Annotated in this window: 52 protein-coding genes, 3 tRNA genes and 1 pseudogene (1 of these 56 cut by a window edge); 28 read left to right on the top strand and 28 right to left on the bottom strand. The window is 64.7% G+C overall.

Going from position 1 to position 56,389, the window contains the following annotated elements; all coding sequences use genetic code 11:
• Both B2585_RS04600 and B2585_RS04595 read right to left on the bottom strand, forming a co-directional pair.
• A protein-coding gene (locus B2585_RS04600; protein WP_292020489.1) for a HesB/IscA family protein crosses the window boundary here: on the bottom strand, nucleotides 1-45 show its beginning. It extends 321 nt beyond the left edge of the window; 45 of the gene's 366 nt are visible here — the first part of the coding sequence; its start codon is at nucleotides 43-45; the stop codon falls past the left edge of the window.
• Between the two features lie 111 nt (nucleotides 46-156).
• Complete coding sequence (locus B2585_RS04595) at nucleotides 157-519, bottom strand: SUF system Fe-S cluster assembly protein (RefSeq protein WP_292020488.1); 363 nt, start codon at nucleotides 517-519, stop codon at nucleotides 157-159.
• 284 nt (nucleotides 520-803) lie between these two features.
• Here B2585_RS04595 and B2585_RS04590 point away from each other — a divergent pair, with 284 nt between their 5' ends.
• The gene (locus B2585_RS04590) at nucleotides 804-1,133 is read left to right on the top strand and encodes a 4a-hydroxytetrahydrobiopterin dehydratase (protein WP_292020485.1); all 330 of its coding nucleotides are present in this window, start codon (nucleotides 804-806) and stop codon (nucleotides 1,131-1,133) included.
• 258 nt (nucleotides 1,134-1,391) lie between these two features.
• Complete coding sequence (locus B2585_RS04585; RefSeq protein ID WP_292020484.1) at nucleotides 1,392-2,366, top strand: hypothetical protein; 975 nt, start codon at nucleotides 1,392-1,394, stop codon at nucleotides 2,364-2,366.
• Nucleotides 2,367-2,554: 188 nt separating this feature from the next.
• On the opposite strand, the gene rimK is transcribed toward B2585_RS04585, so the two are convergent.
• Nucleotides 2,555-3,949: a 30S ribosomal protein S6--L-glutamate ligase gene (gene rimK, locus B2585_RS04580; protein ID WP_292020482.1), complete on the bottom strand. Its 1,395-nt coding sequence runs from the start codon at nucleotides 3,947-3,949 to the stop codon at nucleotides 2,555-2,557.
• Nucleotides 3,950-4,072: 123 nt separating this feature from the next.
• Between rimK and tgt the strand changes: the two genes are divergently transcribed.
• Nucleotides 4,073-5,203, top strand: coding sequence for a tRNA guanosine(34) transglycosylase Tgt (tgt, locus tag B2585_RS04575; protein WP_292020480.1), 1,131 nt, complete (start codon nucleotides 4,073-4,075; stop codon nucleotides 5,201-5,203).
• A 2-nt stretch (nucleotides 5,204-5,205) separates the two neighbouring features.
• Here the strand turns inward: tgt and B2585_RS04570 are convergent, their stop codons facing one another.
• Entirely contained in the window at nucleotides 5,206-6,189 is a 984-nt protein-coding gene (locus B2585_RS04570; RefSeq protein WP_292020477.1) for a hypothetical protein, read from the bottom strand.
• 106 nt (nucleotides 6,190-6,295) lie between these two features.
• Complete coding sequence (locus tag B2585_RS04565; RefSeq protein WP_292020475.1) at nucleotides 6,296-7,270, bottom strand: hypothetical protein; 975 nt, start codon at nucleotides 7,268-7,270, stop codon at nucleotides 6,296-6,298.
• A 387-nt stretch (nucleotides 7,271-7,657) separates the two neighbouring features.
• Between B2585_RS04565 and lon the strand changes: the two genes are divergently transcribed.
• The 7 genes from lon (at nucleotide 7,658) to B2585_RS04530 (ending at nucleotide 12,225) form a co-directional block, all read left to right on the top strand.
• Entirely contained in the window at nucleotides 7,658-10,063 is a 2,406-nt protein-coding gene (lon, locus tag B2585_RS04560; RefSeq protein WP_292020472.1) for an endopeptidase La, read from the top strand.
• Between the two features lie 201 nt (nucleotides 10,064-10,264).
• Nucleotides 10,265-10,762 (top strand): HU family DNA-binding protein, encoded by a 498-nt coding sequence (locus B2585_RS04555; RefSeq protein WP_292020470.1) that lies wholly within the window; start codon nucleotides 10,265-10,267, stop codon nucleotides 10,760-10,762.
• Nucleotides 10,763-10,783: 21 nt separating this feature from the next.
• Nucleotides 10,784-10,858: transfer RNA gene (locus B2585_RS04550), tRNA-Val, on the top strand.
• A 62-nt stretch (nucleotides 10,859-10,920) separates the two neighbouring features.
• The gene (locus tag B2585_RS04545; protein WP_292020469.1) at nucleotides 10,921-11,511 is read left to right on the top strand and encodes a histidine phosphatase family protein; all 591 of its coding nucleotides are present in this window, start codon (nucleotides 10,921-10,923) and stop codon (nucleotides 11,509-11,511) included.
• Nucleotides 11,512-11,559: 48 nt separating this feature from the next.
• Nucleotides 11,560-11,635, top strand: a tRNA-Val gene (locus tag B2585_RS04540).
• A gap of 146 nt (nucleotides 11,636-11,781) precedes the next feature.
• Nucleotides 11,782-11,858 (top strand) — tRNA-Asp (locus B2585_RS04535).
• Between the two features lie 142 nt (nucleotides 11,859-12,000).
• Nucleotides 12,001-12,225 (top strand): RND transporter, encoded by a 225-nt coding sequence (locus B2585_RS04530; RefSeq protein ID WP_292020467.1) that lies wholly within the window; start codon nucleotides 12,001-12,003, stop codon nucleotides 12,223-12,225.
• Here the strand turns inward: B2585_RS04530 and B2585_RS04525 are convergent.
• The gene (locus B2585_RS04525; RefSeq protein ID WP_292020465.1) at nucleotides 12,222-12,974 is read right to left on the bottom strand and encodes a hypothetical protein; all 753 of its coding nucleotides are present in this window, start codon (nucleotides 12,972-12,974) and stop codon (nucleotides 12,222-12,224) included. The two genes, B2585_RS04530 and B2585_RS04525, sit on opposite strands and share 4 nt — an antisense overlap.
• A gap of 116 nt (nucleotides 12,975-13,090) precedes the next feature.
• Between B2585_RS04525 and B2585_RS04520 the strand changes: the two genes are divergently transcribed.
• Nucleotides 13,091-13,963 carry a glycosyltransferase family 2 protein gene (locus tag B2585_RS04520; protein ID WP_292020463.1) on the top strand — a complete coding sequence of 291 codons (873 nt, stop codon included), beginning with the start codon at nucleotides 13,091-13,093 and terminating at the stop codon, nucleotides 13,961-13,963.
• A gap of 15 nt (nucleotides 13,964-13,978) precedes the next feature.
• Here B2585_RS04520 and B2585_RS04515 read toward each other — a convergent pair whose 3' ends face one another.
• Entirely contained in the window at nucleotides 13,979-14,845 is an 867-nt protein-coding gene (locus B2585_RS04515; RefSeq protein WP_292020461.1) for an alpha/beta fold hydrolase, read from the bottom strand.
• Complete coding sequence (locus tag B2585_RS04510; protein ID WP_292020459.1) at nucleotides 14,842-16,233, bottom strand: dipeptidase; 1,392 nt, start codon at nucleotides 16,231-16,233, stop codon at nucleotides 14,842-14,844. The genes B2585_RS04515 and B2585_RS04510 overlap by 4 nt, the downstream gene beginning before the upstream one ends.
• Before the next feature lie 123 nt (nucleotides 16,234-16,356).
• On the opposite strand from B2585_RS04510, the gene B2585_RS04505 reads away from it, so the two are divergent.
• The 6 genes and pseudogenes from B2585_RS04505 to B2585_RS04485 all read left to right on the top strand — a co-directional run bounded on the left by B2585_RS04505 (nucleotide 16,357) and on the right by B2585_RS04485 (nucleotide 21,288).
• Nucleotides 16,357-16,959 (top strand): hypothetical protein, encoded by a 603-nt coding sequence (locus tag B2585_RS04505; RefSeq protein WP_292020457.1) that lies wholly within the window; start codon nucleotides 16,357-16,359, stop codon nucleotides 16,957-16,959.
• 142 nt (nucleotides 16,960-17,101) lie between these two features.
• The gene (gene hemA, locus B2585_RS04500) at nucleotides 17,102-18,325 is read left to right on the top strand and encodes a 5-aminolevulinate synthase (RefSeq protein WP_292020456.1); all 1,224 of its coding nucleotides are present in this window, start codon (nucleotides 17,102-17,104) and stop codon (nucleotides 18,323-18,325) included.
• 129 nt (nucleotides 18,326-18,454) lie between these two features.
• Nucleotides 18,455-18,706, top strand: a pseudogene (locus B2585_RS20690) (helix-turn-helix domain-containing protein); the annotation flags it as partial.
• Between the two features lie 420 nt (nucleotides 18,707-19,126).
• A complete protein-coding gene (locus B2585_RS20685; RefSeq protein ID WP_414674036.1) occupies nucleotides 19,127-19,675 on the top strand; it encodes a DUF4115 domain-containing protein in 549 nt (182 codons plus the stop codon).
• An 81-nt stretch (nucleotides 19,676-19,756) separates the two neighbouring features.
• Entirely contained in the window at nucleotides 19,757-20,890 is a 1,134-nt protein-coding gene (ispG, locus tag B2585_RS04490; protein WP_292020452.1) for a flavodoxin-dependent (E)-4-hydroxy-3-methylbut-2-enyl-diphosphate synthase, read from the top strand.
• Nucleotides 20,887-21,288: a VOC family protein gene (locus B2585_RS04485; protein WP_292020450.1), complete on the top strand. Its 402-nt coding sequence runs from the start codon at nucleotides 20,887-20,889 to the stop codon at nucleotides 21,286-21,288. Before ispG ends, B2585_RS04485 begins: the two co-directional genes overlap by 4 nt.
• Nucleotides 21,289-21,295: 7 nt before the next feature.
• Here B2585_RS04485 and B2585_RS04480 read toward each other — a convergent pair whose 3' ends face one another.
• Nucleotides 21,296-22,054: a DsbA family protein gene (locus tag B2585_RS04480; RefSeq protein ID WP_292020449.1), complete on the bottom strand. Its 759-nt coding sequence runs from the start codon at nucleotides 22,052-22,054 to the stop codon at nucleotides 21,296-21,298.
• Between the two features lie 136 nt (nucleotides 22,055-22,190).
• On the opposite strand from B2585_RS04480, the gene B2585_RS04475 reads away from it, so the two are divergent.
• Both B2585_RS04475 and B2585_RS04470 read left to right on the top strand, forming a co-directional pair.
• Nucleotides 22,191-23,330: a pyridoxal phosphate-dependent aminotransferase gene (locus B2585_RS04475; RefSeq protein WP_292020447.1), complete on the top strand. Its 1,140-nt coding sequence runs from the start codon at nucleotides 22,191-22,193 to the stop codon at nucleotides 23,328-23,330.
• Nucleotides 23,331-23,502: 172 nt separating this feature from the next.
• Nucleotides 23,503-24,699, top strand: a complete 1,197-nt coding sequence (locus tag B2585_RS04470) for an N-acetylmuramoyl-L-alanine amidase (protein ID WP_292020445.1) — start codon at nucleotides 23,503-23,505, stop codon at nucleotides 24,697-24,699.
• 1 nt (nucleotide 24,700) lies between these two features.
• Here B2585_RS04470 and B2585_RS04465 read toward each other — a convergent pair whose 3' ends face one another.
• Entirely contained in the window at nucleotides 24,701-25,306 is a 606-nt protein-coding gene (locus B2585_RS04465; RefSeq protein WP_292020444.1) for a class I SAM-dependent methyltransferase, read from the bottom strand.
• A 162-nt stretch (nucleotides 25,307-25,468) separates the two neighbouring features.
• Here B2585_RS04465 and B2585_RS04460 point away from each other — a divergent pair, with 162 nt between their 5' ends.
• Together B2585_RS04460 and B2585_RS04455 are read left to right on the top strand one after the other, a co-directional pair.
• Entirely contained in the window at nucleotides 25,469-27,979 is a 2,511-nt protein-coding gene (locus B2585_RS04460) for a penicillin-binding protein 1A (RefSeq protein WP_292020442.1), read from the top strand.
• Nucleotides 27,980-28,458: 479 nt separating this feature from the next.
• On the top strand, nucleotides 28,459-31,323 hold the full coding sequence (locus B2585_RS04455) for an Rne/Rng family ribonuclease (RefSeq protein ID WP_292020440.1): 2,865 nt from the start codon (nucleotides 28,459-28,461) through the stop codon (nucleotides 31,321-31,323).
• Between the two features lie 71 nt (nucleotides 31,324-31,394).
• Here the strand turns inward: B2585_RS04455 and ilvN are convergent, their stop codons facing one another.
• The 7 genes from ilvN to B2585_RS04420 all read right to left on the bottom strand — a co-directional run bounded on the left by ilvN (nucleotide 31,395) and on the right by B2585_RS04420 (nucleotide 37,646).
• The gene (ilvN, locus tag B2585_RS04450; protein WP_292020438.1) at nucleotides 31,395-31,958 is read right to left on the bottom strand and encodes an acetolactate synthase small subunit; all 564 of its coding nucleotides are present in this window, start codon (nucleotides 31,956-31,958) and stop codon (nucleotides 31,395-31,397) included.
• A gap of 12 nt (nucleotides 31,959-31,970) precedes the next feature.
• Nucleotides 31,971-33,725 carry an acetolactate synthase 3 large subunit gene (locus B2585_RS04445; RefSeq protein ID WP_292020436.1) on the bottom strand — a complete coding sequence of 585 codons (1,755 nt, stop codon included), beginning with the start codon at nucleotides 33,723-33,725 and terminating at the stop codon, nucleotides 31,971-31,973.
• Between the two features lie 373 nt (nucleotides 33,726-34,098).
• The gene (locus B2585_RS04440) at nucleotides 34,099-35,025 is read right to left on the bottom strand and encodes a PLP-dependent cysteine synthase family protein (RefSeq protein WP_292020434.1); all 927 of its coding nucleotides are present in this window, start codon (nucleotides 35,023-35,025) and stop codon (nucleotides 34,099-34,101) included.
• An 89-nt stretch (nucleotides 35,026-35,114) separates the two neighbouring features.
• A complete protein-coding gene (locus B2585_RS04435; protein WP_292020432.1) occupies nucleotides 35,115-35,951 on the bottom strand; it encodes an arginyltransferase in 837 nt (278 codons plus the stop codon).
• A gap of 108 nt (nucleotides 35,952-36,059) precedes the next feature.
• Complete coding sequence (locus B2585_RS04430) at nucleotides 36,060-36,512, bottom strand: RDD family protein (RefSeq protein WP_292020430.1); 453 nt, start codon at nucleotides 36,510-36,512, stop codon at nucleotides 36,060-36,062.
• A 54-nt stretch (nucleotides 36,513-36,566) separates the two neighbouring features.
• Nucleotides 36,567-37,049: a DUF2852 domain-containing protein gene (locus tag B2585_RS04425; protein ID WP_292020429.1), complete on the bottom strand. Its 483-nt coding sequence runs from the start codon at nucleotides 37,047-37,049 to the stop codon at nucleotides 36,567-36,569.
• A 126-nt stretch (nucleotides 37,050-37,175) separates the two neighbouring features.
• On the bottom strand, nucleotides 37,176-37,646 hold the full coding sequence (locus tag B2585_RS04420) for a YbaK/EbsC family protein (protein ID WP_292020426.1): 471 nt from the start codon (nucleotides 37,644-37,646) through the stop codon (nucleotides 37,176-37,178).
• 63 nt (nucleotides 37,647-37,709) lie between these two features.
• Between B2585_RS04420 and B2585_RS04415 the strand changes: the two genes are divergently transcribed.
• Both B2585_RS04415 and B2585_RS04410 read left to right on the top strand, forming a co-directional pair.
• On the top strand, nucleotides 37,710-40,493 hold the full coding sequence (locus B2585_RS04415) for a glutamine-synthetase adenylyltransferase (protein WP_292020424.1): 2,784 nt from the start codon (nucleotides 37,710-37,712) through the stop codon (nucleotides 40,491-40,493).
• Nucleotides 40,490-40,765: a hypothetical protein gene (locus tag B2585_RS04410; protein WP_292020422.1), complete on the top strand. Its 276-nt coding sequence runs from the start codon at nucleotides 40,490-40,492 to the stop codon at nucleotides 40,763-40,765. Before B2585_RS04415 ends, B2585_RS04410 begins: the two co-directional genes overlap by 4 nt.
• 4 nt (nucleotides 40,766-40,769) lie before the next feature.
• Here B2585_RS04410 and eda read toward each other — a convergent pair whose 3' ends face one another.
• A complete protein-coding gene (gene eda, locus B2585_RS04405) occupies nucleotides 40,770-41,411 on the bottom strand; it encodes a bifunctional 4-hydroxy-2-oxoglutarate aldolase/2-dehydro-3-deoxy-phosphogluconate aldolase (RefSeq protein ID WP_292020420.1) in 642 nt (213 codons plus the stop codon).
• Between the two features lie 9 nt (nucleotides 41,412-41,420).
• Nucleotides 41,421-43,226, bottom strand: coding sequence for a phosphogluconate dehydratase (gene edd, locus B2585_RS04400; RefSeq protein ID WP_292020418.1), 1,806 nt, complete (start codon nucleotides 43,224-43,226; stop codon nucleotides 41,421-41,423).
• Nucleotides 43,227-43,447: 221 nt separating this feature from the next.
• On the opposite strand from edd, the gene B2585_RS04395 reads away from it, so the two are divergent.
• The gene (locus B2585_RS04395) at nucleotides 43,448-44,644 is read left to right on the top strand and encodes an RSP_2647 family RNA methyltransferase (RefSeq protein ID WP_292020416.1); all 1,197 of its coding nucleotides are present in this window, start codon (nucleotides 43,448-43,450) and stop codon (nucleotides 44,642-44,644) included.
• Nucleotides 44,641-45,198 (top strand): RSP_2648 family PIN domain-containing protein, encoded by a 558-nt coding sequence (locus tag B2585_RS04390; protein ID WP_292020414.1) that lies wholly within the window; start codon nucleotides 44,641-44,643, stop codon nucleotides 45,196-45,198. The genes B2585_RS04395 and B2585_RS04390 overlap by 4 nt, the downstream gene beginning before the upstream one ends.
• Nucleotides 45,199-45,282: 84 nt before the next feature.
• On the opposite strand, the gene B2585_RS04385 is transcribed toward B2585_RS04390, so the two are convergent.
• The 8 genes from B2585_RS04385 to B2585_RS04350 form a co-directional block, all read right to left on the bottom strand.
• Nucleotides 45,283-45,966 (bottom strand): M48 family metallopeptidase, encoded by a 684-nt coding sequence (locus B2585_RS04385; protein WP_292020412.1) that lies wholly within the window; start codon nucleotides 45,964-45,966, stop codon nucleotides 45,283-45,285.
• Nucleotides 45,967-45,997: 31 nt separating this feature from the next.
• On the bottom strand, nucleotides 45,998-46,597 hold the full coding sequence (locus B2585_RS04380) for a DedA family protein (protein WP_292020409.1): 600 nt from the start codon (nucleotides 46,595-46,597) through the stop codon (nucleotides 45,998-46,000).
• Entirely contained in the window at nucleotides 46,594-46,941 is a 348-nt protein-coding gene (locus tag B2585_RS04375; protein ID WP_292020407.1) for a hypothetical protein, read from the bottom strand. Before B2585_RS04375 ends, B2585_RS04380 begins: the two co-directional genes overlap by 4 nt.
• Entirely contained in the window at nucleotides 46,938-48,122 is a 1,185-nt protein-coding gene (locus B2585_RS04370; RefSeq protein WP_292020405.1) for a vWA domain-containing protein, read from the bottom strand. Before B2585_RS04370 ends, B2585_RS04375 begins: the two co-directional genes overlap by 4 nt.
• 17 nt (nucleotides 48,123-48,139) lie before the next feature.
• Nucleotides 48,140-48,310 (bottom strand): hypothetical protein, encoded by a 171-nt coding sequence (locus tag B2585_RS04365; RefSeq protein WP_292020618.1) that lies wholly within the window; start codon nucleotides 48,308-48,310, stop codon nucleotides 48,140-48,142.
• Between the two features lie 38 nt (nucleotides 48,311-48,348).
• Nucleotides 48,349-49,749 (bottom strand): DUF2927 domain-containing protein, encoded by a 1,401-nt coding sequence (locus B2585_RS04360; protein ID WP_292020403.1) that lies wholly within the window; start codon nucleotides 49,747-49,749, stop codon nucleotides 48,349-48,351.
• Between the two features lie 5 nt (nucleotides 49,750-49,754).
• A complete protein-coding gene (locus tag B2585_RS04355; protein ID WP_292020401.1) occupies nucleotides 49,755-50,252 on the bottom strand; it encodes a GNAT family N-acetyltransferase in 498 nt (165 codons plus the stop codon).
• Between the two features lie 291 nt (nucleotides 50,253-50,543).
• On the bottom strand, nucleotides 50,544-51,386 hold the full coding sequence (locus B2585_RS04350; protein WP_292020399.1) for an AAA family ATPase: 843 nt from the start codon (nucleotides 51,384-51,386) through the stop codon (nucleotides 50,544-50,546).
• A gap of 381 nt (nucleotides 51,387-51,767) precedes the next feature.
• On the opposite strand from B2585_RS04350, the gene dksA reads away from it, so the two are divergent.
• Nucleotides 51,768-52,190, top strand: coding sequence for an RNA polymerase-binding protein DksA (gene dksA, locus B2585_RS04345; RefSeq protein ID WP_292020615.1), 423 nt, complete (start codon nucleotides 51,768-51,770; stop codon nucleotides 52,188-52,190).
• A gap of 75 nt (nucleotides 52,191-52,265) precedes the next feature.
• A complete protein-coding gene (locus tag B2585_RS04340; protein WP_292020397.1) occupies nucleotides 52,266-53,435 on the top strand; it encodes an FAD-dependent monooxygenase in 1,170 nt (389 codons plus the stop codon).
• Here B2585_RS04340 and B2585_RS04335 read toward each other — a convergent pair.
• Nucleotides 53,414-54,247, bottom strand: a complete 834-nt coding sequence (locus tag B2585_RS04335) for an isocitrate lyase/PEP mutase family protein (RefSeq protein WP_292020395.1) — start codon at nucleotides 54,245-54,247, stop codon at nucleotides 53,414-53,416. The two genes, B2585_RS04340 and B2585_RS04335, sit on opposite strands and share 22 nt — an antisense overlap.
• A gap of 184 nt (nucleotides 54,248-54,431) precedes the next feature.
• On the opposite strand from B2585_RS04335, the gene guaB reads away from it, so the two are divergent.
• Entirely contained in the window at nucleotides 54,432-55,886 is a 1,455-nt protein-coding gene (gene guaB / locus B2585_RS04330) for an IMP dehydrogenase (protein ID WP_292020393.1), read from the top strand.
• The last annotated feature ends 503 nt before the right edge of the window (nucleotides 55,887-56,389 follow it).

Raw genomic sequence — 56,389 nt, 5'->3', positions numbered from 1 at the left:
CTTGTCGGTGAGGGTTACGGCCTGTTTGCCGGGAATACCGAACATGGGTGACTCCTTTTCCTTACTTTGAAGGTAAGGTTTCTGCGGTGCGTTCTCAAGCACCCCGGCGGGGCCGGGCGGTGCGACGGGCCGCGACGGGCGCGGCCGGTCCGTGTGTTACATGAAGCCCAGCTCAAGCCGCGCTTCGTCGGACATCATGTCCATGCCCCAGGGCGGATCCCAGGTGAGTTCCACGTCGACACCCTTGACCCCCTCGACGGGGCTGATCGCGTCGACGATCCAGCCCGGCATCTCACCCGCCACCGGGCAGCCCGGCGCGGTGAGGGTCATGGCGATGAAGACGTCGTTTTCGTCCGAAATGTCGATCGTGTAAACGAGGCCGAGGTCATAGATATTCACCGGGATTTCCGGGTCATAGACCGAGCGGCATGCATCCACCACCTTCTCGTAGAGCGGGTGATCGGTGCTCGACGGTTGGATGAGGGGCGCTCCCTCCATCTTGGGGCTTTCGGTGTTCATCACGCGTCCTTACAATTCCTGACTGAACATATAGGTTTTTGCGTTCCCGAGGTCTAGGGGGGCGAAACGGTGCGATTTGGGGTGTTTCGGGGGTGTTTGGCGCACGAAACGGTGAGGAGCGCGGTTTGGCCCGGGGCGCGAACGGTGCCGATGTGGTCAGGTGGCGGCCATGTGCGGGGATTCGACGGCATGAGGGTCGTTGACGGGGCAATCGGACCACATCACGTCTGAACCCCATCCGCGCGCCCCGTGTTGGGGCAGACACAATTGCATTGGAGGACAACATGAGCGACCTGACGAACAAGAGCTGCAAGGACCTTCCCGCCGATACGCCGCAACTGACGGGCGCGGCGCTGGACGAGATGACGGCGCAGATCAGCAGCGAGTGGAGCGTGGACGGCGATACGCTCACCCGTCGTTACAAGACCAAGGGCTTCGCGAAGGCGCTGATGCTGGTCAACGGCGTCGGCTACCTGGCCGAGGCCGAGGACCACCATCCGGATATCAAGCTGGGCTACGGCTATGCCGAGGTGAGCTTCACCACCCATTCGGTCGGCGGGTTGTCGGAAAACGATTTCATCTGCGCGGCCAAGCTGGACGCGATGTTCGGCTGAGGCGCGTCCGCGTCCGGTCCGCCATATTCAGACCGGACGCGGGGCCGTGAACGTTGCCGCATGAGGCCGGGCGCGGTAGAGACAGGGACAGGACCCGGGGGGCAGCGGACGGACGATGGCAGGGCAGATGGACGGCGTCACGGGAGAGACCGGGTGAGCGGGATCGCACGCCTGATCGGCGTGTTGGCTCTGACTTTTCTGGCCGCATGTTCCGACCGGGGCGAGCCGGCAGCCGCGCAATTTTCATCAAAGAGTGTGATGGCACCGTTCGAGGAAGGTGGCTGGCCGGAATACCTGCGCCGTCTCGATCTGAAACCGGGTAAGGATTATGTGATCCTCGCCTATGTTCCCCCCGCCAATCCCATCGACCTGTCATCGCCCGAGAAGGCGCGGGGCACCTTGGCGCGCCTCGTGTTCGACCAGTTGGGCGCGATGGAGGCCGGGACGACCATCGGCCACCTGATCGTCGGCTGGCAATGCGGCGGCGTGCGCGGCATGACCTCGATGACCGGGGAGCAGGACCTTCAGGGCCAGCGGATGTTCCTGACAGGCTGGGGCGTGACGCCGATCCTGTCCACTTTCTTCGACGGCGATATCGTGCCACTCGCCGAGTTTCCCGAAGCGCAGAACCGCGCGTTGACCGAGGGGCGCGGCGTTGTCGTGGCGAGCGAGGTGTCGGCGGCCCGATGTGCCGCGGCGCGCGCGGAGGTGGCAGAGTTCGAGACGCACCCGGACGCGCCGCACGAGAACTACAGCCTCGTCCTGCGCCCCGATCTTTATGAGGGCGGCGGGTGTCTGTCCTTCGCGATGCATGTGGCGGCGAAGGCGGGCGTGATGCCGCGCCTTCCGGCACTGGTGCGCCGTGACGTTGACCTCAGGGCTGTGCAACTGGGGGCGCGGGAGGTGGCGCCGGCGCAGGTGGACGTCTACCGCGCGCCGGGTCATCCGGAGGCGCCGGTCGGCTGGCTCGAGGTGCTGCTCCGGCGGTGGGATGAGGGGCCGGTGATCGACACGGTGACGGTGCCGTCGGGCGAGGCGATCATGGCCGCGCTGGTCTATGCCGGGGTCGGGGTGCAGGCGAAGACCGATCCACGCTACAGCCGCATACTGAGCCGGGACGACCCTGTCATCGGGGCGGCGGCGACCTATGGCCTGCAATGGGGCTACAGTTATCCGGTGCGCCGGATCTCCGATCCGGGCGGGGTGCGGGCGGTCGTGCTGGAACGTAGCTGAGGTAATGCAAAGGCGCGCGGCTTCGCCGCGCACAGGTTTTGCGCCCGTGCGCCTACGGCGCCGGCGCGCGGTAGGCGGGGGCTCTGCCCCCGCACCGCATGTTTAACGCGGGGGGCTCTGCCCCCGCACCACATCATTACGCGGGGGCGCTGCCCCCGCACCCCCGAGGTTTCCTGAAACAGAGAAGATCAGGACGCGGTTTGTTTGCGGCGGCGTTTGGGAACAGGGCGGGCGCGGCGCTCGACCTCGTCGAACAGCAGGCCCGTCAGGTTCTTCTGGGTCGCGCCTTCGATCCCCTCGAAGCCGGGGGAGGAATTCACCTCGAGCACCTTGGGGCCGGTCTCGGACCGGAGCAGATCGACGCCCGCCACCGAGAGGCCGAAGGCGCGGGCGGCGCGCAGGGCCGTGCGCCGTTCCTCGGCCGTGATGCGCACCTTGGTGGCCGAGCCGCCCCGGTGGAGGTTCGAGCGGAAATCGCCGTCGGCCCCGGTGCGTTTCATGGACGCCACCACCTTGGCCCCGATGACGAGGCAGCGGATGTCCTCGCCCGCGGCCTCTTTCACGAAGTGCTGAACGAGGAAATTGGCCTTCAGCCCCCGGAAGGCGTCGATGACGGATTCCGCCGCCTTGCGGGTTTCGGCCAGGACCACGCCGCGTCCCTGGGTGGATTCGAGCAGTTTGACGATCAGGGGCGCGCCACCCACGAGGCCCACGAGGTTCGCGTTGTCCTTGGGCGAGGCGGCGAAGGCGGTGTCGGGCATGCCGATCCCGGCCTTGGCCATGAGCTGATGCGCGAAAAGCTTGTCGCGCGAGCCGCCGATGCCCGCCGAGCCGTTCAGGCAGAAGGTGCCGATGGTTTCGAACTGGCGCACGACGGCGGTGCCGTAGGTGGTGATCGAGGCGCCGATGCGGGGGATGACCGCGTCATAGACCGGCAGGCGCGCGCCGTCGTAATGGACCTCGGGCGCGAGCGCGTTGATCGCCATGTAGCAGCGGGTGGTGTCGATCACCTCGACCGTGTGGCCGCGTGCCTCGCCCTCTTCGACGAGACGCCGGGTGGTATAGTTGTTCTCGCGCGACAGGACGCAGACGCGCAGCGCGCGGCGGGGCTGGGCGCGGGGCAGGTCGGAGGTGTGGTAGACATCGTAGCCCAGCTCCGGCTGGAGGTGGCGTTCGTGCGCCGAGATGGTGATGTGGTCGAGCAGGGCTTGCCGTCCGAGCAGCATCCGCGAGGCCATCGTCTCGCGGTTGGTGAGCGTCACCTCGATGGGCCAGCTCTGGCCGCCGACCGAAAGGGTCGTCTGGATCACGATGCGATTTTCGCTTTCGCCGTTCGATGACGTGACCTCGCGCCGGTCGATCACGGAGGCCGAGCAGGGCACGACTATATCGTCGCGTCCCGGTACCGGGCGCAGGGTGAAGCGGACCTTGGGGTCGGAGGAGGGGCCGAACGTCTCGATCTCGTCGGCATGGAGCGCGGAGGTCCGCGCGCCGGTGTCGATCTTGGCCTTGACCGAGGGGATTCCGAGTTCCGGGAGCGAAAGCCATTCCTCCCACCCGAAGTGGAGCGGTGTGCTGGTCATGGTCTCTCCCTGTCTCGTCTGTCGTCTTGCGTTTTTCCGACCCCTAGCATGGATTGCGGGGCGCGCGACAGGGGAAGGCGCCGCTCGCTTGCCCTGAAATGCGACCGGGCGTATGGGACGGGCATGACAGAGCGTTTCTCATTTTCCCTTGGCGCGACGGATGGCGCGGCCCGCACCGGCCTCATCTCGACCCCGCGCGGCGACATCCGCACCCCGGCCTTCATGCCGGTGGGCACGGCGGCGACGGTGAAGGCGATGCTGCCCGAAAGCGTGGCGGCGACCGGGGCCGATATCCTGCTGGGTAACACTTATCACCTGATGCTCCGGCCCGGGGCCGAGCGGGTGGAACGGCTGGGCGGGCTGCACCGGTTCATGAACTGGGACAAGCCGATCCTGACCGACAGTGGCGGGTTCCAGGTGATGAGCCTGGCCGATCTGCGCAAGCTGACCGAGGACGGGGTGACGTTTCGCAGTCATGTGGACGGGTCGAAACATATGCTCAGCCCTGAGACGAGCATGGAAATACAGCGGCAGCTCGGGTCGGACATCGTGATGTGTTTCGACGAGTGTCCCGCGCTGCCCGCGGACGAGGCGACGGTGGCGCAGTCGATGCGGCTGTCGATGCGGTGGGCGCAGCGCTCGCGCGATGCCTTTGGCGACCGGCCGGGTCACGCGCTCTTCGGTATCCAGCAGGGGGGCGTGACGGAGGAGTTGCGCGGCGAGAGTGCCGAGGCGCTGAAGGCCATCGGGTTCGAAGGCTATGCGATCGGCGGGCTGGCCGTCGGTGAGGGGCAGGAAGCGATGTTTGGCGTTCTGGATTATGCGCCGGGGATGCTGCCCGAGGACAAGCCGCGCTACCTGATGGGGGTGGGCAAGCCAGACGACATTCTGGGCGCGGTCAAGCGCGGGGTGGACATGATGGATTGCGTCCTGCCGTCACGGTCGGGGCGCACGGGTCAGGCCTGGACGCGCCGCGGGCAGGTCAACATCAAGAACGCGCGCCATGCGGACGATCCGCGCCCGCTGGACGAGGCCTGCACCTGTCCGGCCTGCACCGGGTATTCGCGTGCCTATCTGCACCATGTGTTCCGGGCGGGCGAGATGATCTCGGGCATGCTGCTCACATGGCACAACCTGCATTACTACCAAGAACTGATGGCGGGGATGCGGGCGGCCATCGCAGAGGGGCGCTTCGCCGTGTTCGAGGCGGATTTCCACGCGCTTCGCGCCGAGGGCGACATCGCGCCGCTCTGACCCTAGCCCCGCGCCGACAGAGACCCCAGCGACGGGAAGGCACGGCGTCGTTCCTTTCCGGGCGGGCGTTCGGGCTGGTATCCGATGGCATCGAACAACTCGCGCCGGCCCGAGGCAGCGCGCGCGGCGGCGCGGGAACTGTGCCGGGCGCGCAGAGCGGCGCGCTCGATGAGCAGGAGGCGGCGATCCATCATGCGCCCGAGCGTATCGTCCAGATAACCGCGCAGCGCCCGACGCAGTGGCAGGGCCGTCATGACATGGTCAAGCTCGATGCGCCGCCGCCGCCCTTCGTCGATGATCCGGAAGGTGGTGAGGCCCTCGGAGGCCGGGTCTTCACGTTCGGTGCCACTGAAGCTGTAGAGCATGGTGACCGAGCGCATGAGGTCCATTTCCTTGATTTCCACCAGTGACTCGAACCGTCTGTGCGGAGGGAGCCAGTGGATCATCCGAATGTGCCGGCGCGTGGCGTCGGTGTATTCGATCGAAACGACCTCGGGTTCAGCACATTCGTCGAGGTGGCCGGGGGTCGGGACGAGCCCGTACCAGAGTTCGCGCGGCGAAAGCTGGGAATAGCCGTGCGCCCGCAGCCGCATCCTGCGGGGCTTGAGAACCCGGTCCGACCAGCGCCCGAGGGTGAGGCCCGCTGTGAGCGCGATGACGACGAGATAGAGGATCGTCGCCGAGATCAAGTTCACCTCTGGGTTGGCCAGGTTGAAATTGGACGCCGGAAACACCCGCCCGATCACGACGAATATGAGGTTGGCGAGGGCGGCCAACTCTACCGCATGGCGCTGTTTCGGCAAGTAACGCGTGACGAGCGGCAGGGCGCAGATGATCGCAAGCGCCACGACAGCCTCGCTGGGCAGTCCGGGTGCCACATCCGGCACGAAGTCATACCCCACCAGCGTCGCGAGGAGGATCAGGGTCGCCGAGAAGACGAGCCGTTTCCGGTCACGATACAGGGTCTGTTTGAAACGGGTGAGCATGGCGGCAGCCTCCGTGAAAGAGATTGCCGGAATGGGCACCGAACTTGGCGAATTTGTGGCAGTCGGCGCGCGGAAATCCTAACTGGTTAACGGCGCATAGGCCGGGTCATTCGGCCGCGGATGCCATCAACGGCGGTCGGGGGCGAAGCCGCTCATCTCCCTGGCCCTTGGGGCGCAGCACGCCGCCGACCGCAAGGCTCTCGCGCCGGGCGGCTTCCTTGGATTTGGTCGAGCCGGCCGCGCTTTCCAGCTGGGCGAGGCGTTCATCCTCGATCCGCCCGAGGCTGTCGTCGATCCAGTCGAACAACACCTTGCGCAGGGGCCGGTTGTGGTTGAACTCGGTGATGTAGATCACGCGCCGGTCGACGAGGTCGATCATCTTCACGGCCCGCAGTCCGCGCAGCAGCCGTTCCTTGCGCTCCTCGTCCTGACGCACCCAGCGATAGACGATGTAGGCACCGGGGAGGTAATCCTCGATCTGGTGGAATTCTTCGATCTTCTTGGCGGGCGGTGCCCACCGGATGATCCGCACGCGGGAGCGTTCGCGGTCCACCCAGTCGACCGAAAGAACATCGGGATCATGCAGCATCTCGCGGCGTCCGGGTGTGGGAACGAAGCCATGCCACAGGGTGTCGGATTCCAGCTTGATCGTGGTGAGACGCGTCGTATTGCGCGAGCGTCGCATCGTGAGCAGCTTGTCCGACCAGCGGCCATAGAACAGGAAGTGCACGAACAGCCCGGTGGTGATCAGCCCGGCGATCGAGCGTGCGCCGCCCTCGGTGATCGTGAGAAGCGAGAAGGCGGAGCCCGGAAAGACCCGGCCCAGGACGGCCGCGCCAAAGAGCGTGAGGCCGATGGGCGTGTAGGCGTGGCGCAAGCTGGGCAGGGCGAGGCCCGCTGCGATCAGGAAGGTGCCGACGAAGACCAGCAGGCCGATCCCGGCCCCGACCTCCATCACGCCGGGCGGGAAGAGGTCGGACTTGTTCCAGGTCTCGACAACCCCCGCGCCGAACAGCAAGGCGAACAGCACCGCGATGCGGCGTCGGTCCCTGTGCAGGCGTCGGATCATTCGTGTGAACATGGTCTCGTCCTTGGTTATCCTAAAGGTATCTTAAGAAATGGGGGCGGGAGTGCGGCGAAATGGGTCGGAAATGTGAAATTCGGTAGGAGTTTGTTTGGCTTCGGCCGACAATAGCGGTGGGTTTTCCGTACTGTCTGGAAAGGCTGTCTCATTGGCGGCGACAATGCGGCGAAGAAAGCCGGATAGATCACGGCGCGAATTGGACCTAAATTCGCGGCTGCGAGCCCTTGTCGTTCCGGGTGCTCACAGGCACTATGGCTTGAACGAGGCGTTACAGATCTGCTTGAAACCGGGGCGCAAGACCCCCAGATCTGTCAGGCGAACAGAGGGGACGGTCCGTGCTGCCGATGATCGGGGCCGGGCGTCTTGCCGAGATAAGGAACAGTCATGACCGAGCAACCGAAACAAATCCATCCCGTGCTCCCGCTGCGCGACATCGTGGTTTTCCCCCACATGATCGTGCCGCTCTTCGTCGGCCGCGAGAAGAGCGTCAAGGCGCTGGAGGAAGTGATGGCGGACGACAAGCAGATCCTGCTGTCGAGCCAGATCGACCCGGCAGAGGACGATCCCAGCGAAGAGGGTATCTACCGCGTCGGCGTTCTCGCCAATGTGCTCCAGCTGCTCAAGCTGCCGGACGGCACGGTAAAAGTGCTGGTCGAAGGCCAGGCACGGGTGAACATCACCAATTTCCTGTCCAACCCCGACTTCTTCGAGGCCGAGGCGGAAATCCTGCTTGAAACCGTCAGTGACGAGGCCGCCGCCAATGCGCTGGTCCGGTCCGTGACGGAGGAGTTCGAGCGGTACGCCAAGGTCAAGAAGAACATCCCCGAAGAGGCGCTGGCCGCCGTGTCCGAGACGCGCGAGCCGGCCAAGCTTGCCGACCTTGTCGCGGGCCATCTGGGTGTCGAGGTGGATCAGAAGCAGGAGCTTCTCGAAACCCTGCCCATCGATGAGCGGCTCGAGAAGGTCTATGGCCTGATGCAGGGCGAAATGTCCGTCCTTCAGGTCGAGAAGAAGATCAAGACCCGCGTGAAGAGCCAGATGGAGCGCACGCAGCGCGAGTACTACCTGAATGAGCAGATGAAGGCCATTCAGAAGGAGCTTGGCGAAGACGGCGAGGGTCAGGACGAGATCGCCGAACTCGAAAAGCGGATCGAGGAGACGAAACTCTCCAAGGAAGCGCGCGAGAAGGCCGAGGGCGAGCTCAAGAAGCTCAAGAACATGAGCCCGATGAGCGCCGAGGCGACCGTCGTGCGCAACTACCTCGACTGGATGCTGTCGATCCCGTGGGGCGTGAAGTCGCGCGTGAAGAAGAACCTCGACAACGCCCAGAAGGTGCTCGATCAGGACCACTACGGGCTCGAGAAGGTCAAGGAGCGCATCGTCGAGTATCTCGCGGTGCAGCAACGCTCGAAAAAGCTGCGCGGCCCGATCATGTGCCTTGTGGGTCCGCCGGGTGTCGGTAAGACCTCGCTCGGCCAGTCCGTGGCCAAGGCGACGGGGCGTGAGTTCATCCGCATCTCGCTGGGCGGCGTGCGTGACGAAAGCGAGATCCGCGGTCACCGCCGGACCTATATCGGGTCCATGCCGGGCAAGATCATTCAGGCGCTGAAAAAGGCCAAGACGACGAACCCGCTCATCCTGCTCGACGAGATCGACAAGATGGGGCAGGACTTCCGCGGTGATCCGGCGTCGGCCATGCTTGAAGTGCTGGACCCGGAGCAGAACTCGACCTTCGTGGACCACTACCTTGAGGTGGAATACGACCTCTCGAACGTCATGTTCCTGACCACGGCGAACTCCTACAACATGCCGGGGCCGCTTCTGGACCGGATGGAGATCATCTCGCTCGCGGGTTACACCGAGGACGAAAAGCGCGAGATCGCCAAGCAACACCTGGTCGACAAGCAGGTCAAGAACCACGGTCTGCGCAAGGGCGAGTTCACGGTGACCGATACGGCCCTGACCGATATCATTCGTTACTACACCCGCGAGGCGGGGGTGCGGAACCTCGAACGCGACATCGCGAAACTGGCACGGAAGGCCGTGACCAAGATCGTGCGCAAAGAGGAAGAGAAGGTCGAAGTGACGCCGGAGACGCTCGAGGATTACTTGGGCGTGCGCAAGCATCGCTACGGTCTGGCCGAGAAGGAAGATCAGATCGGCGTCGTGACCGGGCTGGCTTGGACCAGCGTGGGTGGCGACCTGCTTCAGATCGAGGCGCTGCGCCTGCCGGGCAAGGGTCGGATGAAGACGACCGGCAAGCTGGGCGATGTGATGAAGGAGTCCATTGATGCGGCGGCGAGCTATGTCCGCTCCATCGCGCCGGAAATCGGGGTGAAGCCGCCGAAGTTCGACCGCTGGGATATCCACGTCCACGTTCCCGACGGGGCGACGCCCAAGGACGGGCCGTCCGCCGGTCTTGCCATGGTGACGTCCATCGTGTCGGTGCTGACGCAGATACCGGTGCGCAAGGACATTGCCATGACGGGCGAAGTGTCGCTGCGCGGGAATGCCATGCCCATCGGCGGGCTGAAGGAGAAACTGCTCGCAGCGCTTCGTGGCGGGATCAAGACCGTGTTCATTCCGGAAGAGAACGTGAAGGACCTGTCCGACATTCCCGAGAACGTGAAGGCGGGGCTGGACATCATCCCCGTGACGCATGTGAGCGAGGTGTTGGAGCAGGCGCTGACCCGCAAGCCCGAGCCCGTGGAATGGGACGAGGCTGCCGAGGAGGCCGCTGCGGCCGCGGCGGCACGGACCGAGGGTGAACGCGCCCCGATCGCCCACTAGGCGCAACCGATTTGAAACGACCGGGGCCGGGCGCACATCTTGTGCCCGGCCCCATATTTTGTTGGGGGCGCCAAGCTGCCCCCTTTATTTGTTAACCAAATCGTTATAGGTTTGCTTCAGGTGTGAAGCCGGATGAGCCGGACCCACGCCTTTCATGAGAACCGGCCAAAGAAGCCGGGCTATCACACAGGCATTTTTAGCATGGTAACGAGCACGAAAAAGAGCAGCACGAAATCCAAGGCTACTGCGACCTCCAGCCGGGCGAAATCCGCCCCGACCAAGACGGCGGCCGCCTCCGGCGAGATTGACGCCGCGGTCGCAGCCGAGGCCGAGGGCCTGGTGGCCCCTGAGGACAAGCCGGCGGCCGCCCCTGTTCAGGGCGTGACACGCCCGGTTCCGGCGACCGGCAGCAACGATGACGACGGCCCGGACGGCAAGATGGTCAAGAAGGACCTGATCGACCGCGTGGTCGCGCGGTCCGGCGTCAAGCCGCGCTATGTGCGGCAGGTGACAGAGGCGCTTCTGATCGAACTGGGCAGCATGCTGGAAGAAGCGGAAATCCTGCAACTTCAGCCACTTGGTACCGTGAAGGTCCAGCGCCGCAAGGACGTGGACGATGGCGAAGTCATCATCACGAAGGTGAAGCGGAAAAAGCCCGAGGGCGACGGTAACGACCCCCTTGCAACCGCTGCCGAGTGACGCTAATTAGCGCGCCACGGCGGGTGATTAGCTCAGTGGTAGAGCGCTTCGTTCACATCGAAGATGTCAGGAGTTCGAATCTCTTATCACCCACCATTCTCCACCCGGAGACACGAGGGCGCGGCTTCTGCCGCGCTTTTGTCGTTTGAGGGCGCGTGATGCTGCCCGAGCTTTATGTCCTTCGCCACGGTGAAACCCATTGGAACGCGGCGCGCCGGATTCAGGGCCAGCACGAGTCGCGGCTGAATGATCGCGGTCATGCGCAGGCCGCCGGCATGGCGCGAAGCCTCGCGGCGCAGGGGGTCACGGGGGCGACTCACGCGCTGCGGTCCTCGCCACTGATCCGGGCGCGCGAAACCGCCGAGCATGTCGCCAGCGCGATGGGTGTGACTGGGCCGGTCGCGACGGATGACGACCTGAAAGAGCTCTACATGGGAGACTGGCAGACCCTGATGTACGACGACCTCATCGCGCAAGGCACGGGGCCGCGCGCGGGAGACAGCCACCTCGACTGGTGCCTGCGCGCGCCGGGTGGGGAGCGGCTCGATGCCTTCTGGGACCGGGCGGGGCGGGTGCTGGAACGGATCGAGGGGCCCACCGTCCTTGTCTGTCACGGCCTTTTGTCGCGGGTGCTGCGCACGCAGGCGATGGGCTGGGGGCCGGACCGCCTCGACGAACTTCCCGGGCGGCAGGGCGATGTCTATCGCATCAGGGACGGCATCCATTCGGTCGTCTCGTCCAATGAGTGACAGGGGGGCTTGCCAGACCCGTCTCACCCCGGTAAATCCCCGGCTCACGGGTGATTAGCTCAGTTGGTAGAGCGTCTCGTTTACACCGAGGATGTCGGCGGTTCGAGCCCGTCATCACCCACCATACCCCCTCCCGATCTGCACACCTTTGGCATCCGGAATCCGGCCCCCGGCGCGAGTGTGAATCCATTCCCAAAAAATCTTCATTTCGCGCCGCCGAAGCGCTTGACGCTCCCATCCCCGCGACGTAGAAGGCCCCTCACGCAGCGGGCGGTTGTAGCTCAGTTGGTTAGAGTGCCGGCCTGTCACGCCGGAGGTCGCGGGTTCGAGCCCCGTCAACCGCGCCACTGCTGCGTTGCCGGAAATCCGGTCGAAGGGCTCCCGCTCGGGGGCCTTTTCGTGTCCGAGAGGGGCCCGGCGGGTGCGCCAGTATGGCTCATTGGCGCGGGCGGGGGCGTTTGTCACAGTGGCGCCAAAAGCGGACGGCCCATGCGACTTCTCGACTCCATCCCGATCACGACGATCCTGATCTTCTGCGCGACCATCGGGCTTGCGCCGTTCACGCCGCCGCATGTCTGGGAAAAGCTGGGGATGCTGTTTTCCGGCACGCTCGCGGCACCCGTCGACATCTTCGATCTGGCGATGCATGGGCTGCCGTGGCTGGTGCTGGTGGCGAAGCTCGCACGGGTGGCGCAGTTGCGCGTCACGGCCTAGGCGAGCGGGGCGAACCCCCATGCGGATTCGATCCGCGTATCGAGTTCCTTTGCAAGGAAAGCCCGGTCGTCAGGGCTGACCACCTCGGGAGGGTCCGGCCGGTTCTCGACATTCGCCAGAAAGCGGGAGCCGAGCCGTTTGGTCACGGGGGCGTAGGCCGCGACCGGGGGCAGGTCGAAAGCCTCGCTGACCGCCACGACGAAGGCTTCGGGGTCGGCCTGAACGGCCTCCAACCGGCACAGGACGAGGTTCACGCCGCGCATGCGCAATCCCAGCAGATAGGCGGCCTTGAAGCTGCGCAATTGCGCAAGATTGGCGAAGGCCGCGCCGGTGATCGGATGGCGGTCCTGTTGGAGCGGCGTGCCGACCGTCCCACGCTCTCCCGACTGCGGGAAATAGCGCTTGCGGTCGATCACCGTGCGCCATTCGGCCCGTAGAAATGCGGGAAAATCAAGGGCCTGCATCTCGGGCGGGCAATGCCAGGGCTTGGCATACATCGAGCGCGCCCAAGCGAGCGGGTCGCGCGCGACCCCGACGATGAGGGCGCGCGCGCCGACGCCCGTCATCTGTGCGAAGCCGTGTTTCCAGCCGTAGTGATCGACGGGCGTGAGAGCGCTGTTCTTGGCGAGCAAACGGTTCACGAAATTCGTCCCTGACGAGCGTTCGCCGAACACCTGAAGGTGGTCGGGCACGGTGCCGTGCCTGCGGTGGATCTCGATCCCCGTGTCTGCCAGAGTATTGCGTCCCATCGCGGCGACAGTGCCGTGTCGCAGGGGCCTTGAAAAGACGCAAAAGGGACTAGTCGCATGGCTGTGGGCCAGTGTAGCCTTGGCCAAACAGGTCCGAAGAGGCCGAATGGGGACACATGATGCAGAGCACAGCCGCCGCCCTGACGATGGTGCGCGACGATGACTTTTTCCTGGAACGCTGGGTGCAGTATTACGGCGGGCTGTTCGGCCCGGAGAACTGCTATGTCATCAATCACGGCAACCAGGACGCTGTGAACCGTATTGCGGGCGACTGCAATGTCATGGCCATTCCCGGCACGTCGGAGAAGTTCGACCAGCGGCGCTGGCGGCTGTTCAACGGGCTCGCGAACGGGCTGCGCTCCTACTTCAAGTATGTGATCGTGGGGGACGTGGACGAGTATGTGGTGGCCGACCCGCATCTGGGCCTCGACCTGCTCGGGTTTCTGGAGAAGGTGCCGGGGCGCAAGATCCTGACCCCGCTCGGGCTCGAGGTGATGCACCGGCCAATGCAGGAGCCCGACCCGATCGAGGGGCCGATCCTCGGCCCGCGCCGGCATGTGCGGGTGACCTATCATTACTCCAAGCCCTGTGTGCTGGGGTTCCCCGGAAAGGTGTCGAGGGGCGGGCATTACGCTGAATACGACGAGCTCAACACGCCCGAGGCGCTTTACCTTTTCCATATGAAATATTGCGACACGGACCAGTATTCCGGGGTCATGGACCGGCGAAACGCGACTGTGGCGGCGGCGGGCGCGCGCAAGGAACAGACCGGAATCGGCGGGCACTGGTTCGCCGAGGAACGTGGAGATGACAAGGCGATGTTCGACGAATTCTCGACCCGACCTATCGTGCGCGGTTTCGACATGTCGCCGTACCGGCGCAAGATGCATGACGGGTGGAGCGAGCGGGGCAACGGGCTGTGGCATTTCCCGCGCGGGACTTATGCCCATATGCACGAGCTGCCGGAGCGGTTCTTCGGGATCGTCTGAGGGGGTGGCGCGCGGTCAGGCGAAGAAGTCCCCGAGAGCCTTCGTGACTTCCTCCGGGTGGCTGTCGATCATGAAGTGACCGCCGGGCAGCGGCGCGGGCGTGATCTGTTCGATCCGGTCGGCCCAGGTGCCGGCCACGTCATAGGCGCGGCCCATTGCGCCGTCCCGGCCCCAGCCGATGAGGGTGGGCGCGGAGACGCGGCGGCCGAGGTCGGCCTCGTCGAGAGGAAGGTCGAGGTCGATGGCGGCGCGGTAGTCGTGGCACATGGCGCGGATCGCAGCCGGGTCGCGCCAGCTTTCGCGGTAGGCGGCGAGTTGGTCCGGCGCGAAGTCGGTGAGTTGGGCCGCCCCCCAGCCCAGAAGGCAGCTCTCGAAGTAATAGTCCGGGTCGGCGCCGATCAGGGTTTCCGGGAAGGGCGCGGGCTGGGCGAGGAAGAACCAGTGGTAGTAGGCGCGCGCGACCGGATGGGAGAGCTGATTCAGGATCATCTCGGTCGGCACGATGTCCAGAAGCGCCAGTCGCGTGATCCGCGCGGGCGCGTCGAGCGCCACCCGGTGCGCCGTGCGCCCGCCCCGATCGTGGCCCGCGACGGCGAAGCGGTCGAAGCCGAGGTGGGTCATCAGGGCGAGCATGTCGCCCCCCATGTGCCGGAAGGAATAGAGCGCGGGATCGTCGGGCTTGTCCGAGGCGCCATAGCCGCGCAGGTCGGCCATGACGACGGTGTGGGATTCGGCCAGATGCGGTGCGACCTTCCACCACAGCGCGCGGGTCTGGGGAAAGCCGTGGAGAAGGAGGAGCGGTGGGCCGCTCCCCCCGATGTCATAGGCGATGCCGGTCCCGTCGTGGTCGAACCGCCCTGTGGTGAAGCCCTCGGGGGTCACGCGGCCTCCGACAGGGCCGCGAGGATGCGCGCCCAGCTGCGGATGCCCTTGTGGTAGCTTTTCACGTCGTATTTCTCGTTCGGCGAGTGGATCGCGTCGTCTTCCTTGGCGAAACCGATGAGCATGGCGTCCATCCCCAGAATGTTCTTGAAGTGGCCCGCCACCGGGATCGATCCGCCCGCGCCGACGAAGGCCGCCTCCACGCCCCATTCGTCCGACAGCGCGCCGCGCGCGATTTCGAACGCCGGGTTCTCGGTCGACATGACGCTCGCCGGTGCGCCGTGGCCGTTGCCGAAGTCGCAGGTGACATCGGCGGGCAGGCGGGCGTTCACGAAATCGACGAAAGCCGCATGGATCTTGTCGGGGTCCTGTTGTCCCACGAGCCGGAAGCTGATCTTGGCATGCGCCTCGGCGGGCAGGACCGTCTTGAAGCCGTCGCCGGTATAGCCGCCCCAGATGCCATTCACCTCGCAGGTCGGGCGCGACCAGACCTTTTCGAGCGGGGTGCGGTCCTGTTCGCCCGCTGGGACGGAGAGACCCACATCCTCGAGCATCCGGGCGTGGTCGAAGTTCAGCCCCTCCCATTGTTCGCGCAGGGTGTCGGTGAGGTCCGGCACGTCGTCATAGAAGCCGGGGAGCGTGACCGATCCGTTGTCATCACGCAGGTCTGCGACGATTTGCGTGAGCAGGTGGATCGGGTTCTGAGCGAGACCGCCGTAGAAGCCCGAATGCAGGTCGCGATTCGCGGCCTTGAGCGTGATTTCCTCGGCCAGAAGTCCGCGCAGCTGGGTCACGATGGCCGGCACGCGCCCGTCATACAGGCCGGTGTCGCAGATCATCGCGACGTCCGCTTTCAGTTCTTCCCGGTTCGCCTCGAGGAAAGGGACAAGCGAGGGGGACCCCGATTCTTCCTCACCTTCGAGGAAGATGGTGATGCGGCAGGGCAGGGTGCCGTTCACCTCCTGCCACGCCCGCATTGCCTCGATAAAGGTCATGAGCTGGCCCTTGTCGTCGGAGGCGCCGCGCGCGCGGATGACGCGTTCGCCGTTCACCTCTTCGATCTGCGGCTCGAAGGGCGGGGTGTTCCACAGTTCAAGCGGATCGACCGGCTGCACGTCGTAGTGTCCATAGAACAGAAGGTGCGGCACGTCGTCCTTTTCATCCGGCCCCCCGTGCGCAACCACCATCGGATGTCCGGGCGTGTCGCGCAGTTCGGCATCGAATCCGATCGAGGCAAGGTCGCGCACGAGCAGATCGCCCGCAGCGCGACAGTCGTCCTTGTAGGCGGGGTCGGTCGAGATCGAGGGGATCGCGAGCAGTGTGTTGAGTCGGTCGAGGGCGGCGTCGAGTTCGCCGTCGATCTTGACGAGTACGGTATCGAGGGACATGTAACCTCCTGTTTGACGGCGGAAACCGTAGCATTGTCGTGAGCGGCGTCCAGCCACACTGGTCAGCCCGGGAGTGAAACTTTATGGTTCGCCCGCAACGGGTAGTCGAAAAGGATTCCACAAATGCGCAAAGCGCTTACAGGCATCGTACTTGCTCTCGCCGCCACCGGGGCGGCGCAGGCCGAACCGATGACGAGCGATGCGGCGAAGAAGCAGTTGTTCTCGCCGTCCAAGATGATCCTTCACATCACGGATCAGAGCGCCTTTGGCGCTGGCATGCGCCAGGCGGTGAACCTCACGCTCGATCAGATGAAGGCGCCCAGCCAGATGGCGAAGTTCCTCGAGGCCGGATACGGCTACTATGGTGCCGTGGCGTTCCCGCTCTCGGGTGACGGGCAGGTGCCGCCGACGATCATCGCGCAGCTCAACACGCCAGAGGCGGCGCAGCGGGCCGCGATCGAGGCATGTCAGCAGGCCAATGGCGGGCAATGCGTGGTCGCCGCGCTGATGCTGCCGCGGGGCTACAAGTCGCGCGATCTTACGCTGAGCCAGGCCGCCACAGCGCGTGTCACCGAAAGCTGGGACGACGGCGTGGCACCGAAATTCCTGGCCTATTCGCCCACGTCGAGCGCCTGGGGAATCGCCAAGGGGCCGACCGCCAGTGCGCGCACGGCGATTGAAAGCTGCAAGGAGGCCGATTGCATTGTCGCGATCGCAGACCAGTAATTCCTGATTTCCCGTTCAAGTTTGATCTGGGTCAACGCGTGGCCTGCGACAGAGTGTATCAGGAATTTTGCATATGTTCACCTGATATGCATATGTATTGTGCCACGGTGAACGGGAGATTCGAGGCCCGGGAGGGAAATGCGTGAACTATGAGACCAAACTGGATGCGGCGCTGAAGCGTTTGCATGACGAAGGGCGCTACCGCGTCTTTATCGACATCGAGCGTGAGATGGGGAACTTCCCCCACGCGACGTGGCGCAAGGAAGATGGTAGCGAACAACCCGTCACGATCTGGTGCGGTAACGACTATCTCGGCATGGGCCAGCATCCGGTCGTGCTGAACGCGATGCACGAAGCCATCGACGCCACCGGCGCGGGCTCGGGCGGGACGCGCAATATCTCCGGCACGACCGTGTTTCACAAAGAGCTCGAGGCGGAGCTTGCGGACCTGCACCGCAAGGAAGCCGCGCTTCTGTTCACCTCGGCCTACATCGCCAATGACGCGACCCTGTCGACGCTGCCGAAGCTGTTTCCGGGGCTCATCATCTATTCCGATGCGCTCAACCACGCCTCGATGATCGAGGGGGTTCGCCGCAACGGCGGTGCCAAGCGCATTTTCCGCCATAACGACGTCGAACACCTGCGGGAGCTTCTGGCGGCCGACGATCCCGACGCGCCCAAGCTGATCGCCTTCGAATCCGTTTATTCGATGGACGGGGATTTCGGCCCGATCAAAGACATCTGCGACCTGGCCGACGAGTTCGGCGCGCTGACCTATATCGACGAAGTCCACGCGGTGGGCATGTACGGGCCGCGCGGCGCGGGCGTGTGCGAACGCGATGGGCTGATGGGCCGGATCGACATCATCAACGGCACGCTGGCCAAGGCTTACGGCGTCATGGGCGGCTACATTGCCGCGACGGCGAAAATGGTCGATGCCATAAGGTCTTATGCGCCGGGCTTCATTTTCACCACGTCGCTCGCCCCGGCGCTTGCCGCGGGCGCTGCGGCCTCGGTCCGGCATCTCAAGACCGACCAGGAGCTGCGTGAACAGCACCAGACCCAGGCGAAGATTCTCAAGATGCGGCTGAAGGGCATGGGCCTGCCGATCATCGACCACGGCAGCCACATCGTGCCCGTGATCGTGGGCGACCCGGTTCACACGAAGAAGCTCTCGGACATGCTGCTCGACGGCTATGGCATCTATGTCCAGCCGATCAACTATCCGACGGTTCCGCGCGGGACCGAGCGTCTGCGGTTCACCCCGTCGCCGGTCCACGGCCCGCGCGAGATGGACGCGCTGGTTCACGCTCTGGACGAGCTCTGGTCGCATTGTGCGCTGAATCGCGCCGAGCTTTCAGCATAAGCCCTTATTCCCGTGCAAGAATCGTTGCGGCGTGGTAAGAAACCGGTAAGAGGACGGTAACGAGACGGAATCGTTCCGTTACTGGGGAAAACCGCCGCACGACGGCTCTAAGCATCAGGGGCAGGCTGTATGATCAGGCGTTGGATCACGCCTCCGGTCAGGGAAGAAGAGCAACCTTCGGGTTTCGACTCTTTCGAGCTGCGTCTGGGCGATGTCATGCGCGGCGAACGCGCGACCTTGGGCAAATCGCTGCTCGACGTCCAGCGTGAACTCAAGATCAAAGCCACCTACATCTCCGCCATCGAAAATGCCGATGTGACCGCATTTGAAACGCCGGGCTTCATCGCCGGCTATGTGCGCTCCTACGCCCGTTACCTGGGGCTCGACCCGGAATGGGCGTTCAAGGTGTTCTGCCGGGAGAGCGGCTTCGAGACGGCGCATGGTCTTTCGCCGTCGGCCTCTATCGTCGCCAAGCCCGAAAAGGTGCGCGACCCGGACAGCGACCCGCTGGCCAATCCCAACGCCTCTTTCGTGCCGCGCCCGTCTTCGATCTTCGAGGGGATCGAGCCGGGGGCCGTCGGCTCGGTCGGGGTGCTCGTGGCCATCGTCGGCATCCTCGGCTTCGGCGGCTACTCGCTGCTGCAAGAAATTCAGAAGGTCGATTTCGCGCCGGTCGAACAGAGCGTCGGTGTGCTTGAAGACCTGCCGGAACTCGACACGCCGATCGGCCCCACCGATGGCGAAACCGTCCGTGACGTGGCCGGGCTGAATTCACCCCCGTCCGTCGAATCGCTCGACCGGATGTACCGGCCCGAGGCGCTGGACGTTCCCGTGCTGATCGCGCGGGATGGCCCGATCTCGACCCTCGATCCGCGCGAAGTCGGCGTCATGCCGGAACTCGCCGGAAACCGCAGACCAGACCGGCCGAACACGCCGGCGCGACCGGGCACTGCCATCGACTCGGCGGTGGAAACGGCTGTCGCGGATGCGTCCGGCGCGGTGCGGGTCTTCGGCCCCGACGCGCCCGACGTGGCAATTTTCGCGGTGCGCCCGAGCTGGGTGCGCGTGCAGTCGGCCGACGGTTCGATCCTGTTCGAAAAGATCCTCGACGCGGGCGAGCGCTATGTCCTGCCCAAGACGGAACAACCGCCGCTCCTGCGCACTGGTAACGCCGGCTCGGTCTACTTCGCCGTGAACGGCTCGGCTTATGGCCCGGCGGGCGAAGGGGCGAGCGTCGTCTCCAACGTGGCGCTCGCGCCCGAGTCGATTCATGAGAGCTACGCCGTGGCCGACGCCCAGGCCGATCAGGCGCTGGCCGATTTCATCGCTGTGGCCGACGCGAGCGAGTAAGCCCCGGCTTTCACAGTCTGTTGCCTTGTCGCCCCCTTCGCCACGCGGTATCGGTCGGGCGATCCAGTTTTGCGAGGCCCCATGTCGCACAATCCGATCCGCCCCTGGCGGTCGATCGACCGCCGCAAGTCCCGTCAGATCATGGTCGGTAATGTCCCTGTCGGGGGAGATGCGCCGATTTCGGTCCAGACGATGACCAACACCGCGACCACGGATGTCGCTGCTACCGTCGCACAAGTGCAGGCGGCCGCCGAGGCAGGCGCCGATATCGTGCGCGTGTCTGTCCCCGATGAGGCGTCGGCGAAGGCGCTGAAAGAGATCGTGGCCGAAAGCCCGGTGCCGATCGTTGCGGACATCCATTTCCACTACAAGCGCGGGATCGAAGCGGCCGAGGCGGGTGCGGCCTGCCTGCGGATCAATCCCGGTAACATCGGGTCCGAGGACCGGGTGCGCGAGGTCATCGCGGCGGCGCGCGACCACGGCTGTTCCATGCGGATCGGCGTGAATGCGGGGTCGCTGGAGCGGCATCTGCTCGAAAAGTACGGCGAGCCATGCCCGGAGGCGATGGTCGAGTCCGGGCTGGAGCATATCCGCATTCTCGAAGACAACGACTTCTTCAACTTCAAGATCAGCGTGAAGGCTTCGGACGTGTTCCTGTCCGCTGCGGCTTATCACGCGTTGGCCGAGGCGACGGATGCGCCGCTGCACCTTGGGATCACCGAGGCAGGGGGGCTGACCTCCGGCACGATCAAGTCATCCATCGGGCTTGGCAATCTGCTCTGGGCCGGCATCGGGGATACGATCCGCGTGAGCCTGTCTGCGGACCCGGTGGAAGAAGTTAAGGTCGGTTTCGAAATCCTCAAGTCACTGGGACTGCGTCACCGGGGCGTCAACATCATCTCCTGCCCGTCCTGCGCGCGGCAGGGGTTCGACGTCATCAAGACGGTCGAGGTTCTGGAAGAACGGCTCGCCCATATTCATACACCCATGAGCCTGTCGATCATCGGCTGCGTCGTGAACGGGCCTGGCGAAGCGCTGATGACCGATGTCGGGTTTACCGGCGGCGGGGCCGGTCATGGCATGGTCTATATGGCCGGCAAGCAGGACCATCGGATCGGGAACGAGGGCATGGTTGAGCACATCGTCGAGCTGGTCGAGAAGAAGGCCGCCGAGATCGAGGCGCAAGAGGCTGCGGCGGACGAAGCGGCCGAGTGACCCGGAGCCTTGCCCATGTCGCGCTGGTCGTGCGCGACTATGACGAGGCCATCAGTTTCTACGTCAACACGCTGGGCTTTGACCTTGTCGAGGACAGCCACCAACCGGACCAGGACAAGCGATGGGTTGTCGTGCGGCCAAGCGGCGGAGGCGCGTCGATCCTGCTGGCACGCGCGTCAAATGACCGGCAAGCCACCTTTATCGGGGACCAGGCCGGCGGTCGGGTGTTCCTGTTTCTCAGGACGGACGATTTCTGGCGGGATTATCACGCCCTTGTCGCCAAGGGCGTGAGCTTCGTTCGCGCCCCCAAGGAAGCCGACTACGGCACGGTTGCCGTGTTCGAGGACCTATACGGCACGTTGTGGGATCTCGTCGAATTCACCGACGGGCGGGCGTAGCGGAGGATCAGCTGTCCTGCGCGTCGCGGACCTGTTCGACCATGCCGCGCATCGCTTCGAGCGGGACGTACCCGCGCACCATCTGATCTTCGAGCACGAATGTCGGGGTGCCGGAAATCTCCAGACGCTGCGCGAGCATGTGGTTTTCCTCGATCCGGCGGTTTACCTCGGGGTCGTCCATCCGGTCGAGAATTTCGGCGCTGTCATAGCCCATGTCGTCGGCCATCCGCGCGAGCACTTCTTCGGTCGCGTTGGCGCGCAGGGTCATGAGCGCGTCGTGGACTTCGGCATAGGCCTCTTCGCCATGAGCGAGCTGCGTGGCGATGGCGAAGCGTGAGGAGGTGACGCTTTCCTCGCCCAGGATCGGGAATTCCTTGTAGATCACGCGGATGTCGCCGTCGCTGGACACGAGCTCATTGAGTTCGGGGAAGGCCTTGCGGCAATACCCGCAGCGGTAATCCACGAATTCGACGATGGTCACGTCGCCCTCGGGGTTGCCGCCCACATGGCTGAAGCCGTCATTGAAAATGCTGTCGGCATTGGTCGCGACGAGGTTCGCGTCGTTCTGCTCCGCCGCGTCGGCCTGCCGCTGTTCGAGGACCGAGATGGCCTCCATCAGCACTTCAGGGTTTTCGAGCAGGTAACCGCGCACCTCGTCCCGGAACATGGCGCGCTCGTCCTCGGTCATTTCGCCGATGTCGAAGGACAGGGCGGGTGTGGTGACAAGGCCGAAGGCGAGGGCGGCGGCGGATACAAGGCGGGTCATGGGCACTCCGATATCTGGTTGGCGGGACGCTAGAGGCCGCGTGGACCGGGCGCAATCCCCCGTGACACCCCGCCGCGCGGTTGACCTTTCGCCGCCGAGGCGTCACCTCGGTTCCCACTATGCTCAAGAGGTCGTGATGCGCAAATCAAAGAGAAGCGAGGTCGATCCCTTCATCGTCATGGATGTGATGGAGGCGGCGCGTCTGGCGGAAGAAGCCGGGCGCCACATCATCCACATGGAGGTGGGCCAGCCCGCAACCCCGGCGCCCGCCGTTGCGCGAGACGCGGTGGCGCGAGCGATGGAGGCGGAGGCGCTGGGATACACCGTGGCACTGGGCCTGCCCGCGCTGAGGCGGGGGATCGCGGCGCTTTACGATCGTTGGTACGGCGTCGACCTTGATCCGGCGCGGGTGGTGGTCACGTCGGGTTCGTCGGCGGCCTTCCTGCTGTCTTTCACGACGCTGTTCGACTCGGGCGACCGGGTGGGCCTCGCCGATCCTGGCTATCCGTCCTATCGCCAGATCCTCAAAGCGCTTGGCATGGAGCCGGTGGGGTTCCCGGCGTCGCCCGAGAACCGCTATCAGCCGGTGCCGGGAGATATTCCGGACGATATCGCCGGGCTCATGGTCGCCTCGCCTGCGAACCCGTCGGGCACGATGCTGGACCGCGCCGCGCTCGGCGCGTTGGTGGAGACCTGCGACGCGCGGGGCATTTCACTTATCTCCGACGAGATTTATCACGGGCTGCATTACGAGACGCGGGCGGTAAGCGCGCTGGAGCTTACCGACGAGGTCCATGTCATCAACTCGTTCTCCAAGTATTTCTCGATGACCGGCTGGCGCGTGGGCTGGATGGTGGTGCCCGAAGATCACCTGCGCACGGTGGAACGGATCGCGCAGAACATGTTCATCTGCCCGCCGCATGTAAGTCAGGTGGCCGCACTCGCCGCGCTGGACGCGGTGGACGAGTTGGAGGCGAACCGGGAGGTGTATGTGCGCAACCGCGCGCTGATGCTGGAAGGTTTGCCGCGCGCGGGGTTCGACCGGATCGCGCCGCCGGACGGGGCGTTCTACGTCTATGCGGACGTGTCCGAGCACACCGATGACAGCGGGGCCTTCGCGCGCGAGATCCTCGACACGGCCGGGGTGGCGGTAACGCCGGGGATGGACTTTGATCCTGTCCGCGGGGGCCAGACCCTGCGGTTTTCCTACGCGCGTTCGACCGCCGACATCGAAGAGGGGCTCGCCCGGCTTGCTGATTTCATGGCCCGGCGGTAGCGTTTCCAGATAGTGCGGGCTTGCGCCCGCGCAGGGTTTGCGCCGCGCCGGGACGCCGCGGTGGGCGAGGGGCGCTGCCCCTCGCGCTCCCCGAGGTTTCCTCAAACAGAGAAGGGATGGGCGGGACGGGTGTTCGCCTGTATGATCGCCAAAAAAACGGATAGGGCAGCAGATGATCCGGGCGGTTCTTCTTTTTCTGATGGTGGCATGGGCCGGTGTGGCGCAGGCGCAGCTTTCGGCGCTGGCACGGCTGGACGGCGACGGGCTCGTTATCGCGCGAGGGGACGAGGGTCTGATGCTCGATCTCGAGATGACTCGAGCCGTTCCGTGGCGGGTGTTTTCGCTGGCCGATCCCGCGCGGCTTGTCGTGGATTTTTCCGAGCTGGACTGGACCGGCGTGGATGAGGCCGCTCTCGCAAGCGTCGAGGGCGTGACGGCGGTGCGCACGGGGCTGTTTCGGCCCGGATGGTCGCGGCTGGTGGTCACGCTGGACGATCCATTTCTGGTCGAGCAGGCCGGTATGCGGCGGGTCGGGCAAGACGGCGCGCGCGTCGGGCTGACGTTGGTCCCGACGGATGCGGAGACGTTCGCCGCAGAGGTCGGCGCGCCCGAGAGTGCCGTGTTCGACATGGCGGACCCGCTTCCGCCGGTGTCGCGGGGCGAGGGGCCTTTGGTCGTCGTGCTGGACCCCGGTCATGGCGGCATCGATCCGGGGGCGGAGCGTGAGGGTATCCGGGAGGCGGACCTGATGCTCACCTTCGCGCGTGAACTCAAGGAGGTCCTGTTGCGCCAGGATGGGATCGATGTCGTGCTGACCCGCGACGAGGACGTGTTTGTCCCGCTGGAAGAGCGCGTGTCATTCGCCCGTGCTGCCGGTGCCGACATATTCCTGTCGCTCCATGCAGATGCGCTGGCCGAGGGCCGGGCCAACGGGGCCACGGTTTATACGCTGGCCGAGGAGGCGACCGATATCGCCTCGCAGAAGCTTGCCGAACGGCATGACCGCGCGGACCTTTTGGCGGGGGTGGACCTGAACCAGACCGGGGACGAGGTCGCGCTCGTCCTCATGGACATGGCGCGGACCGAGACGCAGCCCCGCTCGGACGCGCTGGCGGATGCGATCGTGGACGGCATCCGGACCGCGACTCAATCGACATACAAGACACCGCGTTTGGAGGCGGGGTTTTCTGTCCTCAAGGCTCCGGACATCCCGTCGGTGCTGATCGAGCTGGGGTTCCTGTCCTCGAAACGCGACCGCGAGAAAATGGTGGACTCCGAGTGGCGCCGCCGCGCGGCCGAAGGGATCCGGGACGCGGTCCTGGAGTGGGCGCTGGAAGATCAGGCCGCCAAGGAGCGTCTGCGGCAGTAGATCAGGCGTGCAGGCCCCGGTATCTGGCGAGCCAGACCGAATGGCCGTTGCAGGTCGGGTCTTCGGGCACGAAAGACACCACGTCGAACCCGTTTTCATTCAGCAGCTTGCGGTATTCCGCTGGGTCGAGCGAGGCGTGGTAGACGGTTTCACCCTCGACCTTGCCCATCGCCTCACCGGCCGCCGGTCCGGAGGTGAACATGAGCGCGGTGCGCGCATGGGAATGGGCCGCGAAGGTGGCGAACATGGCGCGCTGATCGTCGACCGACAGGTGGAACATCGAGTTCCAGGCGAGGATCAGGTCGAAGGTCTCACCCAGATCCAACCCGCGCATGTCGGCATGGATGGCGCGCGCATGGGGCAGGTTTTCGCGAAACAGCACCAGCATGGAGCCTGCGCCGTCGACGCCGGTGATCTCGCCCCGCCGTTCCTGAAGGTAGGATGCGATGGGTTTGCCGGGCCCGCAGCCAAGGTCGAGCACGCGGCGACCGGGGGCATGGTTCAATGCCCGGTCGAGCCAGCGGCGCTCGAACAGGGTCCGGTCGCGGGAACGTGCGAATCCGCGTGCGACGCGGTCGTAGGTGGGGAGAATGTCTTCGGGCCTCATGAGCGGCACATGGTGCCGATTTCCCCCGCTTGTCCAGTGGCTTGATAGCGTTCGGGCGAATTTCTGCCAAACGCTGTTTTCACTGGGCCGAACCCTGCCGATCTTTTTTGACCAGGGGCGGTGAAACCCCTATACCCTTTGGCTCAACCTCCGGAGGCAGTCTTGATCCGATTCATACTGGGATTTTTCGGTGCCATCTTTTCGTGGCTGACACTCGGCGCCTTCATGGCGGCGCTCGGGATCGGTGCGATCTTTTTCGCCTATGGTCGCGGCCTGCCATCGACGGAGCAGTTGGAGAACTACCAGCCTGCGACGATCAGCCGGATCTATTCGGGTGAGGGGCAGCTCATGGACGAGTTCGCCCGTGAGCGTCGGCTCTACACGCCGCCGGAACAGATCCCGGAGCTGGTGAAACACGCCTTCATCTCGGCCGAGGACAAGAATTTCTACAGCCACAAGGGCTATGACCCCCGCGGGATGCTGGCCGCCGCCGTGGAAGCGGCGCGCGGCGGGCGTCTGCGCGGCGCGTCGACCATCACCCAGCAGGTGATGAAGAACTTCCTGCTGTCGTCCGACCGCTCTGCCGAGCGCAAGATCAAGGAACTGATCCTCGCCTCGCGGCTGGAAAAGACGCTCGACAAGGAAGACATCCTTGCGCTGTATCTCAACGAGATTTTCCTCGGGCAGAACTCCTTTGGTGTGACCGCGGCGGCGCAGACCTATTTCAACAAGACGCTGGACACGCTGGCCCCGCACGAAGCTGCGATGCTGGCCGCGATGCCCAAGGCGCCATCGGACTATCACCCGGTGCGCAACCACGATCGGTTGCTCAATCGCCGCAACTTCATCCTCAAGGAGATGTACGAGAACGGTTACATCACCGAGGAAACTTATCTGTCGGAACGGCAGGAACCGATCCGTTCGGTGCAGGGCGACGACTTCGAAAGCTTCCGCTCGGCCATGCCGCGCCGCGACTATTTCACCGACGAGATCCGGCGGCAGTTGTCGCGCGACTTTGGTGAAGAGGAATTCTTCGGCGGGGGGCTGACGATCCGCGCGACGGTCGACCCGGAAATGCAGGAGGTGGCCGCATGGTCCCTGCGCAAGGCGCTTGAAGACTATGACCGGGCGCGGTCCGGCTGGCGCGGGACGGGCAAGTCCATCGACCCCGCCACGCTCGATGACGGCACCTGGGAAGACGCGCTGGCCGAGGTCCGCGTGGCCCGGGACATCAATCTCAACGGTCAATGGTATGTCGCCGTGGTCGACCAGATCGGGTCCAACGAGATGACGGTGAAGATCGAGGGGCAGCCGGAGCCGCAACCCTGGGTCATTCCGCGAAGCGATACGTCGTGGTTCCGCGGAAGCTTTGCAGATAATTTCGAACGCGGGGACATTGTCCATGTGCGCACCCTTACCGACGGGGAGGGCGCGGAGGGCAATTTCGTGCGCTGGTCGCTCAGGCAAGTGCCGGAAGTGCAGGGCGGTTTCATGGCGATGGACGTGAACACCGGCCGCGTGATCGCGATGCAGGGCGGCTTCTCTTACGAGAACTCGACCTTCAACCGCGCGACGCAGGCCACGCGCCAGCCTGGCTCGTCCTTCAAGCCGTTCGTCTACGCCTCGGCCCTGTCGTCGGGCTTCTCGCCCGCCTCGATCATCATCGACGCGCCGATCGAGATCGATACGGGGGGCGAGATCTGGCGGCCCAAGAACGCGTCCAACCGCTTTTACGGCCCCACGCCGCTGCGCACGGGGATCGAACGCTCGCGGAACCTGATGACGGTGCGTCTTGCGCAGGAAGTCGGTATGCACACCGTCGCTCGGTATGCCGAGCGGTTCGGGGTTTATGACGAGCTCGACCCCTATCTCGCCAATGCGCTGGGGTCGGCCGAGACGACGCTGTTCAAGATGGTGTCGGCATACGCCATGTTCGCCAATGGCGGCGAGCGGGTTGAACCCACGCTCGTTGACCGGGTGCAGGACCGCTGGGGCCGGACGATCTATCGCCATGATCAGCGCGACTGCACGGACTGCAAGGCCGCGCGTCTGCCGCAGGGCGAAGCGCCCGAGATCACGTCGAACCGTGAACGTGTAATGGACGCGATCACCGCCTATCAGCTCACCTCCATGATGCAGGGCGTCGTTCAGCGTGGCACGGCCTCGGGCGCCGTGCGCCTGCCGGTGCCCACGGCGGGCAAGACCGGGACGACGAACGATTCCAAGGACGTCTGGTTCGTGGGCTTCACGTCGAACATCGTGGCCGGCTGTTACATCGGGTTCGACCGGCCGAAGCCCTTGGGCGGCGCATCCGGTGGTGGCACCTGTGGCCCCGTGTTCCAGCGGTTCATGACGGAAGCCGTCAAGAAATACGGGGGCGGCAAGTTCAAACTGCCGCCGGGCGGGCATTTCGTGAAGATCGACCGCTATTCCGGCGCGCGCCTTCCCGACAGCGCCTCGGGCCCCAACGTCGTGGCCGAATATTTTCGCGATGGCGAGGAGCCGATCTTCGGGATCGTCTTCGACGGCGGCTTCGCCATGGGCTCCAACCTGCCGCTCTTTGGGGAGACGACGGGGGGCGGCACACAACAGGTGACCACCTCGACCGGCGAAACCGTCGTCATTCCGGACAAGGCGAATTTCGGGTCGCTCTCTTCGGGCGGGCTTTACTAGGAAAAACATAGGCTTGGATGACGGGCGATTGGACGCTCACCGGAAAAACCGTTTGCGCGGATCATTTTCGCCATTGTCATGATACCCCCCGGACCCCTATGTTCGCAGGGCGGCGAACCCGGAGCGGGGTCGCCCGAAAGTTTTGCTGCATGTGGGCCGAACCGCGCGACACACGCGCCGGAGGCGGGGTGCAGACCGAGATGGCCGAAAGGCCAAGGCAGGCGGGCATGACAAAACCCGAACGCCAGACATTCGTCCGGAGGCCTAAGCCCGACCGGACCCAAACGGGCCCCGCGCTAGACGGGGTCGGAGAAGAAACGCGATGAGGCGCGACGCGGCACTGATGGGACAAAATGCGGGGCGCATGCTTCCGCACGACCTGCATGCCGCCGCGCCATTGCTCGCCCTGACAAGTCACCACCCATCGCCCGTCACTCCACCTGGAGCGGCGCGCGCACGCGCTGGTGCAATGAGATACAATGCCCAAGAAAATGCTAATCGACGCCACGCACGCGGAGGAAACCCGCGTCGTCGTGGTGGACGGCAACAAGGTCGAAGAATTTGACTTCGAGTCGGAGAACAAACGCCAACTCGCCGGAAATATCTACCTCGCCAAGGTCACACGCGTAGAGCCGTCGCTTCAGGCGGCCTTTGTCGACTATGGCGGGAACCGGCACGGCTTCCTCGCCTTCTCGGAAATTCACCCGGACTACTACCAGATCCCGGTCGCGGACCGTGAGGCGCTTCTCGAAGAAGAGCGCGCCTATGCCGAGGCGATGGCCGCCAAGGACGAGGAGGGCGGCAGCAGCCGGTCCCGCTCGCGCCGTCGCTCGACGAAGGCTGAAGACACGGCGTCGGAGGATGAGGTCGCGACCCGTGACGTCGATCCCGCCGGGATGGATGTGATCGACCTTGACGCGCCGCAGGACGACGAGGCGAGCTCGCCGATGGAGCGGGTCGGCGATACGCCAGTGGAGGAGCCCGATGAGATGGCTTCGGACACCGGCGAGTCTGAAGTCGACTCGGATGACGATGGCGATACCGACGCCAAGCCGTCGCGGTCGCGCCGGTCCCGGTCGCGTTCCTCCCGCTCGCGCGGGCGGTCCAAATCGAACTCGGATGAAGATGACGACGACAATGCGCGCGTCGATGCCTCCGAGCGGGACGACACCATCGAATCCGTGGCCGATGATGACGATCACGAGGACATCCGACCGCCGCGCAAGCCGCGGCCGCGTAAGTATAAGATCCAGGAAGTCGTCAAGGTTCGCCAGATCCTGCTCGTGCAGGTCGTGAAGGAGGAGCGCGGCAACAAGGGTGCGGCGCTGACCACCTATCTCAGCCTCGCGGGCCGTTACTGTGTGCTGATGCCGAACACCGCACGGGGCGGCGGGATTTCCCGCAAGATCACGAACGCGGTGGATCGCAAGAAACTCAAGGAGATCGCGGGCGAACTTGAAGTACCAAAGGGTGCCGGTCTGATCGTTCGGACCGCAGGCGCCAAGCGCACCAAGTCCGAGATCAAGCGCGATTATGAATACCTGCAACGCATGTGGGAACAGATCCGCGAGCTGACGCTGCAGTCGACGGCGCCGGCCAAGATCTATGAGGAAGGTGACCTCATCAAGCGGTCGATCCGCGACCTTTACAACAAGGACATCGACGAGGTTCTGGTTGAAGGCGAAGGCGGGTATCGCATCGCCAAGGACTTCATGAAGATGATCATGCCGTCCCACGCCAAGAACGTGAAGAACTACCACGACTCGCTGCCGCTGCTCGCCCGCTACCAGGTCGAGAGCTATCTGTCGTCGATGTTCAACCCGACGGTGCAACTCCGCTCCGGCGGGTACATCGTGATCGGCGTGACCGAGGCGCTCGTGGCGATCGACGTGAACTCGGGCCGAGCCACGAAAGAGGGCTCGATCGAGGAAACGGCGCTCAAGACCAACCTCGAGGCCGCAGAAGAAGTAGCGCGCCAGTTGCGCCTTCGTGACCTTGCGGGTCTGATCGTGATCGATTTCATCGACATGGAAGAGCGCAAGAACAACAACGCGGTCGAGAAGAAGCTGAAAGACAAGCTGAAAACCGACCGTGCGCGCATTCAGGTGGGCCGCATTTCCGGCTTCGGGCTGCTCGAAATGAGCCGCCAGCGCCTGCGCCCCGGCATGATCGAGGCGACGACGCAGCCGTGCCCGCATTGTCACGGCACGGGCCTGATCCGCTCTGACGACAACCTCGCGCTGACCATCCTGCGTCAGCTTGAGGAAGAAGGGACGCGCGGCCGCTCCAAGGAGGTCTGCCTCAAGGCGCCGGTGGGTATCATCAACTTCCTGATGAACACCAAGCGCGAGCATATCGCGCAGATCGAGGCGCGTTATGGCATGGCGATCCGGCTTGAAGCCGATCCGTTCCTGATTTCGCCCGATTACGAGATCGAGAAGTTCAAGACCGCGACCCGCGTTGTGGCCGAGGTCACGACCCCGGTTGTATCCGTCAATGCCTCGCTCATGGAGGACCTTGAGGAGGACGAGGTGGACGTCGAGGACGAAACGGACGAGGCCGAGGCCGAGGCCGAAGAGAGCCAGGAGCAGCGCACCGAGACCTCCGAGGACGATGACCAGCCCAAGAAGAAGCGCCGTCGTCGTCGCCGTCGTGGCGGGCGTGGTCGCAACAAGAGCCGGTCTGGTGAGGATGGTCAGGACGACAACGGGTCCGATGACGATCAGTCCGGGGATACGCAATCTGACGCGCCTGCCGAGGCGGATGCGGTGACCGCGGCTCCCGCAGAAGCGGAAGGCGAGCAACCGGCCGAAGCCGAGGAGAAGCCCAAGCGCAAGCGTGCCCCCCGCAAGACGGCGGCACAAAAAGCGGCTGAGGCCGAGGCTGCGGCGGCCGAGGGAGAGGCGGCGGCAGATGCCCCCTCCGAGGCCGAAGAAAAGCCCAAGCGCAAGCGTGCACCGCGTAAGACGGCGGCTCAGAAGGCGGCAGAGGCCGAGGCTGCGGCCGCTGAGGCTGAAGCAGGCTCTGACGAGGTTGCCTCCGAACCGGTCGCGGAAGAGAAGCCCAAGCGCAAGCGTGCGCCGCGCAAGACCGCCGCTCAGAAGGCAGCGGAAGCTGAAGCCGAGGCCGCCAAGGCGGATGCCGAGTCGGCAGATCCCGCGCCGGAGCCGACGCCCGAACCCGAGGTGACACAAGCACCCGCCGACCCGGAGCCTGAGGTTCAGCCTGAGCCTGCCCAAGAGGCAGAGAAGGAAATGGCGAGCGTCGGTGCGAGTGAGGCCGAGGCGCCGAAGCCCGAGAAGAAACCCGCATCGAAACGGCGGGGCTGGTGGAACCGGGGCTGACCCCCGACCAACCGGACAAAAAGAAAGGCGGGCCGCAAAGCCCGCCTTTTTTCATGCCGTGATGGTTGCTGTCACTCGCCGCCGCGTGACAGCGCGGCCACGCCGGTGCGGGCCATTTCGACCAACCCGAGCGGGCGCATGAGGTCGGCGAAGGCGTCGATCTTTGCCGGCGCGCCGGTCACTTCGAAAACGAAGCTTTCCAGCGTCGAATCCACGGCATTGGCGCGGAAGATGTCTGCCAGACGAAGCGCCTCGACCCGCTTGTCGCCGGTGCCTGCGACTTTGAACAGGGCCAGTTCCCGCTCGACCGCCGCACCTTCAACCGTAAGGTCGTGGACTTCGTGGACCGGCACGATCCGCCCAAGCTGCGCCTTGATCTGTTCGATCACGGCGGGGGTGCCGCCGGTCACGATGGTGATGCGCGACTGGTGGCCGGTGTGGTCGACCTCAGCCACGGTGAGCGAGTCGATGTTGTAGCCGCGGCCGGAAAACAGCCCGATCACGCGGGCGAGCACGCCGGGTTCGTTGTCCACGATCACGGCGAGCGTATGTGTCTCCACGACGTCCGAGTTCGGATCGCGCAGCTCGTAGGCCGACTTGCGGGACGAGCCTTTCTTGATTTTCAGAGCGTTCATGTCCCGTCCTCCTTAGACCAGCGCCGCGCCGGCTTCGCCGATGGCATCGGCAGTGGATGCCTCGCCCAGCAGCATCTTGTTGTGCGCTTCGCCCGATGGGATCATCGGGAAGCAGTTCTCGTGTTTCTCGACCAGCACGTCGAGAATGAAGGGCCCGTCGTATTCGATCATCTCGCGGATCGCGTCGTCGAGGTCGGCGGGGTCTTTGACCACGCGGCCTTTGCAGCCGAAGGCCTCGGCCAGCTTTGCGAAGTCGGGCAGGGCCTCGGACCAGGACTGCGAGTAGCGTTCGCCGTGCAGAAGCTCCTGCCACTGGCGCACCATGCCGAGGCGTTCGTTGTTCAGGATGAATTGCTTGACCGGGAGGCGATACTGCACAGCCGTTCCCATCTCCTGCATGTTCATCAGCCAAGAGGCTTCGCCAGCCACGTTGATGACGAGACTTTCCTTGTGCGCCATCTGGACGCCGACCGAAGCGGGGAGGCCGTAGCCCATCGTCCCGAGGCCGCCCGAGGTCATCCAACGCCCCGGCTCATCGAACCCGAGGAACTGAGCGGCCCACATCTGGTGCTGCCCGACCTCGGTGGTGATGTAGCGGTCCATGCCACGGGTCAGAGCCTCGAGCCGCTGAACGGCGTGCTGCGGCTTGATCGTCTTGGTCGAGTTCTTGAACGACAGGCAGTTCACCTCGCGCCATGCGTCGATCTGCTTCCACCAGTTGGCGAGTGCGTCGGTGTTGGTCTTGCGCCCCTTGGACTTCCAGATGCGCAGCAGGTCTTCGAGCACATGGCCCACGTCGCCCACGATCGGCAGGTCGACATGGATGACCTTGTTGATCGAGGACGGGTCGATGTCGATCTGCACCTTGTGCGACCCGGGCGAGAAGGCATCGACACGCCCGGTGATCCGGTCGTCGAAGCGCGCGCCGACGCAGATCATCAGGTCGCAGTCGTGCATCGCCATATTTGCTTCATAAAGCCCGTGCATCCCGAGCATCCCGAGCCAGTTCTTGCCAGACGCCGGGTAGGCACCGAGACCCATGAGCGTCGAGGTGATCGGGAAGTTCGTGGCCTCCACCAGTTCGCGAAGGAGCTGGCTGGCCCCCGGGCCGGAGTTGATGACGCCGCCGCCGGTGTAGAACACCGGGCGCTCGGCCTCTTCCATCATCTCGGCCAGTTGCGTGATCGCGTCCGTGTCACCCTTCATCCGGGGCTGGTAATGGGACACGCGCGCCTTTTGCGGCGAGACATAGGTTCCGGTGGCGAATTGGACGTCCTTGGGGATGTCGATCAGCGTCGGGCCGGGGCGGCCCGTGGTCGAGACGTGGAACGCCTGATGGATCGTGTCGGCGAGCTGGTTCGGATCCTTCACCAGCCAGTTGTGCTTGGTGCAGGGGCGGGTGATGCCGACCGTATCGGCCTCCTGAAACCCGTCGGTGCCGATGAGGAACGTGGGAACCTGGCCCGTGAGCACGACGATCGGGATGGAGTCGAGTAGCGCATCGGTCAACCCGGTGACCGCGTTGGTGGCACCGGGGCCGGAGGTGACGAGCACGACACCCGGCTTGCCCGTGGAGCGCGCGTAACCCTCGGCGGCATGGACCGCGCCCTGTTCGTGGCGCACGAGGACGTGCTGAATGTCGTTCTGCTGAAAGACCTCGTCATAGATCGGGAGGACGGCGCCGCCGGGATATCCGAATACCGTGTCCACACCCTGATCCTTCAGGGCCTGAACCACCATTTTTGCGCCGGTCATCTGACGTTCCATGTCTCTCTCCGTCTGGGCCTTGGCCCCTTGTTCTGGTCATAAAAAAGCCCCCGAGAGTTTCGGGGGCGCATGGGGAACCTTTATGGGGTCGGTTACCGTCCCATGCGCCGATGTCCTACGATGACTACAAGGCTTTCCACGACCGCGTCTCCTTTGTGGTGCGGGGACATTATTGGCGTGCCTACGGGGCGTCAACGCCAAATGGCCGAATAAAGTGTCTCAGGCGGAAGATTTCACGACATTATCTTACCAATTCTGGCGTTTTGGACCGTGATTGCGAAATCTTGGAGACGACTCAGGCGCGCCGGGCCACGTCGAACGGCGGAATGATGCTCCATGAACACGGAGGGAGAATGGGGGACCCCGGGGAACCTTAGCTGTAGATCCGGCCACCAAGATACTTGGAGCCGTGGTCGCAGGAGATTGTGACGACCCGTTTGCCCGGTCCCAGTTCGACGGCGAGGTCGATGGCCGCGCAGACATTCAGGCCGGTCGAGCCGCCGCCAAAGATGCCTTCGATACGTGCGAGCCTGCGGCACATCTCGAAGGCCTTGTCTTGATCGACGGTTCTGATGTCGCTCAGCACGTCGCGGTCAAGGAATGGCGGGGCCGGAAACACCGCGATTCCTTCGACGTTGTGCGCGCCGGCGACCCCGGTGGAGAGTAATGCAGACTCGGTTGGTTCAAGGGCAACGACCTTGGGCGATCCACCGGCCGCGCGAAGTCCGTCCAGAGTGCCCATAAGGGTCGCTCCCGTTCCGACGCTCGCACAGAAAACGTCGATGCCGCCATCCAACGCTTCCGCGATCTCGCGGCCCAAGGGCTGATAGCCGGCGCGCACATCCGGGGAGCCGAATTGATCGGCGTAGTAATACCCTGGCTGCGCCGCCAGTGAATGTGCCCGGGCTTTCATTCGCTCGGCCAGTTCGTGCGTGATGGCTCCGTCTACACATTTTTCGACGAGCACTTCAGCACCGAAGGCCTCCATCGCCTGCTGCTTGGTGTAGGAGAATGCATCGGAGAAGATCGCAGTGAACTTCAACCCGAGGACGGCCGAAACGAAGGCGAGGGCGCTGCCGGTGCTGCCGCCCGTGAATTCGACGACCGTGTCGCCCGCCTTGACGCGCCCCTGTTCAAGCGCCGCGCCAAGGACGGATATGGCCATACGGTCCTTGTATGAGCCGGTTGGATTGGCGCCCTCGAGCTTTACCCAAACTTCGGCGGCGCCATCCGGCACAAGTTTTTCCAGCCGCACCAATGGGGTGTTGCCGATAGCCGAAAGGCCCGCGCCGTATGCCATTTTCTGGGAACCCCTTTTCACACAGCATAGGGCAACGCCGGAACCTGCATAGGAAAAAGATCGACGGCAGAAAATTCCCGTACCGGGCCTCAGCCCTTCTTGACGGGTTGGGCGCCGGGGAGAGAGATCTGCGCGACCTGTTCCGCGATCGGATCGTTCGACAGCGGGTGCGTCCGGTTGTCGAACTTCTCCGGATCGTCGAGCGCCGTCCACTGTCCGCCGACATAGACTTCGAGCGCCGAGAACTTGGCCTTGTATTCCATCTTCGACGAGCCGGGCACCCAGTAGCCGAGATAGACGTAAGGAAGCCCGGCTTCCTGAGCGAGCTTGATGTGGTCCAAGATGACATAGGTGCCGAGACTATCGGCGCGCCGCGCGGGGTCGTAGAAGCTGTAGACCATCGACAGCCCGTCATCGAGCACATCGGTCAGGCACACCGCGGCCAGTTCGCGGGTGCGACGGTCGGCGGAGCGCACGGAATATTCGATCACGCGGCTCTTGATCGGGGTCTCTTCGATCATCGCGGCGAATTCGAACACGTCCATGTCCGCCATGCCGCCATCGGCGTGGCGTTCGTCCAGGTACTTGCGGAACAGATCGTACTGCTCTTCCGTTGCCCAGGGCGCGCGCGTGCGGCGGGCGAGGTGGTCGTTCTTCTTGGTGGTGCGCCGCTGGCTTTTCGAAGGCGCGAAGTCCGCCACGCGAATCCGGGCCGAGAGGCAGGCGTTACAGTCGGAACAGGACGGCCGGTAGAGCACATTCTGCGACCGGCGGAAGCCCTGTTTGGACAGCGCGTCGTTGAGATCCTCGGCCTGCTCACCCTGGAGCGCGGTGAACAACTTCCTCTCCAACCGACCCTCGAGATACGGGCAGGGTTGGGGCGCAGTCACATAAAACTGCGGAGCAAGGGGAAGTGTGTGCCGCATGGACAATAGGAAATCTTCGGTTTCTGACCCAGTTTCGCAAAACCTATCAACGAAACCTTAACCCGCCAAGCCCCCCGGCCCATTGAAGTAAATGGCGGGGGATTTCGCTCACATGCGCGCGGCGCGGTTGATCGCGGCGGTGCCCAGGACGAGGTCCGTGAGGCCCTGACCCCGGTCGCCGGTCATCATCAGGATGATCGAGGCGATCTGCGGCAGGACGAAAGACATCGAGAGCGAGTAGCCCAGCGTGTGCAGGACGGCGGTGCCAAGGTCGAGCCGCTGGCCGTCGCCGCGCCGGATCTCGATCGACATCATGCGCATCCCCAGAGTGGCGGAGCCGTTGGCCAGCGTCACCACGCGGTAGACGAAGCCGATCACGAGCCACAGGAAACCGGCGAAGAAAAAACCGATACCGACTGTAAGGATGATGGCGAGTGCGACGATGGCGACCACGATCAGCGTATCGAACACCCAGGCCAGCGCCCGCTTGGCGGGAACGTCGGCATAGAACTCCGACTGGTAGTCGGGATCGGGCAGTCCGGTGTAGCTCGCGTAGGTCATCGTCGTCCTCATATGGAATGGGCGGGCGGCCCCGACAAGCGGGGCCGCGCGGAATTACTTGGGTTCGCGGGCGACGACGGCGTCGCCGTCTTCGTCGCTGCCATCATCGACGGCAGGGGTGCGCGCGGCCTCGGCCCGTTCGTTCATGAAGTCGTCGAACTCCGACTTGTCCTTGGCCTGGCGCAGGCGCTCGAGGAAGGCCTCGAACTGCTCCTGCTCATCCATGAGGCGTTGCAGGGTTTCCGCCTTGTAGGAGTCGAAGGCCGAGTTGCCGGTCGGGCGGAAGCCGTGGCGGCGGGCCATGTGTTCATGGCGGCCATGCTTCCAGCTTTGCGAGCCGCTTTTGCAGGATTTCGAGAACATGCGTTTGCTCCAGATCATGTACACCAGAAGGGCGAGACCGACGGGCCAGAAGAAGACGAACCCGAGGAACATGAGCGCGAGCCACGCGCCCTTGCCCCGTTCGTCGAGCCAGGCCTCGGTCTTGTTGAACCAGCCCTCGGACTTCGGAGGGGCGGTTTCGCTCATCGTCGTCATCTTGTTTCCTTTCTGCACGGAAGGTGCGGTGTTTGATGCGATGTGAATTGCTTTCACATTACCAAGATCGGGACCGCACCCCGCACTTTCAAGGAAAAATGTGAATGGCTTTCACATTATTTTTCGTCAGGCAATGAAATCAGTGACTTGCGCAGATGTCAGGCGCTCGATTTCGCGCGGATCGACGGAAAAGATATGCCTTGGCGTGCCAGCGGCGGCCCAGATCACGTCGAAATCGAGCAGTCGCGGGTCCATGAACGCGCGGATCGGGTTGAGGTGGCCGATGGGCGCCACGCCACCGATGGCGAATCCGGTCTGTGCCCGGATCAAGCCGGCATCGGCCTTGCCGAGCGCTTCTCCCGCGACGGCGGAGGCCTTGGCGTCGTCCACGCGATTGCCGCCGGCGGTGAGGAACAGCAGCGCGCGTCCGTCTTCCTCGCCCCGGAAAATGATGGACTTCACGATCTGGTCGATCTCGCACCCGGCTGCTGTTGCAGCGTCCGCCGCCGTGCGCGTGCCATCGGCCATTTCGAGGATGGTAATGTCCAGCCCGGCCTCGGCTGCGGCCCGTTCCACACGTTTCAAAGACTTGCTCATGAGGGCACTATGCATGGCGTGATCCGCTTGACCACCCCGGGCCCCCCGGCCAATCTCCGCGCCATGACATTCGCTTCCCAGATCACTCGTTCCCCGCGTCCGTTCGAGGACGATCCCGCCGCCGAAATCGCCGAACGCTTCGCAGACCTCGCACCTGAAGTGCGGGAGGTGCTGGCGGGGGCTGCGGGCTGTTCGCCCTATCTCAAGGGGTTGATGGAGAAAGAAGGCGACTGGCTGCGCGCCACACTCGCCCGTGACCCGGCGGAAGTCATGGGTTCGGTCGAGATCGGGGGTGACAGTGCCAACGCGCTGTCCGCGTCGCTGCGGCAAGCGAAACGGCAGGTGGCGCTCTACACCGGCCTTGCCGATCTCGCGGGGGTCTGGTCGCTGGAGCAGGTGACCGGCGCGCTGACCGACTTTGCAGGCGACGCGACCGACCGCGCGCTCAAGTTCCAGGTCGGGCAAGAGATCGCGAGGCGCAAACTGCCGGGCGCGACGGAGGATGACATCCCGACCGCCGGCGGGGCGATGGCGCTCGCCATGGGCAAGATGGGGGCAGGGGAGCTTAACTATTCCTCCGACATCGACCTCATCATGTTGTTCGATGACGACCGCTACGATGAGGACGATTTCCACGATGCGCGCGCGAGCCTGATCAGGGCCGTGCGCCGGATGTCGGCGATGCTGTCCGAGAACACGGCGGACGGTTATGTCTTTCGAACGGACCTGCGCCTTCGGCCCGATCCGTCCGTCACCCCGGTCATCATCTCGATGGAGGCGGCGGAGCGGTATTACGAGAGCGTTGGGCGGACCTGGGAGCGGGCGGCGCACATCAAGGCGCGGCCGTGCGCGGGGGATATCGAGGCCGGGTGGGCCTATCTCAAGCGGCTGAAGCCCTTTGTCTACCGCAAGCACCTCGACTTCGCCGCGATCCAAGACGCGCACGACATGCGGCTGCGTATCCGCGAGCACAAAGGGCTGGGCGGGCCGATTACGCTGCCCGGACACGACATGAAGCTGGGTCGCGGCGGTATCCGCGAGATCGAGTTCTTCACCCAGACGAGACAGCTCATCGCGGGCGGGCGCGACCCTGACCTCCGCCTGCGCGGTACGGTCGAAGGGCTGGCGGCGCTGGCGGACAAGGGCTGGGTGCCCAAGGACGTGGCCGAGACGCTCACGCGCCACTACCGCTTTCACCGCGAGGTGGAGCACCGGGTGCAGATGGTGCGCGACGCCCAGACTCATGACCTGCCCAATTCTGACAAGGGGTTCGCCCGGCTCGCGGCGATGATGGACCGGGATGTCGAGACGCTGGAGCGTGAGTTGAGCGACGCACTTGTCGAAGTCCACGAACTGACCGAGGGGTTCTTCGCACCGGGAGAGACACCGGAGGCCGAGGAACTCGACCCGGAAGACGCCGAGATCGTGGAGGGGTGGAAATCCTATCCGGCGCTCCGATCATCGCGAGCGGTGGAGATTTTCGACCGGCTGAAGCCCGACCTGATTGCACGGCTGAAAGGCGCGGCTCGTCCCCGCGAGGCTCTGGTGAATTTCGACAAGTTTCTCGGGGGCTTGCCTGCCGGTGTTCAATTGTTTTCCCTGTTCGACGCGAACCCGCCCTTGGTCGACCTGATCGTCGATATCGCGGCGACGGCACCCGCGCTGTCGGTCTATCTCGGTCGCAATGCACAGGTGTTGGACGCCGTGCTGGGCGGGGATTTCTTCTCGAAATGGCCCGGTGTCACAGGGCTTGCCGCCGACCTGTCCGAGACACTGGAGGCTCTGCCGGATTACGAGGCGAAGCTCGATGGGGCGCGGCGCTGGATGAAGGAATGGCATTTCCGCATTGGCGTGCACCTCCTGCGCGGTCTCACACCGCCGGAGGAGGCCGCGCTGGACTACGCCGACCTCGCGGATGCCGTGGTTCAGACGCTCTGGCCCATCGTGACCGCCGAATTTGCGCGCAAGCATGGGGACGGGCCCGGGCGCGGGGCGGTTCTGCTCGGGATGGGATCGCTGGGCGCGCGCACCGTGACGGCGAGTTCCGACCTCGATCTGATCGTGATCTACGATGCGCCGGGCGATGCCATGTCCGAGGGGCGCAAGCCGCTTGGCGCGCGAGCCTATTACTCACGCCTTACGCAGGCGATGGTCACGGCGCTTTCCGCCCAGATGCCGGAGGGCCGGCTGTACGAAGTCGACATGCGCCTGCGCCCGTCAGGCCGGCAGGGTCCGGTGGCCACTTCGCTCGCCTCATTCTCGGCCTATCAGCGCGAGGAAGCCTGGACATGGGAGCATCTCGCCTTGACCCGCGCGCGTCCGGTTGTCGGTACGCCGGAACTGGCCGAGGCGGTGGAGGAGATCCGGTCCGAGGTGCTTCAGGCCGAGCGTGATGCGGAGAAGACCATCGCGGATGTCGTCGAGATGCGCGCGCGCATCGCGGGGGCCAAGGGCGACGGCGGGCCGATGGAGCCGAAAGTCGGGCCGGGGCGGCTTCAGGATATCGAACTGGTTGCGCAATGTGCCGCCGTTCTCGCCCCCGGCACGCCGCGCGATACTGCCGAACAGATCGAGGCAGGCGTCGGAATCGGCTGGATCACACGCGAGGAGGCCGAGTCGCTCAACGTCGCCTATGCGACCCTGCGCAAAGTGCAGAGCGCGGCCAAGCTGCTGACCGAGGACCGGCTGGACCTTGATGCGGTCGGGCAGGGCGGGCGCGATTTCCTCTATCGTACGATGGAGGTGGACGACGCCGAAGGATTGGCCGAAACCGTGACGGGCTGCACCCGTCGCGCCCATGATGCCATCGAAGCCATCCTCGCGCGCAGACCCGGAGACGTGACATGACGCCAGAAGAAATCGACCCCGTCGGACTGATCGCCGAATCCTACCGGATCGAAGGGATTACGCCCGAGGAATGCCGGAGCATTTTCCTGGACTGGGTGATCGGGCAGCGCAGTCGACGGATCGGGGCGGAGGAGATCGGCGTGATGCTTGAGACCCACGCGGATGCCCATCCGGATCACCCGATGACACAGGTGCTCAAGGAAGGCATGACAACGATGACCAACGCACCCGGTCGGCGCGGGGGCGCCAAGGGGCGGCGTAAAACGAGCTGAAGTCTTAGCGCGGCAGCGCGGCGGCTTCGGCGGCCAGCCGTTCGATCCCGGCCCAGTCGCCGGCCTTGAACATCTCGGTCGGTGCTACCCATGAGCCGCCGGCGCAGATGACGTTGGACAGCGAGAGGTATTCGCGCGCGTTGGACGGGCTCACGCCCCCGGTCGGACAAAAGCGCACCTGCGGCAGGGGCGAGGCGAGCGCCTTGAGAAACGCAGGACCACCGGCGGGCCCTGCCGGGAAGAACTTCTGAACCGTGTAGCCGCGTTCGAGGAGCCGCATGGCTTCGGAGGCCGAGGATGCGCCCGGCAGGAGCGGAAGGTCGGCCTCTTCACAGGCGTCGAGCAGCCGGTCGGTCGCGCCGGGCGATACCCCGAATTGTGCCCCGGCGTCCTTGGCCTTTTTCACATCCGCGGGCGTGAGGAGCGTGCCCGCCCCGACCACGCCGCCTTCGGCCCTGGCCATTTCCGCGATCACCTCGAGCGCGGCATCCGTGCGCAATGTGACCTCGAGGGCCGGGAGGCCGCCCGCGATGAGTGCTGCCGCGAGGGGGCCGGCATGGGCCACATCATCGACGATGAGGACCGGAACGATGGGCGCGAGGTTGCAGATTTCGGCGGCGCGGGCGGAGGCTTCGGCTGGGGTCATGGTGGCTCCTTAGACGACGACCGCCGCGCCCTCGGTCGCGAGGCCCACGGTCTGACGGAAGGTTTCGAAAAGCTCGCGGCCGAGACCGCGGGAATTGGCGGACAGGTCCATCGTGACCGGCGTGCGGGCGTCGAAGTCGTCTTCGAGCACTTCGAGCGTCCCGGCCACAGCATCCACGCGCACCCGGTCGCCGTCGCGCACCTTGGCGATGGGGCCGCCATCGACGGCCTCGGGCGAGACATGGATCGCGGCGGGTACCTTGCCGGATGCGCCGGACATGCGCCCGTCGGTGACGAGCGCGACCTTGAGGCCCCGGTCCTGGAGCACCGCGAGCGTCGGGGTCAGCCCGTGAAGCTCGGGCATGCCGTTGGCCTTGGGGCCTTGGAAACGGACGACCACGACCGTGTCTTCGGTGAATTCGCCGGCCTTGAACGCGGCCTTGACCGCCTCCTGATCAGTGAAGACGCGCGCTTTCGCCTCGATCACATGATGCTCTTCCTTGACCGCCGAAACCTTCATGACTGCGTGGCCCATGTTCCCGGTAAGCTGCGACAGCCCGCCGGTCTTTTGAAACGGGTCCGAGGCCGGGCGCACGATCTTGTCGTTCAGGCTTTCGCGCGGACCCGGTTCGTATTTGACGCGGTCGCCGGAGATCTTGGGTTCCTGCGTGTAGGTTTCCAACCCTCCACCCGCGACGGTGCGCGTGTCGGGATGCAGAAGGCCCTCGTCGAGGAGCGAGCCGATCAGGTAGCCAAGGCCACCGGCGGCGTGGAAGTGGTTCACGTCCGCCAGACCATTCGGATAGACCCGCGCCATGAGCGGGGTCACGGCCGAGATGTCGGCGAAATCGGCCATCGTGATCTCCACCCCCGCCGCACGCGCCATTGCGGGCAGGTGGATGAGCAGGTTGGTCGATCCGCCCGTGGCCATCAGCCCGACGATCCCGTTCACGAACGCTTTTTCGTCCAGCACATCAGCCACCGGCGTGAACTCGTTGCCGAGTGCCGTGATCTGAAGCGCGCGCCGGGCACCTTCCTGCGTCAGCGCATCGCGCAGCGGTGTATTGGGGTTCACGAAAGACGCACCGGGCAGGTGCAGCCCCATGAATTCCATGAGCATCTGGTTGGAGTTGGCGGTGCCGTAGAAGGTGCAGGTGCCGGGGCCGTGGTAGGCCTCCATCTCGGCTTGCATGAGCGCATCGCGGCCCACTTCGCCCGATGCGAACCTCTGGCGGACCTTCGCCTTTTCGTCATTGGGCAGACCGGAGGTCATGGGTCCAGCGGGCATGAAGATGCCGGGGATATGGCCGAACGTCGCCGCGGCGATCACGAGGCCCGGCACGATCTTGTCACAGACACCCAGGTAAAGCGCCGCGTCGAACGTGTTGTGGCTGAGAGCCACGCCTGAGGCCAGCGCGATCACGTCGCGCGAAAACAGGCTGAGTTCCATGCCAGTCTCGCCCTGCGTGACGCCGTCGCACATGGCCGGCACGCCGCCTGCGACCTGCGCGGTCGCCCCTTCGGCGCGGGCGGCGGCCTTGATGAGGTCGGGGAACCGCTCGAACGGCTGGTGGGCGGACAGCATGTCATTGTAGCTGGACACGATCCCGATATTGGGCGCGTCCTTGGTGGCGAGCGCGTGCTGGTCCGGACCTGCGCCCGCATAGGCATGGGCCTGACCGGAACAGCTCAGGTGGCCGCGTTTCGGCCCCTTGTCGATCTGGGCCTGAATACCCTCCATGTAGCGGGCGCGGCGATCCGCGCTGCGTTCGATGATCCGGTCGGTGACCCGTTCGATCTCACTGTTGAGAGCCATGGCGTTCACTCCTGATATCGCGCGACGTTCGCTGTCGCTTATCACGTTCGGTTAGCGCTAACAACCCAGCGGTGGCAGAGGCCGAGCGCGCATGCTTCAGGGACAGGCTAACATGTTGGGCTGTCGTGTCAGGAGAGAATCCCCGACGCCTGCCGGGATTGCCACACGATCCGGTGAGCGATGGGTCTTTCCGCGCGATTGCGAACGGGATAGGCAGGGGCATGACCGAAAACCGTCCTTCGATCCGCCTCAAACCCAAGGCCAACGCCCGCGCCATCCGGCATGGTGCGCCGTGGGTCTACGACAATGAACTCGTGACCGACCGGCGCACCAAAGCGCTCGCCCCCGGCACCATCGCGCGGCTGGAAGACAGTGAACGTGCGGCGCTGGGGACGGTGGCGGTGAACCCGAACTCCCGCATTTTTGCGCGGATGCTCGACCGCGACCCGGAAGCGGTGATTGACCAAGACTGGATCGCAGGCAAACTGGCGCTTGCGCTGGCGCACCGGGAGCGGCTGTTCGATGCGCCGTACTACCGGCTCATCCATGCGGAGGCGGATGGTTTGCCGGGCTTGGTGATCGACCGGTTCGGTGATGTCGCGGTGATTCAGCCGAATGCGGCCTGGGCCGAAGTCCTGTTCGATGCCTTGGCTGATGCGTTGGTCGAGGTGACGGGGGTGACGACCGTCGTCAAGAACGCATCAGGGCGCGCGCGGGGGCTCGAAGGTCTGGACGAGGGTGTCACGGTAATGCGCGGTGCACTCGACGCGCCGGTGGCAGTGCCGATGAACGGCGCGACCTACTTGGCGGACCTTTTGGGCGGGCAGAAAACCGGACTGTTTTTTGACCAGAGGCCCAATCATGCGTTTGCGGCGGGGCTGGCCGACGGCGCGCGCGTGCTTGACGTGTTTTCCCATGTCGGGGGCTTTTCGCTCGCCGCGCTGGCGAATGGGGCTGCATCGGCTCTGGCTGTCGACGGGTCTGCCCCCGCGCTGGACCTCGCGACGCAAGGCGCGGACGCAGGCGGGGTCGGGGAACGGTTCGAGACCCGGCAGGGCGATGCATTCGACGTGCTGGGTGATCTTGGTGCGGCGGGCGAGACCTTTGACGTGGTCATTTGCGACCCGCCGGCCTTCGCGCCCAACAAGCCCGCGCTTGAAGCGGGGCTGCGCGCCTATGAGCGGATCGCCAAGCTGGCCGCGCCGCTGGTTGCGCCCGGTGGATACCTCGGGCTCTGTTCATGCTCCCATGCCGCGGACCTCGATCGATTTCGGGGGGCCTGCAATCGCGGAATCGGACGTGCCGGGCGCGGTGCGCAGCTCATCCACACCGGGTTTGCCGGGCCTGACCACCCGCAGCATCCCGCGCTGGCCGAGAGCGGATATCTCAAGGCGCTTTTCTACCGGCTCACCGCGTGAAGGTTCTGATCGACGCCTGCGTGCTTTATCCGACCGTAATGCGGGAGGTGGTGCTGGGCTGCGCGCGCGAGGGGTTGTTCGAGCCGCAATGGAGCGCGCGAATCCTGGAGGAATGGGCGCGGGCCGCCGGTAGGCTCGGGCCGGGGCAGGAGGCGCTCGCGCGGGGAGAGATCGCGTTGGTCGAGGCGGACTGGCCGGGCGCCTCGGTCGAGCCGCGCGGGCGGGATCTGTCGCGTCTGTCGCTTCCTGACCCGAATGACGTGCATGTTCTGGCCGCGGCCATCGCCGGGTCGTCGGACGTGCTGCTCACGCTCAATATCAAGGACTTCCCCCGGCAGTATCTGGGGCATGAAGGCGTGGCTTTGGCCAGCCCGGACCCGTTCGTGTTGGGGTGTCTGGAGGAGGCGCCGGACCGCGTAGTCGCCGTCGCTGCGCGGGTGTTGGCAGAGGCGCGGCGGTTGTCGGGCGAAGATTGGCGAATCCGGGCGCTTATGAAAAAGGCGCGGATGCCGCGGCTGGGAAAGGCGTTGGAGGCCACAGGCCGCTTCGACTGACACCTTCGCAAGCGGAGCAAGCTTGCGCGGGCACAGGTGAGGCGACGTCTGGCCCTTCGGCCGGGTGTCGCGGTGGGGCAGAAGTCAGCGGGCCCACTTCGCCTCATTCGCTTCGATGGCGGCGATACGCTGCTCGACCTTGGGGTGGCTCAGGAGCCAAGCGGGTTGGCCGCGTCCGCGTGACCCGGTCAGGGCTTCGAGTTTTGTGAACAGCGATTTCTGCGCGGTCGTGCCGATTCCCGACTTGATGAGCAGGGCGGTGGCATAGGCATCCGCCTCATACTCGTCCGAGCGAGAGAGACGGGCGGCGAGCATCGAGGTGAGGACACCGGCGATCGCCTGGCCGAGCCCCGGAATGAAGCGGCCCAGCACCAGAATGAGTGCCGTTCGCAACGCGTTCTGTCCGGAAAAGTCGATCATGCGGCGTCGCGCATGGCCAAGCGCGACGTGCCCCAGTTCATGCGCGATGACGCTCGCCATCTCTTCCGCGCTGACCTTGCCTTGGCGATACTGGTCATAGAAGCCGCGCGTGATGAAGATGCGTCCGTCGGGTGCCGCAAGGCCGTTCACGGGGTCGATCTCGTAGATATTCACCTTGATGCGCGGCAGGTCGAGCGCGTTTGCCATCCTGTCGGTCAATCCCTTGAGCTTGCCGTCGGCCAGCTCGGTCGACTTGGCGTCGAGCTCATGGCGCAGGCGCCACGCGGAGAACCACCACATGGCGAAGCCGTACAGCAGGGCGATCAGGATCGGTGTGAACTTGAGCATGGAACGATATGGGGGCGTGCGGGGGCGGCAATCAAGTGGATTGAGGCGTCACGCGCACCCAGATAACGCGTCCGAGAGCGAGCGCGAGGACGATGGCCACGAGCAGACCCACGAAATTGCCCGCGACCTCGGCAATTTCCGCGATGTAACCGGAGTAGGCGTAGCCCAGACCGATGTATATCGAGACCCAGACGACTTCGCCCGCGACGCTCCAGGTCGTGAACACGGGCCAGACTGCGCGCGATGCGCCGGACAGGAGGTTCACATAGGGCCCGAGCGGGCTGACCAGCCAGCGCGAAAAGAACACGCCGGGCGCACCCCAGCGGGCCGAGAAATTGCGGGCCCGGACGATCAGGACAGCGCGGGCCGGGTGCTGCGCCTCGATCCGGTCGATAAGGGGAGCGCCCCGCGCTCCGATGAGGTAACCCGCCTGATCGCCGAGGATGGCCCCGGCCAGACAGGCGATGAGTGCCGGGGCCAGCGCGATGTCGCCACCGGCGGCAAAGGCCCCGCCCGCAAGCATGATAAGCGAGGCGGGGATCGGCATCGCGATGCACGACAGGAAGGTGGCGATTGCCAGCACTGCGACACCGTAGGTGGGCACGAGGGCCAACAGGGCTTCGGCGCTCATTGTCCGCCCTCGCGCCAAGCTTCGATCACCGTTTCGATCCGGTCGGCCAGCTCAGGTGGCGTTTCGCCGCGTTCCACCGCCAGTTCGCTGATCGTCTTGCGCGGGGCCTCGCCCGGTTCAATGTCCAGCACTTCGGCGAGAATCTCCGGCGGCACGTTCCAGGTGCGCACAATGTAGCGCGGTGTCATCCATCCCGCGATCTCGGGTTCGTGGCCGAAATAGTCGTCCCACCGGATGGCGTCGTGGACGGTGCGCGCGGTGAAGAGCACGACCGCGACGAGCGCCAACACGAAGCCGGCGAACAGAATTGGGTGCCGTTTGACCGCGGCGCGGCGGCTCGTCATCTCACGAGTTCTCTCATCCCGCGGTCGATCCCCTCGAGCGTCATGGGCACCATGCGTCCTGAGAAGAGTTCGTCGATCATCTGGACGGACTGGGTGTAGCGCCAGTGTGTCTCAGGCAATGGGTTGATCCAGAGATTGTCCGGCCACTGTTCCCGGGCGCGTTGAAGCCAGACCGCGCCGGATTCCGCGTTCCAGTGTTCGTTCGCGCCGCCGGGCATGGCGATCTCGTACGGACTCATCGAGGCGTCGCCGACGAAGATGCACTTGTAGTCTGACCCGTATGTATGAAGCACGTCCCAGGTCGGGGTCTGCTCGCTCCACCGCCGGCGATTGTCGCGCCAGACGCCTTCGTAAAGGCAGTTGTGGAAGTAGTAGTATTCCAGATGCTTGAACTCGGATCGCGCGGCCGAGAAAAGCTCCTCCACCACCTTGATATGCGGGTCCATCGAGCCGCCTACGTCGAGAAACAGCAGCACCTTCACCGCGTTGCGCCGCTCAGGACGGGTCTTCACGTCAAGGTAGCCGTGCTCGGCGGTGGAGCGGATCGTTCCGTCGAGGTCGAGCTCGTCATGGGCGCCGTCGCGGGCCCAGTTCCGCAGACGCTTGAGCGCGACCTTGATGTTGCGGGTGCCCAGCTCGACATCGCCGTCGAGATTGCGGAATTCCCGCTTGTCCCAGACTTTCGTCGCGCGTTGATGGCGCGACTTGTCCTGTCCGATGCGCACACCCTCGGGATTGTAGCCAAATGCGCCGAAGGGGGAGGTGCCGGCGGTGCCGATCCATTTGGAGCCGCCCTGGTGGCGCTCCTGTTGTTCCTCGAGTCGTTTCTTGAGCGTTTCCATCAACTTGTCGAAGCCGCCTAACGCCTCGATCTCGGCGCGTTCTTCTTCCGTGAGGTGTTTCTCGGCCATCTTTTCCAGCCAGTCGGACGGAATGTCGACCGCCTCCAGCACCTCGTCGAAGCTGATCGCCTCCAACCCTTCGAAAGACTGCGCGAAGGCGCGGTCGAACTTGTCGAGGTTGCGCTCATCCTTCACCATCGCCGCGCGGGCGAGGTAGTAGAACGCTTCCACGTCATAGGTGGTGAGCCCGGCCTTCATGCCCTCGAGAAAGGTGAGGTATTCGCGCAGGGACACGGGCACCTTGTTGGCGCGGAGGGTGTCGAAAAACGGGATGAACACGGGGGGCGGCGCTCCTGTTACAGGCCTCGGGTGAGGAAGACCGTAACAAACAGGCCAAGGATGGCAAACGCCATGGCATAGGCCGCGCCATACTGGGCGAGGTCGAGCCGCTGGCCGCCGCGCTTGCGCGCCTGATAGGCGCCGAGCAGTGCGCCGAAGACGGCGAAGGCAAGGACGATCATGGGCATACCTCCGGGGGTCTGGGCGACCCCGGAAGCGTTCGGGATCAGCCGCGGTTGATCGGCGAAATGGCGGCGATTTCAAGCAGCCGCGCACCGACTTCAGCGTCGGAGCCGAAGCCATATCGCGCCCAGCCGAGGCTGTCGAGACGGACAAGCTGCGCCTCGGCGTCGCGGCCCAGAATCTCCAGCCCTTCGGCCTTGATCATCAGGAGCGTCGAGAGCAGTGCCGCGTTCTGGGCCGACTGCACCGCGCCCAGATGGCCGTCCACGATGCGGATCGCGGTCTCGGCATTTCCGAGTGACAAGGCATGAGCGGCGAGCTGAACACCCATATGCGCGGCCTGAAGCGAGGTGCCGGGCAAGGCGGTGTAGAGCGCCTCAGCTTCACGGAACGAGGCCAGCGCCACGTCGGAATTGATGCCGAGATTCAGACGGCCCAGCGCGAAAAGCGAAAAGGCGAGGCGCGTGTCGCGCCAGCCCATCGCGCGGGCGATATCCACGGCCCGTCCGGCGGCCGCACGGCGCACGGTCGAAGGCTGGTTGCCGCCCAGCGCGGTGTCGATCGCCTGTTTCCACGCGCGCGGCGTCGCGGCGCGCGCCTGTGGGGTGCCCGCACCGCCGGCCGGATTGAGGCGGGCGAGCAGGGCGGGCAGCGCGGCCGCCACCTGTCCGCGCGTCATGCCGGAACGCAGCTCGGGCGCGTAGTAGGCGCGCAGGATGAGCATGTCGAACCCGGTCAGGACCGTGTGGAAATTGTCATCGTTGAATACGCTGTCGGACAGGCGGTAGAGGTCGTTCACCGGTCCCAGCGCCTGAGCGATTTCCTCATGCAGGCAGTCCCGCATCTCCTGCGGCGCCACGTCGCCGGGAATGAAGACCGACATGCGCGTGCGCTGGGTCAGCTTGGTCCAGTCGGTCTGCTCGGTGCGGCGATTGGCCTTGTATTCTCGCCAGCCCGAGACATTGGGCGCCACGAAACAGGCAGCACCAGGCACGAGGGACTGGAGTTGGCGCTTGGGGATGACCTCGACCGTGATACCGGCGGCGGCATTGGCCGGCACGCGCGAGATGTCGATGCCCGCCTCGCCGCGCAGGCGCGCGATCAGGCGGTTGAGTTCGGTGTCGAGTACCGCCGCCTTGCGTCCGGTCATCCGGATCGTAACCGGACCCTCGAAACGCGCCAGAACGGGCAGGGCGCGACCACTTTCCAACTCGAAGGAGAGGTCGAGGAAATCCGCGCCGATTTCGCTGTTGGGGCGTCCGGGCGCGTCGGTGCGGCTGGAATTGAAAGCCTTCATGGGCGGAAGCTCGGTCGGCAGGTTCACCTGCCGCGCCGTCACTTCGCTTACCGCATCCGGTGCCGGCGATTGCAGTGCACCTGTGCAACCCGCCAGCACCAGAGCCGCACCCGCGACCGCCCCCACGATCATTCTGTGTCCGCTCATATCCGTTACCCCCGCTGGTACTTTATGAACGGCGTGAGTTTCCCGATCCGGTCGTAGAGCGTTCGTGCTGTCGTGTTGAATTCCTGCGTCATCCAGTAGACCGAAGGCGTGTTGTTCGCGTCGGCGGCGGCATAGACCGCCTCGATGAGCGCACGCCCCACGCCGAGGCCGCGGGCCTCGGGTTCGGCATAGAGGTCTTGCAGGTAACAGACGTCCTCGATCCGCCAGTTGTGGCGATGATAGAGGTAATGGACGAGCCCCACAGGGCGGTCGCCGACCTCGGCGATCAGAGCATGTTGCGGTTCGTCCCCTGAGAGGAGCCGGGAAAAGGTGGTCAGGTACACCTCTTCATCGACTGCGCTCTCGTAGAACCGCAGATACTCCGACCAGAGGCGACGCCACTGGGGCTCGTCAGCACGCGTCAGCGCACGGACGGTAATCTGTGTAGTGTCTCCCAACACGATACAGGCACACCGTTCCTTGCCCCCCCAGGCAGACTCCATGGTTAGGCTCAGGCGGGCGGATTCCCCAAGCGGAAAATGGCCGAATTGGGGCGAAAAATGGTTTGTCGCGTGGCTGGAAACAGTGGGGCCGCAAGATGTGGTGGGGCGCGGGTGCGCAACAACTAGGCGCCATCGCGAATTGCGGCGGAAATGTGGCGTATGCGCGTGCTCTGGCCGAATCGTTTCCATTTGCTCCAACAGTCCGCGGGGCAAGTGGTGCCGTTTTAAGGCTTTTTGCGGGAGCGTGCCGGACAGGCCGGTGCGGCGTGCCCCGCAGGACACGCCAGATGGTCAGCCGCGCTCGCGCCGGGCCAGGAAGGCCAAGCGTTCGAACAGGTGCACATCCTGTTCATTCTTGAGCAGCGCTCCGTGAAGCTTGGGCAGGGCGGTCGCCCCGTCCCGTTTGAGGTCTTCGGGGTCCATATCCTCGGCCAACAGGAGCTTGAGCCAGTCGAGCACTTCCGAGGTCGAGGGTTTCTTTTTCAGTCCCTGCTGTTCACGGATCTCATAGAACTGGGTCAGCGCCGTGGCGAGGAGCTGTTCCTTGATGCCGGGGTGATGCACGTCGACGATCCGGCGCATCGTCTCCATGTCCGGAAACTTGATGTAGTGGAAGAAGCAGCGGCGCAGGAAGGCGTCGGGCAGCTCCTTTTCGTTGTTCGACGTGATGATGACCACGGGCCGGTGTTTGGCCCGGATGGTTTCGCCGGTCTCGTAGACATGGAATTCCATCTTGTCGAGTTCCTGAAGCAGGTCGTTCGGGAACTCGATGTCGGCCTTGTCCACCTCGTCGATCAACAGGACGACCTTTTCGTCCGCTTCGAATGCCTGCCAGAGCTTTCCCTTGCGGATGTAGTTGGAGACGTCGTGGACGCGTTCCTCGCCCAGCTGGCTGTCGCGCAGGCGGCTGACCGCATCGTATTCATACAGGCCCTGTTGCGCGCGGGTGGTGGATTTGATGTTCCACTCGATCATCGGCAAGCCGAGCGACTGGGCCACTTGTTTGGCCAGCTCGGTCTTGCCGGTTCCCGGCTCGCCCTTCACCAGAAGCGGACGTTCCAGTGTCACCGCCGCATTGACCGCGACGGCAAGGTCTTCGGTCGCGACATAGGTTTCGGTGCTCTCAAAGCGCATCGGTTTCTCCTGCTTGGCTCGGTTGCGACCTAAGCGGGCCGGGACGGGGGATGCAAGACCGCGGCCCAGAAACGTGACGGCAGGAAGCCGTTGTTGAATAACCAGCCTTTTGGGGGCATAACCCGCGCGCAGAATCGTCGTGGACCCGACTGGCTCCTCCTGCGGCAAAATGTTATGTTTTAATCACTTGTTGCGAGGTCTAAGAGCACCGCGCCTTGGGAGTGAAAACGGGGCTGGCACCATGGCCCAGAACGTGAACATGGCGCAAGGTTTGTATAGTGACATCCCACCGACGCTGGGATAAACGACCCGACAGGAGAGCACCGAATGAGCAACGACCAATTCGCGACGCGGGCATCCGGGGTTGAAGAGGAGAGTGGGATGAAGGCGGAAACCTTCCTGCCGGAGCATTACAAGCCGGCTGAAGACGAACCTTTCATGAATGACCGGCAATCGGAGTATTTCCGGATCAAGCTGTTGAAATGGAAGTCTGAACTTCTGGGTGACAGCAAGAACACCATCGAGGGTCTGCAGGACAGCAGCCGGAACATTCCCGACATCGCGGACCGCGCGTCCGAAGAGACAGACAGGGCGCTGGAACTGCGCACCCGTGATCGTCAGCGCAAACTGGTGGCCAAGATCGACGCCGCGCTGCGGAGGATCGACGAAGGCGAGTACGGGTATTGTGAGGAGACGGGCGAGCCGATTTCGCTCAAGCGCCTCGATGCACGGCCGATCGCGACCCTCAGCCTTGAGGCGCAGGAACGCCACGAGCGTCGGGAAAAAGTACACCGCGACGATTGATCGTCCGCCATGCGACATGATTAACAAAGGCACCGCGGCCGATGCGCCCGGTGCCTTTTTGCTTGCGGAGCCGCCATGCTGATCGGGCAGGACATCTGTATTCTGGGTGCAGGGATCGGGGGGCTGGCCTCCGCCGTCGCGCTGGCCATGCGCGGCGCGGCGGTGACGGTTCTGGAACAGGCCGACGCGGTGCGCGAAGTGGGCGCGGGGATACAGGTGAGCCCGAACGGCCTTGCCGTGCTCGATGCGCTCGGTGTCGGCGATGAACTCCGCGCTCGTTGCCTGCGCTCTCAGGCGGTGCACTTGCTGGACGGACTGTCCGGGGAGAGCGTGCTGCGCATGGACCTCGCCGGGCTGCGGCCACAGCAGGAGTTCTTTCTCGTCCATCGCGCCGACCTTGTGTCGATCCTTCTGGACCGGGCGACCGAACTGGGTGTTCGCGTCGAAACCGGTTGCCGCGTGAGCGACGTGGATCTGCGGGACGATAGCGCGACACTTACGATAGAAGGTCAGGCCCCGCGGGAGGTCGGCTTCCTCATCGGTGCTGATGGTCTTCATTCCGTCCTTCGCCACTTGCTCAACGGGAAACGTCAACCGTTCTTCACCGGACAGGTCGCCTGGCGGGCGATCATTCCGGCGACGGGTGACGAGCCGCAGGAAGCGCGGGTTTTTATGGGGCCGGGGCGTCATTTCGTGACCTATCCGCTGCGCGACGGCAGCCAGATCAACATCGTCGCCGTCGAGGAACGCAAAGACTGGGCCGAAGAAGGCTGGAACCACCGGGACGATCCAGCGAATCTCAAGAACGCATTCGCCTCCTTCGCGCCCGTGCCCCGCGCGTTGATCGACCGGGTGGAAGAGGTTCATATCTGGGGCCTGTTCCGGCACGCGGTCGCGGACCAGTGGCACAAGGGTCCGGCGGTGATCCTTGGCGATGCGGCACATCCGACGCTGCCCTTCATGGCGCAAGGCGCGGTCATGGCGCTGGAGGATGCCTGGGTTCTGTCAGACAGCCTGTCGGTCGCCGGGCTGGACGAAGGCCCCGCCCTTTACCAAGCAAGGCGGCGGCACCGGGCAGAGCGCGTGATCGAAGCGGCGAATGCGAATGCGCGCAATTACCATTACGCCAATCCGCTCCTGCGCTTCGTGGGCCACAACGCGCTGCGGGTCGCCGGCAAGCTGGCTCCGAACAGCGTGCTGTCGCGCTACGACTGGATTTACGACTACGACGTGACCTCAGCCTGAGAGGCAAGGAGCGCGTCGATTTCGGCGCCGCTCGCACCCCCCGACAGCGCTGAGAAGTCCCCATGCGCGAACATGGCGCGTCCCGTGTCGAGGATGGCCGCCTGAGTCAGCCGCGCCAGCGCCCCGCCGATTGAGATGCGCGCAACGCCCACCTGCGCGAATTCCGCCCGTGTCACCTTGGCGAAGCGACCGGCGGCGAGCGCGTTGACAGGGCAGGTAACGGCGGCACAGACCTCGGCTTGCGCACGCATATCGCCCGGCATGGGAACATACACGCAGTCGGCCCCGGCGGCCTCGTATGCCTGCACCCGAGCGATGGCCTCGGACAGGTCATATTGGCCGTTCATCACCCCGTCCGCCCGGGCGACCAGCACGAAGTCGCGGGGCAGGGCACGGGTGGCAGCGACAGCCGCCTGGATGCGGTCAATGGCGAGGTCACGCGCGTGTGGCTTTGGTGAGGGCAGGTCGGTGTCCTCGATCGAGATTCCCGCCAGACCGACTTCAAAGGCCAGGCGGACCGTTTCCGCAACGCCGTCTGGGTCTTGCGCGAATCCATTCTCGAAATCTCCGGAGACCGGCACGTTCACCGCGCGCACCAGCGCCTCGGCGTGTTCCAATGCCTCCTCCCGACTGACATGCCCCATGTCCGGGCGACCAAGTGTGAAGGCATGGGCGGAGGAGGAGGTTGCGATGGCCTCGGCCCCGAGGCCGGCCAGAACACGCGCGGAACCTGCGTCCCAGGCATTGGCGAGAATAAAGGGATTCCCACGCTGGTGGAGCGCGCGGAACCGGGCGCCGACATCGGTGGCCATTGGGCGAACTCCTTTCGCAACTTCCGACAGTTTTGCCCGGCAATAGAGCCTCCGTCCACTGTCCAGAGGAGCGTTCAATTGGAAACGGCGCACAGCCCCGTGAATTCGGGCTGCGCCCCCTTTCCAATCCTGCGCACCCGTGAAATAGGGAAGTGCCAAACGATCCCTCCAAAGGAGACCACTCATGGAGATTCGCGAGGCGCTTACCTTCGACGATGTTCTGCTTGTTCCGGCCGAGAGCTCGGTGCTGCCCTCGACGGCGGACACCACGACCTATGTCACGAAGTCGATCAAGCTCAACATCCCGCTTCTGTCGTCCGCCATGGACACCGTGACCGAGGGGCGCATGGCCATCGCCATGGCGCAGGCCGGCGGGATCGGCGTGGTTCACAAGAACCTCAGCGTCGAAGAGCAGGCCCGCGAGATCCGGCGCGTGAAGCGGTTCGAGAGCGGGATCGTCTACAACCCCGTGACGCTGACCCCGAACCAGACACTGGCGGACGCCAAGGCACTGACCGAGCGCTACGGGTTCACCGGCTTTCCGGTGGTGGACGAGAAGCGCCGGGTGGTCGGGATCGTGACCAACCGGGACATGCGGTTCGCCCAGCACGAGGACACGCCGGTCAAGGTCATGATGACCTCGGACAACCTCGCCATCCTGCGCGAGCCGGCCGACCGGGACGAGGCGATCAGCCTGATGAAGTCGCGCCGGATCGAGAAGCTGCTCGTCACCGACAAGGACGGCAAGCTCACCGGTCTGCTTACTTTGCGCGACACCGAACAGGCCGTGTTGAACCCGACCGCCTGCAAGGACGAACTTGGTCGCCTGCGCGTGGCGGCAGCGACGAGCGTTGGGGATGCCGGTTTCGAGCGGACCGAGGCGCTTGTGGACGCGGGCGTAGACATCGTGGTGATCGACACGGCGCACGGCCATTCGCGCGGTGTGATCGAGGCGGTCACGCGGGCCAAGAAGCTCTCCAACGAGGTGCAGATCATCGCGGGGAACGTGGCCACCGCCGCCGCGACCCGTGCGCTGATCGACGCCGGCGCAGACTCGGTCAAGGTCGGTATCGGCCCCGGCTCCATCTGCACCACGCGTATGGTTGCGGGCGTCGGGATGCCGCAGCTGACGGCCGTCATGGATTGTGCGGCGGAAGCGAACAAGTCCGGCGTGCCGGTCATCGCGGACGGGGGCATCAAGTTTTCCGGCGATTTCGCCAAGGCCATCGCGGCAGGCGCATCCTGCGCGATGGTTGGCAGCATGATCGCGGGGACCGACGAGAGCCCGGGCGAGGTGATCCTCTACCAAGGTCGCTCGTTCAAGAGTTACCGCGGCATGGGCAGCCTCGGCGCGATGGCGCGTGGCTCGGCCGATCGCTATTTTCAGAAGGACGCGGCGAGCGACAAGCTCGTTCCCGAGGGTATCGAGGGACAGGTCCCTTACAAGGGGTCAGCGGGCGCGGTGGTTCACCAGCTCGTCGGTGGTCTGCGGGCCGCGATGGGCTACACCGGCTGCGCCACCGTCGAGGAGATGCGCAACTACGCGCAGTTCGTGAAGATCACGGGTGCGGGGCTGAAAGAGAGCCATGTCCACGACGTGCAGATCACGCGCGAGTCGCCGAACTATCGGATCGGATAGCCTTGTTTTTATGGCTACGTTTTCGGCGGCAACTTCGTTGGCGCTAAGAATTGTCGAGAACGGACCGGGAACTGCTGGGAACTTTAGATGCATTTTAGATGCAGGGAGTTCGGCATAGATGCAGTCTCGGTCCAGCGGCGTGTTTGACGTAGGCTGCATGACAGGCGAAGTGCAAAGGCAAGCAACAAGCGGATCCAGGGTAGAGATGGCTCATATGGTAAGCGCTACGAAACGGTATGGCGACGTAGACCAAGTAAAATCGGACGGGGTGACTTACACACCTCGTCCTCTCGCCGATTTTGTTGCCGATCGTATTATGGCCTCGGCAGACCTCTCGGGGGGCCGACCTATCAGGCTCCTTGATCCTGCCGTCGGGCACGGTGAGTTGCTTCTTGCTCTCTTGGCTCGGCTCGAGGGTCCTGTTGAAGTCTATGGCTACGAGACGGATAGAGTAGCGCTTGCCGAAGCGACAGAGCGCATTGAAGTGGTCCCAGAAAACTGGA

Origin of the sequence: Maritimibacter sp. UBA3975, assembly GCF_002384975.1 — a bacterium.
In the GTDB taxonomy this organism is placed as follows: domain Bacteria; phylum Pseudomonadota; class Alphaproteobacteria; order Rhodobacterales; family Rhodobacteraceae; genus Maritimibacter.
This window is presented reverse-complemented; position numbering and strand designations above follow the sequence as displayed.

Coding starts and splice junctions, on each gene's coding strand:
- lon (WP_292020472.1), top strand. CDS start 7,658: ATGACCGAGCAACCGAAACAAATCCATCCCGTGCTCCCGCTGCGCGAC.
- B2585_RS04470 (WP_292020445.1), top strand. CDS start 23,503: ATGATCCGGGCGGTTCTTCTTTTTCTGATGGTGGCATGGGCCGGTGTG.
- B2585_RS04530 (WP_292020467.1), top strand. CDS start 12,001: ATGCGACTTCTCGACTCCATCCCGATCACGACGATCCTGATCTTCTGC.
- B2585_RS04355 (WP_292020401.1), bottom strand. CDS start 50,252: ATGGAGTCTGCCTGGGGGGGCAAGGAACGGTGTGCCTGTATCGTGTTG.
- B2585_RS04340 (WP_292020397.1), top strand. CDS start 52,266: ATGCTGATCGGGCAGGACATCTGTATTCTGGGTGCAGGGATCGGGGGG.
- B2585_RS20685 (WP_414674036.1), top strand. CDS start 19,127: ATGTACCGGCCCGAGGCGCTGGACGTTCCCGTGCTGATCGCGCGGGAT.
- ilvN (WP_292020438.1), bottom strand. CDS start 31,958: ATGAACGCTCTGAAAATCAAGAAAGGCTCGTCCCGCAAGTCGGCCTAC.
- rimK (WP_292020482.1), bottom strand. CDS start 3,949: ATGACCAGCACACCGCTCCACTTCGGGTGGGAGGAATGGCTTTCGCTC.
- B2585_RS04570 (WP_292020477.1), bottom strand. CDS start 6,189: ATGCTCACCCGTTTCAAACAGACCCTGTATCGTGACCGGAAACGGCTC.
- B2585_RS04585 (WP_292020484.1), top strand. CDS start 1,392: ATGGCACCGTTCGAGGAAGGTGGCTGGCCGGAATACCTGCGCCGTCTC.
- B2585_RS04335 (WP_292020395.1), bottom strand. CDS start 54,247: ATGGCCACCGATGTCGGCGCCCGGTTCCGCGCGCTCCACCAGCGTGGG.
- B2585_RS04590 (WP_292020485.1), top strand. CDS start 804: ATGAGCGACCTGACGAACAAGAGCTGCAAGGACCTTCCCGCCGATACG.
- B2585_RS04435 (WP_292020432.1), bottom strand. CDS start 35,951: ATGCGGCACACACTTCCCCTTGCTCCGCAGTTTTATGTGACTGCGCCC.
- B2585_RS04425 (WP_292020429.1), bottom strand. CDS start 37,049: ATGACGACGATGAGCGAAACCGCCCCTCCGAAGTCCGAGGGCTGGTTC.
- B2585_RS04525 (WP_292020465.1), bottom strand. CDS start 12,974: ATGGGACGCAATACTCTGGCAGACACGGGGATCGAGATCCACCGCAGG.
- B2585_RS04545 (WP_292020469.1), top strand. CDS start 10,921: ATGCTGCCCGAGCTTTATGTCCTTCGCCACGGTGAAACCCATTGGAAC.
- edd (WP_292020418.1), bottom strand. CDS start 43,226: ATGGCTCTCAACAGTGAGATCGAACGGGTCACCGACCGGATCATCGAA.
- tgt (WP_292020480.1), top strand. CDS start 4,073: ATGACAGAGCGTTTCTCATTTTCCCTTGGCGCGACGGATGGCGCGGCC.
- B2585_RS04375 (WP_292020407.1), bottom strand. CDS start 46,941: ATGACGAGCCGCCGCGCCGCGGTCAAACGGCACCCAATTCTGTTCGCC.
- B2585_RS04385 (WP_292020412.1), bottom strand. CDS start 45,966: ATGCTCAAGTTCACACCGATCCTGATCGCCCTGCTGTACGGCTTCGCC.
- ispG (WP_292020452.1), top strand. CDS start 19,757: ATGTCGCACAATCCGATCCGCCCCTGGCGGTCGATCGACCGCCGCAAG.
- B2585_RS04475 (WP_292020447.1), top strand. CDS start 22,191: ATGCGCAAATCAAAGAGAAGCGAGGTCGATCCCTTCATCGTCATGGAT.
- guaB (WP_292020393.1), top strand. CDS start 54,432: ATGGAGATTCGCGAGGCGCTTACCTTCGACGATGTTCTGCTTGTTCCG.
- B2585_RS04360 (WP_292020403.1), bottom strand. CDS start 49,749: ATGAGCGGACACAGAATGATCGTGGGGGCGGTCGCGGGTGCGGCTCTG.
- B2585_RS04440 (WP_292020434.1), bottom strand. CDS start 35,025: ATGGCATACGGCGCGGGCCTTTCGGCTATCGGCAACACCCCATTGGTG.
- B2585_RS04455 (WP_292020440.1), top strand. CDS start 28,459: ATGCCCAAGAAAATGCTAATCGACGCCACGCACGCGGAGGAAACCCGC.
- B2585_RS04350 (WP_292020399.1), bottom strand. CDS start 51,386: ATGCGCTTTGAGAGCACCGAAACCTATGTCGCGACCGAAGACCTTGCC.
- B2585_RS04510 (WP_292020459.1), bottom strand. CDS start 16,233: ATGTCCCTCGATACCGTACTCGTCAAGATCGACGGCGAACTCGACGCC.
- dksA (WP_292020615.1), top strand. CDS start 51,768: ATGAAGGCGGAAACCTTCCTGCCGGAGCATTACAAGCCGGCTGAAGAC.
- B2585_RS04380 (WP_292020409.1), bottom strand. CDS start 46,597: ATGAGCGCCGAAGCCCTGTTGGCCCTCGTGCCCACCTACGGTGTCGCA.
- B2585_RS04365 (WP_292020618.1), bottom strand. CDS start 48,310: ATGCCCATGATCGTCCTTGCCTTCGCCGTCTTCGGCGCACTGCTCGGC.
- B2585_RS04415 (WP_292020424.1), top strand. CDS start 37,710: ATGACATTCGCTTCCCAGATCACTCGTTCCCCGCGTCCGTTCGAGGAC.
- B2585_RS04445 (WP_292020436.1), bottom strand. CDS start 33,725: ATGGAACGTCAGATGACCGGCGCAAAAATGGTGGTTCAGGCCCTGAAG.
- B2585_RS04465 (WP_292020444.1), bottom strand. CDS start 25,306: ATGAGGCCCGAAGACATTCTCCCCACCTACGACCGCGTCGCACGCGGA.
- B2585_RS04565 (WP_292020475.1), bottom strand. CDS start 7,270: ATGTTCACACGAATGATCCGACGCCTGCACAGGGACCGACGCCGCATC.
- B2585_RS04410 (WP_292020422.1), top strand. CDS start 40,490: ATGACGCCAGAAGAAATCGACCCCGTCGGACTGATCGCCGAATCCTAC.
- B2585_RS04555 (WP_292020470.1), top strand. CDS start 10,265: ATGGTAACGAGCACGAAAAAGAGCAGCACGAAATCCAAGGCTACTGCG.
- B2585_RS04520 (WP_292020463.1), top strand. CDS start 13,091: ATGATGCAGAGCACAGCCGCCGCCCTGACGATGGTGCGCGACGATGAC.
- B2585_RS04595 (WP_292020488.1), bottom strand. CDS start 519: ATGAACACCGAAAGCCCCAAGATGGAGGGAGCGCCCCTCATCCAACCG.
- B2585_RS04505 (WP_292020457.1), top strand. CDS start 16,357: ATGCGCAAAGCGCTTACAGGCATCGTACTTGCTCTCGCCGCCACCGGG.
- B2585_RS04420 (WP_292020426.1), bottom strand. CDS start 37,646: ATGAGCAAGTCTTTGAAACGTGTGGAACGGGCCGCAGCCGAGGCCGGG.
- B2585_RS04430 (WP_292020430.1), bottom strand. CDS start 36,512: ATGACCTACGCGAGCTACACCGGACTGCCCGATCCCGACTACCAGTCG.
- eda (WP_292020420.1), bottom strand. CDS start 41,411: ATGACCCCAGCCGAAGCCTCCGCCCGCGCCGCCGAAATCTGCAACCTC.
- B2585_RS04395 (WP_292020416.1), top strand. CDS start 43,448: ATGACCGAAAACCGTCCTTCGATCCGCCTCAAACCCAAGGCCAACGCC.
- B2585_RS04480 (WP_292020449.1), bottom strand. CDS start 22,054: ATGACCCGCCTTGTATCCGCCGCCGCCCTCGCCTTCGGCCTTGTCACC.